The organism is Dyadobacter sp. BE31 (genome assembly GCF_031457695.1).
Taxonomy (GTDB): domain Bacteria; phylum Bacteroidota; class Bacteroidia; order Cytophagales; family Spirosomataceae; genus Dyadobacter.
Window position 1 is genome coordinate 57,672 of the sequence record NZ_JAVDXA010000010.1, and the last position, 45,681, is coordinate 103,352.

The following is a 45,681-nucleotide window of genomic DNA, read 5'->3' on the forward strand; positions in this document are numbered from 1 at the left end:
GGACAGGTCCCATTTCCGGTCCATGGATATTTGGCAAACGGCAAGCAGTTCCGACCAATATCTGAAAACAGGCTGGGTAGGACGGTACCTGGATGCTACATGCTTGGAGGCCGGAGGCTGTGCGCAGCACCGGGCGATAGAAGTAGACGATACGCTTAGTTTGAGTATGAAAGGAAACATGGTAAATGGACTTGCCCTGCTTAATCCAAAAAAGATTTATAACCAAACCCGCGACGGGATGATCAAAGAGTTGGCCGACAACAGATACCCGGAAATGCAAAATAACGCTGGATATCTTTATAAAACACTGGCCGAGACGGTATCCTCCGCAGCCTATCTTTATGATAAGTCGGCAAAATCGGTGCGTCGCACCATCGGCGTTTACCCTGCGCATGAGCTGGGTAAACGGTTAAAAACTGTTTCCGAGCTGATCCAGTCAGACACCACGACAAGGGTGTATTATGTTTCCATTTCCGGCTTCGATACACATGTAAACCAAACGGGTCAGCAGGAAAGGCTTTTACGGCAGTATGCTGAGGCAGTCAAAGCATTCATGGGTGATATGAAGTCGACCAACCGACAAAACGACGTGTTGGTCATGACTTTCTCCGAATTTGGGCGCAGGGTAAAGGAGAATGCGAGCAACGGGACTGACCACGGGACGGCCAACAGTGTTTTTCTGGTGGGAGGAGGTCTAAGCGGGACTCGCAGCGAGCGTGTTTACGATCAAGCGCCTGATCTGCACAATCTGGATATGGGAGATTTAAAGTTCACCATTGATTTCCGGAGCATTTATGCGACGCTGTTGGAAGATTGGCTTGCAACAGACGATGTGGCTATTCTCGGGAAGAAGTTTCCCAAACTTAGCCTGCTGTAATTGAAAGGGAATCTTCCTGGGCAGTTTAACGGCATTCGCTAAAATACCTATTCTGTCGAGCAAATGATCTCAGCTGAATTTGGGCATACTTGACGAGCAGAAAGGCCCAGCTCGCTTTTTGCAGCAATTATGAGCAGCAGGACCATCGGCACCGGCACTTTCTCTGCGAAATACATAAGCAGAACGTGTGGATTCGACAATTTCCGATCGGGACTCAAAAACTTAGCTAGTAGGTCGGGCGAAAGGTGAATCCCTCAAATAGTTCGGATGACTTACAGATGTTCAAAAAAGAAAAAGTCATAATTTTCGGAATGTCGAGCATTTGTGATCGCTATATCGGCCGTGCCGAAATTTTCAATGCCCACGGCCGAAATCTGAAGCAGCGTAGCGAAGATCACCACGCCGATACCATCGTTGAATAGTGATTCCCCGACAATATTGGTTTCCACTTCTTTTGACAGGTTTGCCTTTTTGGGGACACTCACCTCCACTTCATGGACCTGGCAGAAAGTGTGAAGCTGCACCTGGAATCGCACGGCGAAACGGCTGGTACGGTTATCGACCGCCATGATATTGTCTCAGTCCGGTTCATGGAGGACGCGACGCTGCTGATCCTTTGAACTATTGGATTATAACACCTTGCCTGCCTCCGCAGAATATTTGTAATAGAAATGATGCAAAATGTCTTGACTACCACGGCATGTACCTGGAAATCCATTTCCAGAAGCGACGCCACCGCGACATTTTTTTTGCGCTGTCCTCCACATTTTCGAATCGGTCGATCCGCTCCTTCTCTTCCCGTTCATAGACTGCTTTTATTTGTTCATCGTCGAATTGATAGGACCATTCGATGGAACCGTTCCGTATCCAATAGTGAGACCTGCAGGGTAGCTGCCAATTACCTATCGACGGATACAAGGTGGCCGAGCCATCAGCCTCACCAAGGGACCATTCGGAAATGCCCAGTGGTGTTATGACTTTGCTTCCGCACCCACAGGGGCAAATGTGCCCCGCTACATTGAAATCATGAGACACATACAAAATTCCGGGCAGCAGCACCTTGGGGAGGTACCGTACCCGCAGTAAGGCAATTTCTTGTTTATTGTCTGGCATGATGAAGACTGTCAATAGTAAACAGTGTGTGATAAAATGAGTTATCGTCTGAATAGAAGCCCCTGATCTGTTTGAACTTAATTAGCGCTATCGCAGCATTCAGCGCATTGAGTTCAGCGAGTTGAATATTGCTTCGATAGACATCATCAGGCTGGGTCGTCAGCGGCATATAGTTCTTCGCGTCGTCGGAATTGCGCTCACTACCATCAATAAACGTCGTTCGAACTGTTCCGCTAATGGGTGTTCCAGCCCGCTCCAGCCCCATTCCACAGTCGATAAATGGTATTTTCATTTGGTCAAGCAACCCAACGATTTCGGCTCTGCTTTGTCCTTTATCGACACATACAAACGCGAAAGTGACCCCTTCTAGATCCTGCGTCGAAGTATTGTCAATTTGCTTGGCCACGATGCTCACCGAGGAATGGAACTCCGAATACCGCGCCTGGTAAACTTCCGCTTTTCGTTTTCCTAGTTCGTGATCGGACAATTTGCCCGGCGATCGGAATGCGTTGTGTACATGAAAATAGTCGCCGTCAAAAGCACGAATTTCCTTTACCGGTGTTTTCACAACCAAGTCAAGGAGGTAGGATCCGGTTCCCCCCAATCCGATGATAGCAATCACATCGTTAGCAAACAGCATCGCCAGATCACCAATTTCAGCCCTGCTGGTCAGCGTATCCCTGATTTTAAAAACGCTGGAGGATAGTTCATCGACAGCCCTAAATGTCAATGGATTCGCTCCGTGCAGCGCAATCGCCGGGCCGCAAATGATAGTAACATAACTTTCGATCTTTTCAAAGAGGTCACTAAAACCACCAACCGGCTTATTTGAAAATGACCTTTCAACTCTAATGTCACTTGCAAGTAATGGCAAAGCAACCGGGCCCCCAGCCAGGTTGCTGATCGGAGACCCATCTACTTCGTGAGGATGCGATCCACAAAAATATATTTGATGATCATCCTGCTGTACATGAACAGCATCAATAAAAATCAATTTCGATACTATTGCTCCGATCTGAAGCTGCCCCTCACTATTCAAATAAGGAATATCACGGATGACCAGAAGGTTGTTGTCAATTGAAACGGCGTATCCTTTGCTAAGAAGTTTTCCTATGTCCTTGTTATGACTGGCCAGTGTGTTTAACATAGAAAATCATTTCATCTTTGACCTTAACCTCTCCACCGGGAACTAAAATGCCTTCGGGCTTTTCACCATGCCCGCGCTGATAGGTAACGGAGTAAGTCATTTCCGGATGCTGCGCAAAGTCCGGAAACGCCATTGTTACGACTTCGGCATAGGTTATTATGCTCTTTTCAACTTCAAAGGCAGTGCCATTTACTACGATTTCGACTTTTTTTTTGTCTTTTTCTTTCTCACTCATTTTTACGAAGGGTTTTTAGAATTAAGTTACTTATACATTATCTCCAAATATAAACATTTTCAATCGTTTTAAGAACCTTATGCCGGGATTGTGCCGCTGTCTTCAAAATCATTTTCGACAGCGATTCTTTTGTTACTCCAATTCCACTAAATTGCGGTAAACCAGTTATATACCCTCTCATCAAATGATACTGGAAAACCCTCTTCAAGCGCGCTACCGTACTGTTGCGGTAAGAAAAGGCGGAATGGCAAATGTCTTCCTATCTGAATCGATGGTTCGCGATGATAAAACCCCCTTTCCACGCCGGGTGGCGATAAAACAGATCAGGCCTGAACTGGGCAAGTCTGATTATTTATCTGAATTATTTTTCCGCGAGGGCCTGACATCCCTCGGTGTAGGAACACATCCAAACATCATAAAAACGTACTCCGCGCACCACCGTTCGAAAGAGCTTCCATTTTTTATCCTTGAGTACGGCGACCTGAACTTCCGCGATTTCTTAGTGGGCAGCCGGCCTGACGTCTCAGATCTGATTGCCTGCTTTATCGGCTTGTGTTATGGACTAGACTATCTTTCACACCGATTCAAGAATTTTGTACACGCGGACATAAAGCCTGAGAATATTATCGTGGTTGGCGGTATTGCCAAAATTGCGGATTTCGGTTTGGCCAGCTTTAAAATGGTTGCGGCGCAGAAAATGAACGGGCCAGCGGGCACGCCCCTGTACTTGGCTCCCGAAGTCTGTCTCGGGGAATCGCCAACAATGCAGTCGGACATCTACTCCTTCGGTTGTGTCATGTTCGAAGCATTTCTTGGAAATCAGCTTGCTGGTGCAACTACTGTATCTAACATTAATGAGCTAAAGCAATTGCAGGCAGCCGGGCAGCTGTATCCTTTAACTACCTTATCCAGGCTCAAATTTCCTCCGCTTGAAAGGGTGATTTCAAGTTGCCTCTACCGGGATCCGGCAGGCCGATATGCAAACTTTGGAGAAGTTGCATCAGATCTGGCATCCATTCTAAGGCATAGTTACGGTAAGGAAACGGTTAAGCCGGATGCCCAGGAGCCAACCTCCATCGAATTCTATAACATATGCAATGGCCTGTTTAACCTTGGATATTTCGCGGATACGATCTCTCGGATAGAATCTAACCCCGAACTAACCAACGGGTCTGATCGCAATCTGTTTCTCATTTTGAAAGCCAAAGCTAATGAACGCTATGGCAATAATGAGGAATGTCTAAAAATCTTGCATGAGGAAATCGAAGTGACTACGCTCTCGCTATTTGAAGGAGCTTATCGAAACTTTGAGCTGGCAAAGGCGTACTTCCGCAGAAATGAATTAATCCGGGCAGAACACTATGCCCGAATGGCAACGAATATCACGCAACCATATCCGGACGCCAATGCCTTACATTCTGCCATTTTGTTCGCGCTGGAGCGGAACACCGAGGCGCTGTCCGCTGCTGCCCAAGCTTGGGAAAAGTCGGGCAGGCTTAACTATGGTATCAACTACATCCAGCTCATGATCATAATGGAAACCGATGACTATCGACATGCCATAGCGATCGCGATAACATTGCAAAAGAAGTACCCAAGCAGTTTCGAACCTTTCCTCATCCTAGCTGATATCTATTTTGCCGGATTAGAGCGTGGGGATCACTCGCAAAAAGATGACGACTCCCTGATTCCTGGAATGAAGCAATTGCTAGCAGAGGCGAAGCTGCGACACGCCCCTGAAATTGAAATTAAACAAAGACTCGAAAAACTAAATCGTTATGACACTTGATGCTTTTAACCTGCTTTGCGGTATCATCACCATTGCAGCCTTTATATTTAGTGTGGTCACCTACTACATGACTGAAACGAAGAAAATCATAGAGGCTGCCAAAGCCGCGACGACGAAGGAACGTCTGAAAAATCTGGAAACCGACATGATCAGATCCCTTAACGCTGTCAACATGATCGTGCAAGCTCCCAAGCACCAGCAAGTGACGGTCTCGGAACTGCAGAACCTGGCAAGACTAGTTCGCGCGGATCTCAGGATCACCATATCCAAACTGGATATAGAGGCTAACAAGCTCACAAAGTGGAAATTCGGGGAAATGTATGAAACCGAACTACCGAAAGAGGTGGCACCCAAAGAAAAGTCTTCTAACGGCGGTATTGAACAAGAACAGGTTATTTAGATCGTCCAAGCTATTGTTAATAGCCAACCGTTTTTGGGGGTAATTTTTATATTCGAGTCCCAGCGGAATCACAAATAATTACTTCAAGCGCCCTGCAAACCAATCACTTGCAGGCCCCTTTTTCTTTTTGGTACAACAGCCTCAGAACCTTCTTTTATGTATCACCATTAACCACTGCTTGCCAAGAGCCTGCATAGCCTCGTCTAGTTCCGTGCAAACCGTGAAGTACAGATTCTGTATGCTTAACCGAAGTGTCGCCCGTGAGTTTGGTGACGTATTACAACTTAGCCGGTGAAATATTTAGTAGTTTTCTAACTCAGACGATTTGAGCCATTTCTTTGCGTTGTCCGCTGAAGATACCCTCGTCCCGGTAATTGCTGCCAAAGCTCATCCCGAACACTTTTCAGGTCTGCAAGCGTAACCAATTGATCTGGCGACAGGCATTCTTTCGCTCGTCTGCTCCACTCATCCTTTCCATCGCTTTTTCTGTTTTAGTATTGCCTGGAAAACAAAAAAAAATTAGCAATATGGAAATGCTAGACCCCTTCGATTTCCAAATAGGTAAAACTGATATGGAGTAGATATCCAACTGTTTACCTATGTTTGCTTATAGAGGAGCGTTCTGTGCAAACTGACTAGTTTTCACCAACTTCAAAACTATCGAAACCATCCTGCCGCACTCATTAACAGTCGAACAGTTCTTGGGCCGCGTCCGGGCAATTGTCAGAGAGGAATTGAAAAAAGTCGATAGAGTTGTTAAGACCTCATTTTCGAGACTAGCTCTAGTGGTCGAGCCTGGAAAAAGCTGGACGACCGATGCACCTTACCGGGAAATGGCGGCGACGGCCCTGTATGGATTTGTGACTACTGGGAATGCAAAAGTTGTCTGCTACGGGTCTAGCTCACTTCTTTTTGGAAATTAAAAGGTGTTTCAGCGCCGGGTCCTGCTTGATATTCGCAATTTCAGTTTCAGTGATCTCGCGCACATCATCCTTAATTTGCTCGAACACCTTTTTGATGATCTGCCCATTGATCTGCCTTACGACAGGGATTGGTTTAAAGCCCTCCGATTCTGCTGCCAATGCCTGATGATTGTTTAAAATCCGGTTGTGAAATGCTTTCAATTCGATGGGTTGATCCGGGTTGTCGGCAACCAGACCCACAAATTCCCCCGAGCTCATGGACGAGATCTTGGAGGCCGGAATCGCCAGATCCAACTGGATCGATTTGCTTATCGAGGTATCCGAACGGTTCAGGGAAAGTGCCGTTCGACCCTGCTGAATTTTACCGAAGCGTTCGGAAAGGTGCTTTGCAGTATCGCCAGAAACCTGGCCGCTGATGAGGTTGCCTGTGATGTTAACGATGACCTCAGCCAGCTCCTTGCCGTAGTCCTTCCGGAGCTGGGATGCGTCTTGGACGCCAAGGGTGGTAGCGACTTTATTGGACCGTGCTGTGGCGATCAACCCATCAATATTGTTAAGGAAAATGGTCGGAAACTCATCGAAAATCAAACTGCTTTTGAGCTTCCCTTTCATGTTGACCTGCTTGATGAGCCTTGTCGCGTAGAGTGAAATCACGGCACCGTACACCTGGATTTTCTGTGGGTTATTACCGATGCACAAAATCTTGGGCGCATCCGGATTATTGATATCCAGCGTCAAATCATTGCCGGAAAGCACAAAATAGAGTTGAGGCGATGAGAGTCTGGCCAATGCAATCTTGGCCGACGCTATCTGGCCTTCCAGCTGCTCCATGGCATTATTCAGGTATGCGCTGATAAAGGGGTTAACCAATACCTCGATTTCTTTTTCCATGCGCAGGATCGTGAAGAGCTCATCGTAGTTCGCCTGCATCAGCTCAATCACATGGGGTAAAGTACAGAACTCCCCATTCTGGTAACGACGCAAAAACCAAATGACTGCGGTAAGAAAGTTGATCGAAGATTCTACGAAAAAATCACCTTGCTTTTTGATCCACTCTCGGTTCAAACCGAGCAGGATCGTGCGTGCGGACTCGGCAGCGTCGGTGATATCAAGCATGGTCGAAGGCTCCAAGGGGTTGCACCGGGCGCTACGGTCCAGGTCATCAAAATTAATGGTATAGAACCGCGGCAAAACTTTGTAGGCATGCTGATTAGCCAGGAAACTGTTATAGGCTATCAGCGATAAGTCATCAAATTTGAAATCATAAATAAACATCGAAAACCCTTTCCGGATGTGCTGGGAAATGATGTGGCGGATCACGAAATAGCTCTTACCAGAACCAGGTGAGCCCAACACCAGGATCCCGCGAAATGGATTGATAAAGTTGATCCAGCTTTTTCGACGATTGCCTTTAAGGATGTATTCGGCAGGCAGATTGATCGAAAACTCGTTTTCCAAAAGGCGCTCCTCTTGGGGAAACGTCTCGTTTTCCCGGTTAAAGATGTCCCCGCCAAGTTTCACTTTAAGCACCCGTGAAAGTAGCGTCCCGCCGGAAAGCACGAGCGAAAAACCAATTAGCGTCAGGCCTATATAAAAACCGCCTAGAAGTTTCATCGGTCCAGGCAGCCCGAGAATAAACACTGGTAGCCAATACAAGGCAAGACCGACCAGGACCAAGTATATACCTGACTTGGATTTAAGTTTATCCTGCTTTCTGCCCTTCGTTCCGATGAGCGAAACTGCGAGCAAGCCCAAGGCAATCGCCTTGGATTTATACGGCGCAGTTAATAGACCCGTCCTTGAAATATTCTCCAGGATCCGGTCGGTGAACCCGTTAACAAGGCCTGCGATCTGAAATAAACCGTAGCAATAATAGTGAAAATGGATTAGCAAAATTGCCAATGATAGAAAGCGCGTCATATCCGATATACGCGCGAGTGCTTGCTGGTTTTCTGCTGTTTGGATGCTCATAAGCTTATGATTTTGATTGAAAGTATTACCGTCCCCTCCTGCGAGATGGCTTCCTAAGTTGCCACGGCACGCTCTGCTCACCGCTTTCAGGACGAAACAGTGAAGCCAAAAACTCGTCTGTCTCGTGCTTGGCCACCGGTGCGCCTCCGCCGAAAGTCGGGAGCTTGAATTGACCGTCTGATGTTGAATTATCGGCCGCTATGGACTGGTATTGTGCCTTCTGCTTTGTATCAACGTCCGGAGGTGCAAGCGCCTCTTGAATCGCCTTAGCGCTATAAGCCTTTCCAAGATCGCTTCCATTGAACACCGCTTTGGTCCTGTGGTCGACGTAGGTGAGCCCGTAGATCAAACCCGTCTTGCTGGCGCGCAAGACAAGCGCTACACCTTCTGATTTAAGCGTCCGCTGGAAGGCAGTCAGATCACCTAAGGTCGCCGAGGAAACAACCTTGTCGATCGTATTCTTCAAGCGTACTGCGTACTTTTCACGTGCGATTTTGCCTGCGAGAAAACGACCTTGCAATGATTTCAAAGTAGGTTTAAAATGGAAATCACTGGCTTTGATTGGCACACCAATACTGCTTCCTTGCTCATTCAACACGCGGAACAACAAACCTGAACCCCGTTTGACTCTGGACCCCTCGCCCCCCGGATCGGCATAAACATTATACTGCGCCAGGACTGCGTTTAGCTCGGCGAGCGAAGTATAATGGTAATCCCTGATGACTGATTGCAGCACGCTAGCGATGGCCTGTTTGGTCTCCGCCCGGCCATATTGCAAGGGCGAAAGGCCGACGGGTTTAAGCTCAAAAATCTTTCGTTTGAGGTCTTCGGCACGAACCAATGAAAACTCGCTTTCAATGTCTTTACGGGCATCCTCCGAGCGGGTTTTACCAATGTTGTGCAGATTGATAGCCGTTCCATCTGGCCGTATGTTCGTCGTCAGAATGTGCACGTGCTGGTGTCCTGCATCGTGATGCTCGTAGAGCAGATAGGGCTGCGATGCAAAGCCAATCTTATCCAGGTAGGTGCCGGCAATCTGGCGCAAGGATGCCTTGTCAAGCTTATCCTCTGCGGCAAAATTTAGTGAGATATGCAGCGTATTGACCTTGGTCCGGCTATTGAGGTCCATCAATTTTTGTAGCCTGGAGAACTTGTCGCGGTAGCTCAAATCTTCCACGTCCTTCACATAATAACCAGCATCGATACACGCAGCAACACCGCGTTTGACCTTATTTTCGTTGTAGTTGAGCGCCTCTCTGAGAGACGAACCACTGTGAATTACCGCGACCATTGTGCTGCCAATTCAGCGATCACAAGCCCGGCATGTTCCACCTGAGACAGCAATTTTCTGCGGTCCAATTCATAGGTAACCAGCCAGTGTTCGAAGTCCTTGATCCGCGAGACAGCGTGCAGTTTTTTAACGGCCTGATTGTAGTTAGCCCCCATGCGCGAGAGCTCGGTACGGAGTCCTGCGAGCTGCTCGATGAGCCCCTCATGCGAGGTGTTTCGGGTAGCGACCAAGACAGGTTTGCCGAGCAATTTCTTTCTTGCAAAATCACTCAGGTACCTTTCTGCACTTGCCTTGAAAAGCTTATTGACCTCAGCAGATTCTCGACTCGATAGCCTTACATGAAGCCATTTTTCTCGTATTTCTTTCCCCTCTTCCATATCCACGATTATTTATTTCAAAAATCTCACACTCCAAAAGACCACGAGTTCCGAGTGGGCCGCCCTACGCGGGCCGCCCTGCGCGGGTCGCCCTGCGCGAGCAGCCAGATCCAAATGAAGCACCGCGGCTGGCCGCGTGATACATTTGTACATCTGGCCAACCACGGAAAGACAGGTGGTTGAGCCGCCCCAAAGGGGGGGCGCCATAACCGATCATCTAAAACCGGTTGCTAAACTTTTCGACAAGGCGGCCAGCGGGACTAGCCGGGCTACAGCCCCGGACGTGATACGAAAATAGGACAAGCTGACTGGACAAAAATGACCCTTTCGATTTTCGAATGGGTGAAACTGGTTCAGACGCGGTTCATTTGCTCTCCATGTTCAACAAAAACCAATGATGTGATGGAAAACAAGGTTGAGGTTAATCTGCTATTTGAAACATTGCTTTCAAGCCCGGGAATGAATGAACCGGTTAAGCTTGACATAAAGCTTACACGAAAAGCTACGCTAGCGCTAGCCGCTGGGTTGCAGGCTGGACTAACAGGGGCGAAAGAAGGGCCTTCTTCACTCCTATTTTTTGCGGGTGAGGCCGTGGCAGCAGACCTAGGAGATTTTATCGAAAGACTCCTTTCGAAAGCTGGGCTTACCGAGGTGCATGAAAAGCTGCAACAGCTTTCAAAGGCCTGAAGACAGTCGGCTGAAAAGCTGCCCTAGGTGCAATAAAAGCTGCCGGAACGTTTGCGGCAGCTTTTATTTTTTCCGGGCGTCAAAGGTCTCCACCTTGCGCGAAGGAATAAAAAGATCTGCTGGTGATGATTAGATGGTCCAGCACATTAATTTGGAAAAGAGCTGCTGCCTCACATATCCGGCGGGTTACGCTGCGGTCTGCGTCGGACGGATAGAGCTGCCCCGAGGGGTGGTTATGAGCAAGGATTAGGCCTGATGCGTTTGCTTTCAAGGCGGCGGCAAAGATCAGGCGTATGTCTACTGCCGTGGCGCTTACGCCACCTTGCGAAACCTGGTATTCTCCCAAAACAAAATTGCCTTGGTTGAGCAGCAGGATTTTGAATTCTTCAACAAAACCTAGTCTTCCTTGATTCCAGTTCTTAAGTAGTAGCTCATAAGCGTCAGCAGCCTGCGTTATTTTCGGACGCTCGGTCACGTTGAAGCCTGTTTTGTAGATCAGGTCAATCTCTGCTACCTGAAAAGTCTCAGTAAATCTTGCTAGCGTTTCCATAATCATCTGGTTTAAGTGAATTATGGTGCAGCACCTGCCGAGCGGCGATAAGCGGCGTGAAGCAACGGAATAAATGCCGGCATGCAAGGCCGGTGTTTTATGCCGGAATTTCATGCCGCTTCCAGAGCCAGCCCGGCTAACTTGGCTCCTTAATGAGCGGCCACTTTAATCGCTGCCCTGTGAATTGCTGACTAAATAATCTCCAAATCGAAAATGCCCGTCGCGGCGGCTGCCTACCTTGAAAACACCATCCCATCCGCCGCGACACCGCTGACCGCCGCCCCGCAGGGCGGCCGCGATTTTACGGCAAATCGTTAGCCACCCGGAGGCAACAGGCCTCCGGGCGACCGCATTCTAATTAGCGCCAAATATTTCCGGGCCATGGGTGGCGAACCTGTCACAAAGCTCATAAGCCGCTTTGCCCCGCTGGCTAGCACTTCCTCCGAAAAGGATCGATTTGGCTTTGTGCTCGGCGGTGTTGTAATACCTGACGTTTTGAAAGTAGCCCGTTACCGCATTGTAAGCCCCGAAGACAGTTCCCGCTGTCGTTTCAAGGTTTTGCTCGGGGCTTGCCATCGCGTAGTTGTAAACCCGGTCCACCAGATTATTGAATTGTGTAGAGAGCAGGTCAAACCGGCTATCCTGAATTTTGCCCAGGGTTTCTTTTCCGGGTGCCATCGCCATTTGGATCAGGCGGCGCAGCTGCCCGTCTGTGATCCGGACTTTTGCCCACCTGTTAAAGACCGCTTCGGTCTGCATTGAAATCTTTGCGGCCATCCCCATCAGTTTATGGGCAGATGCGAGCCGCTCCTTGGCACTTGCCGTGTGGCGTATGCGTACAGAAGAGGACAAGTTTCCGACGGCTGCATTCAGTGTATTCTGGCATACTACCCGGACCGGGGTAAAGGCAACGGTAATACTTCCCGAACCATCGTGCGAATTGGTCAGAAAAAGGTACTGCTCGATTTCATCGTTTTTGCCGACAATGATTTTGTCGTCGATCTTGGCGGTGATGAATATACGCTGCCCACTTCCGAGGCCCCCGGCTGTTTCGTAGCGTATGCCTTTACCGTCTGCGATGCTGTCAAAAAATGTGAACGCGTCGCGGTTCTGCACTACCCGGTAATCCGAACCAACCACGCCGAGTACCTGACCTGTATCCGTGCGCTGAGTCGCATAGTAGCCTGGCACTGTGGCCTGCCCGGGCTGGTAGATCGTTACGCCGTCTCCTTTACCGGCCGTAATACCGGTAGTAAAAAGCGGGGATTTTATGACCTCGTAGTCCAGCCCTGCGTAAGCGATTGCCTCGCTGCTTAACCTGCAGTTGTCCACGATCAGGCCTAGTCCGTGCCAGGCTTTCTCTTTGACGGAAAAAAAGGAGTGTTTGCCTGTGTTTTCGTTGAAATGAATGTTGTGCGCCATGAGCTTAAACGGTTTAAATGATGAGATTGAACCCGCTTCTTTCGCCCCTGCTTTCCCCAGATCTGACTGCCGAAACCCAACAATGTTTTGAGCCAAAGAAAAAACAAGAAAAAAAGAAAGCTCTGCACAACCGGCGGCACTCCGGCCAAAAGGAAGCGGAATAAGGAAGTGCGCTAGCACGGTTATGCCGAACACTTTTGGCTCCTTAACATCAGCACCAGAAATAGCTGCCGGTAGCTTAGCTGCACTTTTGGGCTTGTTTCGGGTCAAAACATCTGAATCCTCCCCCAAACAAATCATTTCGTACCCTGTGCGCCATTATTCGTCCCACAAATTTCCGTTTAGGCTTCCCAACACTGATTTTACCTAAGTGTAACCAGTTAGAACCAGGCGCTATGAACAAACTCGAACCGCAGGACTTTGTCGTCTTCAGAAGGCCCCTACTGCCCTACTCGACGCTTAGGACGCTTAATAGCCGACTAAAAAAAAGGCCCGATTCACTAAAAGAGCTACTCTGCCAGGTATACAAGCGGCCCATCCTCAGAGAAGCGCTCTACCTGGCCTCGCCCAGCCTTTACGACTCCTTGGTGAAAATGGAGAACATGGGCGAGGCCTGGCCAGTTGATCAGAAAGTGATGCTAAGCCTGTACAAATACGTTGCCCGCGCAGCAAGCCGTTGTACTCCCTTTGGCCTTTTTGCAGGGTATTTCGTCGCAGAACTTTCAGACCACACCAAAATTGAGTTTAGCGGACGGATAAAAAAACACACGAGCCTTGATGCCCAGGTCTTGCACCAATTGGCCGGTCAGGTAGGCTCGAAACATACCGAAGGAATATGGCGAGTGAATAGCAGTCTATACCGAAACGGCGAATACCTGCGCTTCACAGAGCGAGGGCCCACAGGCCATGGCACCTTTGAATTTTCCTTAAAAGAGGCTCAAAACGATCAATACCTGGCCACTGCGCTGCAGGCAGCCCGGTCGGGCGCGAAAGTATCAACGATTATCCAAGCGCTGCGCCGGCAAGGTTTACCTGACGGGCATGCCTCCGAGTATGTAGCTCACTTGTGCGCCGAGCAGATTTTGACCGGCGTTACCGAACCATCGGTAAGCCTAAGTGCTTTTCAGAACGTGCTTAAAGAGGCTTCTCGGACCGAGCCGAAACTAGTCAAGGTATTTCGGGAGACTGCGGCTTTGGCCAGGGGAAAAAAGGATGACCCAGCGCGGTTTGCCTCGCTCGAAGCTAGTTTGACGGGCGCAGGGATCACCGGGCGAAATCCCGTGCAGATCGATATGGAGTTTGAAACAAACATGTCAACTGTGAGCCGGGAGACTGTGGCCGGGATCGTGACAGATCTTGGCAAGCTACTACGTACAACTCAAAATCGTAAACCAGACGCGCTCAAATCCTTTGCTGCCAGATTCTACCAGCGTTATGGGGACAAGCAAGTACCTTTATTGCAAGCACTCGACCCGGCGCTGGGTATCGGCTACGGCCAGATGGAATCATCATACTTTGGCCACGTTCCCATAGCCTCCCAAAGCAAACAATCCCGGACGACGGCTCCATCTGCGATTGAAAGGATCAAGCTGATCGACAGGGCTTACCATAATGCCCGGCATTTCAAAAGAAAATTTTACCTGTTAACCGACGAAGACCTCAAGCTTATACAGCCAGAAAATCCGCCCCGGATCGCAGAGGGCATTTCGGCGCTGGGTAACGTCTTCTGCTCCGGAGAGCGCGCTTTTGATTGGGGCGATTACTTTTTTGACCTTCACGGATTTTCTGGCCCCGGTTCAGTGGGTTTCTTATCACGTTTTGCGGACGCGGACACCTCACTGGCAGATCGACTCAAAGCGGTCAAGGCCAAAGAGGCCGCGCAATATCCAGGTGCAATCGTAGCTGAGGTCAATTTCGTGCCAGCCGGAAGGGACGCAAATGTAGCGCGTCGCCCGTCCCTGGGTGACTACAATATCAACCTGTTATGCGGGCCAGCCCAGTCTGGTACCGCTATTGCGGCCAGCGACTTAATGGTCGGCGTGCGAGCGGGACAGGTGATCGTTAGTTCTGCTACATTGCAAAAACGCATTATCCCCAGACTCTCGACAGCTTACAACCCAAGGCTTGGGCCAGCCGCATACCAATTTCTGGCGGATGTTGCTGCGAGTGAAAACGCGCTTACAGCGCCATGGGACTGGGGACACCTCAGTGACAGCCCTTTTCTTCCCCGTATCCAGTATCGCGGCATCGTTTTGCGCAAGGCATGCTGGAACCTTGGCCCTTCGTCAATGCCAGAAAAGACGCTCAGTGACCAGGAACTTGTAAGATGGTGGCAAGGGCTTGAAAAAGAGCTGGAGATACCTCGCTTTGTTCTGATCGGGACCGGCGACCAGCTCCTGTCAATCGATGGACACTCAGCCCCGGCAGTAAGGGTTTGTTTGAACAAACTGTGCAAGGACAAGCACCTGTGCATTCACGAACCTTTGCACTCAGTAAAATACGGGCTGCTTCATGCTGGCAGAAAGATGCATCTCAATGAGATGGTTATTCCGATCTTTAACCATGTTGAGCCAAAGCCCGTTGAGCCGCTAGTGACGACGCATGAACAGGCAAGCAAGAGATGGTTATCAGCTCAGGACGGCTGGACATATCTGAAAATATACGCCAGCGAAGAAACTTGTGAAAGGCTACTGGTCGGAAAACTATTTGATTTCTGTCTCACGCTGCAACAGACCAACCGCATCAAAGGCTGGTTTTTCCTCCGATTCAAGGATCCGGATCCCCATATACGGCTTAGGCTCTTTACCGGCCCTGGAAAACAGCAAGGCGAAAGATTTGCGATATCGCTGACAAAAAAACTGAAAGATGAAATTGAAAGCTGCCTGGTGTTCCGTCTACAATCGGAGCTCTATGAAAGGGAATTGGAAAGATACCTCAGCGTTCGATACGAGGATATTGAGTCTATCTTTTGCAGCGATAGCTCCGCGATCGCCAGCTCCCTCGCTCTGCTACAATTAAATGGCCAGCAAGCCGAGCGTTGGCTGGTCGCAATGATTGCCTGCGATGGCCTGCTTACAGCATTCGGCAAATATGGCCCGGCGATGAAGATCCAAACGCTTCAAGCAGCTGGTAATGTTCTTGAAAAAAAAGACCTGATAACCTTGGATCAGCAGTTCCGCCAACAGAGGGAGCACATCGCCGCCACCATGCGCATTGATAGTAACTTTCTAGCCGAAATTCGTCAGCAATTAAACGAACGGAATGCCAAGATTATGCATACCCTTGCGCGCAATCCGATCAGCGATCACCAAATACAGCAGAAACTGATATTCGATCTAATGCACCTATGCTGTAACAGGCTATTTATCAGCGATCAACGTCGGCAGGAACACGCAATCTATCATTTTCTGAAGAAGTTTTACGACTATCAATTGAAGAGTAAAAAATCATCAGCAAAAATTTGATAAGTAACCGTTTTAAACTTAAATTAACCTTATCTGACACCATCTGCCCGGTTAAGCGGGCAGGCCAATGAACTGTTATGAGTACACAACCGATCTCTCCGACCCGGTGCCTCATTATCGATGATGAGCCCTCGTCCCGCCGCATTCTGAAAACACATATTTCGGAAATGCCAAGGCTGACATTAATCAAAACCTGCGAGGATGCGTTGCAAGGATTGCAATGCATTAGCAAGCTCCGGCCGGACCTGGTTTTCCTTGACATCAACATGCCGGAACTGTCAGGACTGGAGCTTTTAGAGATGGTCCCGTGGCTAGGAAGTTCGGTGATCGTCACCAGCGCCCACCAGAAATACGCCATTGATGGATATGATTACGACGTGTTGGGATTTCTGTCAAAGCCTGTCAGCTACAAAAGTTTTGTAAAGGCAGTCACCAATGCCCTCGATAAGAAGCAGAAGAAATCCCCGGTGCAGCAATCACAACCCGAAATACTTTCAGAACAAAGCATTCCGGCAACGGATTATCCGCTACAAACACCTCATTTCGATGCCACCTCGCTCTGGGTCAAATTTGACCGCCGACTATTTGCAATACCCTATCAGAACATTTGCTTTATTGAAGGCCAGCACAACTATGTAGCCATTTTTTGCACAGGCGGCAATATCATAAGAACGCGGGCCAGTATCAGTGAAATTGGTCGAGGCTTGCCTGGACACTTCGTTAAAACGCACCGATCCTATATCGTTAACCGGTACCAGGTAAACAGCATCGAAGGCAGCACTATCAAGATGCTTAACAACTACAAAGTAAGCATTGCCAAAGATGAGCGAAACGAAATTATCCTCCGGCTCACGACCGGGTTTAAGCGGATGGGATGAGCCGACCAAAGAACCTTTCTGGGGTCTTTTTAACCTAAGCGGCAGATTGCGCCCGGGATACCATATTGGTTTCTGGGCCTTTTTTGTCGCCTATCACCTGATGTATTTCCTTCCCGCATTTTCGGGTCAGGCCCTTGACGGCAAACTCGGAATCTCCTACACCGTATACTACCTTCGGTTTATTCCTATCTTTTATCTGTCGGTACACCTTTTCTACTGGTTCGAGCGAAAGTTTTCAGGCCTATCGCTGCTGCTACTGATGCTTGTGGTTTTGTTTGGCAGTATGCACCTGGTAACATTAGCAATGTATTTCAGCCTTGACCGCCTCTACGGCCTTTCCCAGCTAAGCCCAGCCTTTCAGGCAATTGGCGGTCTGTATCTGAAACCACTGAGCCACCGTAACGGTTGGGAGCGGTTATTTTTCGTCTACGATTTTCAGGAACTACAGCTTTTGGTTCTTCCGGTTGGGATTAAAATGGTACAATTTGGTCTCAGACAACAAATGCAGCAGGCGCGACTTGAAAAGGAGGCTCTGCGAAGTGAGCTTAATATCCTGAAATCAGAGCTTGAACCTCATTTCGTTTACAACGTAATCAGTTCTGCCTATGCCAAGATTCTACCTATTTCCAGGGATGCAGCAGGCTACCTTGAAAGGTTATCTCAACTTCTCAAATATACACTCTACGAAACCAATGAGGATTGGGTGCCACTTTCGGCTGAGATCAGAGGCCTTAAACGTTACCTTCAACTCGAACGCCTCCGCCACGGACGTAGGCTCAGGATCATCTGGAACCACGAAGGAGGTAATAACGCGATGCATAAAATCCCCACCCTATTGATGGTCACACTTGGAGAAAACGCCATCAAGCATGGCGTCCGTTCGCACTCCGGGAAGTGCACCGTCAGGGTCAATATCCACGTAGAGCTAGACACGTTGCGCTTTACAATAGAAAATGACAAACCGGTGGCTCCCAGCAAACCACGCAAGAGCAGCGCGCATGGCCTCGGACTCAAGAATATCCAGCGGCGCCTTCACCTTTTATACCCAGGTAACCACCATGTAGCAATCAGTGAAACTGCAGATAGTTACGTCGTAACGCTTTGGATACCGCTTCAAGAAAAACCCTGAAACAGCACTTTTAGCCCCCGCCCACCCCGGTTTAGCCCCAAAGATTGCTCACCGCCCGCCCTAATCATTGCTTTGCTGGTGTTAGAACCAAACAGCAAACGCAATGAAAAGAACGCGAAAACCGAAATTAGTAGTCCATTCGCTACCCAAAGTGAAAACTATCCATCCGAGCCCTATGCCAGACGACGATGATCCTATTACGACGAGCGGCACAATATGTACGCTGGTCGCCCAGAACTAACTAGGCACCCATTCGGCCGGGGATTAAAATACCTCCGGCCAACTCAACGGAGATCGCTATGCTGGAAAAAAACTACACGCTCGAATGGCTTGATTTTATCATTAATGTGACCCTTAATGAGGGCAAAACCGATGTCAGCACCTTGTCGGCTAAGCAGCTGGAAACAATTGTCGCCAAAGCACAGGAGGAAAAAGACCGGCATATTTCATTTCTCAAACACCAGAGCTTTCATCTGGATTCCCGCCGTAAAATCCAGCTATTGATCAGGCAATACCATGCAAGCCTTGTTATGCTGCTTGACCAGGCTTATGAAAATACATCAAGGGCGGAAAGCGGCATGGAGATATTGCGGCAGGCTCTGGTCAGCATTTCAACCAGTCTGGACGAGTTATTGGGCTTTGTCGAGAACCGCTTTCACGAATATCTAAGCCTGGATGAACGTGTTCCGGCTGCATACCTCGCACAGGTCAAGCGGGAAATGCTCGACCGGCTTGAACTGCTTCGTCAGGAGTTTTTCGTCAGAGTCGACAACCGCGTATTGACCGATATGGTTTTACAGAGTCTGCACTATTTCATTTATGATTCTGAAAAAAGGCCGATCTCATTTCGCGAGGTATTTTACAAGAAAGACTTGCTGTCGGGACTAGAAAAAATCAGCCAGCAAGAGGATCAGCAGACGCTACACCAAGCTGTGGTCGAGTTGCTCGTATACCTGAACTTCAATACTCGCAGCTTTATGAACTATTACACACAAAAGCTTGCGCAAAAAATTAACGCATATGGGGCGGTTCACGAAAAAATGACCGAGTTGCTTTTGGCCTACAAGGAATTTAACCAGATGCACCGAAAGCCTGCCGTGAAGCTGAACCCGCACCATGCCGATCTGAAGAAAGTGCTGGGCAACTGGTTTGCTCAGGAAATCACTTACCTGGAAAAGAAGCACCAGTGGGATGTTTTGCCGCTTCAGAACCAGCAGCAGCAAGCTCCCAAGATCAAGACGGACCCTTTCAAGATCATGTGTTTCTTATCTGTTGATCAGATCGCCCTAGTGCTCCGCGCGATGGACGCTACACGGGTCGTGAAAGCCAAATCGCTGAATGCGGTTGTCCAGACGATTGCCCCGTACCTCTCCACACCACGCAAAGAGGACATTTCACAGGAAAGCATGCGCAACAAATCTTATGCCTTTGAAGAAGGTGACAAAGCCGTAGTCATCAGAATGCTGGAAGGGATGGTAAACTGGATCAAAGAGTATTGAATGAAAAATTTAGCTATCGGAAAACTGTTGGAATTCCTGGCCCATCTGTCGCCAATTTCAGAAGGGTTCATCGCGGAATTATCCGAAAAGGTTGTTGTTGAAACGTTTGTGAAAAACACGGAAATAGCTCCAAAAGTCATCAGCAAACGCTCCGTCTACTTTGTGGCTTCCGGTCTGATTAAGGGCAATTACTTCAATCAACAGGGCAGGGAGATAGTTACTGGCTTCTGGTGGGAAAAGATGTTCGTGATAGCAAAACAAAACAGCATTCATGAATCCGAACACCTGCTTTTTGTGGAGGATACCACACTGATTTCCATTTCCAGTTTTGACGTTGAAAGACTGGTGAAGCAGTTCTGTGAGGCCCGCCGCTTAGCCCAGTCCATTTATCTAATTGAAAGGCGCCGTTTGAGGGAACGAGGCGATATCCTCGTATTGCCAGCAAACGAAGCTTACTCCATTTTTAAGGAGCGATTTCCGGCCGCACGGATAAAGCTACGGGACATCGCTAATTTCTTGGGCATTATGCCCTATACGCTAAGCCGAATAAGAAATATGCGCGAGTGAGGAAATCCGTTTCTTTTCCATACTTTAGAAACTACTGCTTATCTCAAAATGTCTATTCGGTGATCGTAACAATTAATCTAGACGATACGTATAATGCTGAGGCAGCATCTCTAGACAGAAATGTTAGCGTTATGACATTTCTGTCTCCCCAGCGCAATGGGATACCGGTGATGATCCAGGTCCAGATACAGCCTCATCCGGATGAGCACCTACCATCAGTCTACAACCTGGCGATGGGGCCTCTGGACGAAGATGGTGAAATCGATGATCATGCCCGTTTGAAACATGCAAACAGTGATAAGTTCTTTTCGACGATCATTTTGTTTTGTGTCGCTTTTTTGGATGAATACCCTGACCTTATTATTGGCTTGGACGGTTCCGACGATTTGCGGGCCACGCTGTATCACAGCATGATTACTTCAAACCGGCAGCATCTAAGCGAATATTTTGTTTGTGTAGGCGTTGATTGGTATGTGAAGCTATTGAGAAACCGAGAGGAAATTGAGCGCAAGCCCAATGGTGACCCTTATTTCAAGCCCCGGCCCGAGCCCTTTGACTTCACAAGAACTAGAAGCGATTTGTACCGGTACTATTTACTACAGCCCGCACCCTAATTTGTATTCATGACAAATTTTGACTAAATTTAGGTATGAAACCGAGCATTCAGCGAAAAATTGGAGAGTTCAAGCGCCTGTCGGCGAATGGTAAAATCCATCCCGTTACTACTTCGAAGACCAAAACACGGGACTCTCTGTCAACAGCCATCCATTCCAAAAAGGATGCCGAAAACTTCATTGCAGAGGTGAAGTCTGCCCGTAGGGGCTAAATGTGGCGTAAGGAGCTCTCAAGCAAAATACCATAAATTAGACCCTCACTTAGTGGTAGGCCTCGAAAGAGTGATTGTCTATCTTTTCAGAAAATGCTCTTGATTTAAGCACAGAATATGGCGCCTTAAGCGACACTTAAGATTTATAGGCTTTGTTGAGTCTTGTTATATTTTACGAGCTGAGTACCTGATCTACTTTTAATCTCCAAAATAATTGTTCTACCATCCGGAGTTGCAATCGTTTCATCATTAGCAATGTACGGATCAACTATCCTAGCGCTAGCAAAACCAAGCGGGATGTCGAGGCCATGAATAGATATCTTATCCTGCAGTTTGGATTTCAGGGACAAGCCCTCCAAATTTGAACACACCATCGCGTACTCTTCTTCATCCGCCGAAGTTGTCAGCTCAAATGTTATTTTAACTCCTTTGTCAAGTTTGTATTCGTGCTCCGAACTACTAGCAGCAACAATTACCAAGTGAGCGTCTTGATGCATCTTCTCGTCAACTTCATCGAAGTGAAATCCCTGAAAGATAACCTTATGCAGTCTTTCAATCTGCTGCAGCTGTGAAAAGTAGCTTAGGTAAAACTCAAACAGTGGCAGTTGCGACCTGATAAACCCGAGATCGGTCGTATACACGTGCCTAGACTTATGAAAAATATGGAATTTCTTTCCTTCGCCGAGTGCACACAAAAAGGTAAAAAGCTCAACCTCTTCCCTAACCCTCTTCACAATTTGGTCATGCTTGTAGGAAAAAGTCAGCTGAATACTTCCTTGCTCACCTTTTCCACGTTGGTGCTCCAACAACACGAATGCCCCACGAAGACGAATTCTGACTTCTACCTTTTCAGCAAGCGGAAAAATCTGTAATCCAACATCATCATACTGTAGCCCTTCTTCAAAGCGAATATCAATTGTAGAGTCCAAAGTCGGAAGCGGGCTAAAAGTCATATCACCCATGGTTTTGCTTACTGTAATTCCGTCAAGGACATGTTTAGATGCCAATAGGATTTCTTTGGGAATCGTAACGGCGTCAGCGGTATTGCCACTAAGGAGATTCCTGAGCGCTTTATTTTCCTGTGCATCAAGTCTCATGGAAAATTCAACTCCCATGCTGTATTGCTCATTTTTGCTTGATACGCCTTGAAGCCTGTATTTGTTATCGGATGCAGCTAGCTGAGGAAGGTGTCCGGCTTTGTCGACGTATTTCCTTAATGTATTTACATCGACCAACCCTGCGTCTAAATCGAGATAAATATTATCGTCGATATTGCCGATCAGTTCATCAATAAATGCTTCACCGCTGGATTCAATAAAGTGAATTCCCCTTTTTTGCAACTCTACTACTTTATGCGGCGGCAAACTTGGAGAAACAAGAAAACACTCCTTCTTGTTTTCACCAAGAGCATCTGTTATTTTACTGAATATGACGTCGACGTTCGGATCAGCGAGATTATATCCAATAAACAATATGTTCTTGGTAGCAACACGTTCTTTCACAACTGTCCAAACCAAATTCTGTTCGGCACCGGATTTGAAGAAATTATTATAGTCTGAGGTGGTCAAAATAATACTGTCGGGCTTTGTCAAATCACCGTGAACTTTGAATACCTGGACCTTATCTTTGTCGATATACGGCACATGTTCGTTGGAGAAAATTAGCTGCGCATTTTCACCGTAGGCTGTTTCGAAGAGCCTGTCATAGTTGGTAGTAATGATCGTCTTAAAATGAGGGATTTGAGATACCTTTTGGTGATATTCGATTGACTTTGGGCTTGAATGAAAGCATCTCGTCAATAGCGCTATCAACCCGTTTCGTGTCCCTTTTATGGCACGATATTCTTCCGCGAGTGCTGCCAGGCCCATGTTCTCATTAACATATGTCCGTTGCGAATCCGGAAGATCAATATAAATTTGTTTAGCAAGCGCTACTCCGCTTGGATACCCCGCATACATCGACATTCCTGCCCCCGCCCAAAGTACAACCTCTTCGTTCCGTATCAATTGAAAAAGACTTTCCTTATACATAGATCCATGAGTAATTAGACATCACCTTAATGTAACACCTTGTCTGCATTCGAAACAAGATCCCTGGCTGCGCTATATTTTTTGAATTTAAGAAAGATTTCAAGTTAATTGTTTAGCAAATAAACCTAAACAAATCCTCTGTGCCACTCGATATTAATCACAATGAACATTTTTTTGCGCTGGACGTACAAGACAAACTCATCCATATATCTGAGGTGACGTCAGGACGAGGTGGATATTACTGCCAAGGGTGCCGCCGCGAGATGTTGGCAAAAAAAGGGAACATAAAAATCCATCATTTTGCCCACGATCCAAAGGAGACCGCAATCAAAGGGAAGTGCACCTATTCAGATGAAACCTTCAGGCATAAAGTCGCGAAAGAAATCCTTCAAATGCTTAAAAGCATCAAGGTTCCACCCCTGCGTAAGTTTCCTCCGTCCGGCGTGGACGGGCTTCCAAATCTAATAAGGGAATCGTGGGTGGTTGAAGCAGATACGGTAGCGATCGAGATGCCATTTTTTGAAAATGAAGCTGGCGAAATAAAATGGGGGAAAAATATAACTAGCGACCCTGACGGCGGCCGGCATCTGGTCATTCAACCAGACGTAACTTTTTTTGATAAGACTGGAAATCCAATATTGTTGATCGAGCTTGTGGCTACACACAAGGTTGACCACCCCAAATTTTACAAAGTCCGGAATCTAGGCCTAGATATGGTCGAGGTTAGCCTTCCCACAGGGCCAACCGTCGAAATTGAAGAAGCATTCAAGAAATCCTCCCGTACTAAATGGATATTTAATTATGAGCAAGCGAATACCGAATACCAATTCGTTCCCATTGGACCTGGCCAGAGCTTACCACCTGGCGATGAATTCGAAAGACAACTTGTCGGAGCTGGAAGGACTTACGGATGCAAAAAGTTCGAACTTAAGGAAGCTATTCGACGAATTAGAAAGTATCTGGAATCAGAACATTATCGAGAAGCAACAAGCACGCTTGCAAGCAAAATACGACGAGTTGAGAAAAATACAACGGCAGCTCGAAAACAATGGGCAGGAGTTCAAGAACGAATTGAGCGGGAAGTCGAAATCGAGTTTGTTGCTGAGAGAGAAAGACTTGATCAGCGAGAAGCAGCAAATATTGAGCTTTATACAGAATTTCGACGTGACCAAAGAGACGTGGAGAGGAAATATGAGGCAGAAAAGGCAAGAATTGAAAGAGATAAAGAAGAATATAGATCTCCAAGATTCACAGAGCTGCAAGCGCTTAGAGACAGATATTCAGAACTGGGCGGAAGAGGAGAAACTTTACAAGATCGAATCTCAGCTCTCGCAGATCAGGAACGGGAAGTTGAGATCGCAGTTGAGTCCGAAAAAGCAGCTCTTGATGAAGAAGAAAGACGAATTGACCAAGAAACAGCAGACGTTGTCGCAGAAATTGAGCGAGCTATATTCAGAGCAGAGGCGTTGCCAGGCGAACATCACGGGGATGAAATACGAATCAGAGCTGAAATTGAGGCAAATGAAATCCGAATCAGAGCTGAAATTGAAAAGCTTGAAATCGAGCTTAGAGCAGAATTTGAAAGACTTGGAGAGATTTCTGCTGACGCAATTAAAGCTAGAGATTTTGGCAGAACACCCCGAGTCAACTCCGCAATCAAGGGACTTATTGATGCAGGAGAACTTCTCGATGCTATCCCGGTTGCTTCAAGATACGAAAGGCAACTGCGAGAAGCGAAAGAGGCACTTGATACCGGTGCTTACAAGACTTGGCATTAGCCTCGATGATTTCCTGGCCAAAATGGAATCTAATGCAAAGAGCGATGCAGACGCAAAATGACTCACTGGTTGAGAAGGTGCACGCTTTGCTAATTAGATTCCGAGATCGGATCGGGGTGGATAATCTAGATATAAAGTTTAGCCACAAAAGTGCTTCATCCAATTGGATTCGGTAATCAGGATTTAACCGTCGATGTTTCTGGTAGCATCCCATAAGAAGGAAAACTAAGAGGCTATTCGAAAAGCAGTCCTTAAAAATACACAAGCAGGGGGGCGTGATCAATGATCATGCCCCTCTGCTTTTTAACAATCACCTCATTTCTTGCCATTTGTGCAGTAGTTAACAGGCAGTGACAGACTAATTTCAACTCATTGACCCACTGATAAGAAATTCTATTTGGCCAAATGAATCAGGAGAAAAGCCGAACCCTGCAAAAAGTAGGCACATCATTCAACATTTAATTCTTAGATCAATGAAAATGAAGCGCATTTTTTTGTCGATCGTGGCCGCTGTCGCGATTTTCGGAGCATCTTTTGCTATCAATTCACCGGCCCCCAAGCCGGTCCTGGCTGACTTCACGGTCACCGGTGAGGCAGGTGACGATAATGAGTACTGGGAAGTTTCCACAACACCGGATCCGGCCTGTACCAATTCGGGTGCTCAGGTATGTAAGATCAGCACCACGGCCACTCCCGTAGATGGCCGGATCTTGAAATCTCAGGCTAATGTGACCGGTCGCAAACCCTAGTGCATCGGCACCGAGAAAATCCTTGTCTTCCGTCCGCAAAGGAAAGAGGTAACGATTTTCGCTACGGTTGAAAAAGGAGGGGAATTCCTAACGGGATTCCCTTTTCTCCTAATTAGCGGGTGCTTATTGTTTTCAAAATAGCTGTAAGATTGTCGCTTTCCAAAACGTGCAGGTCTTTGGAATCGAAATCAGCAATTTTCCCTTCCTTGTCAACGACGATTAGTGTGGGAAATGAAGAAATCCCGTAACGAGTCGCGACTTCATGCCTAAAACCTACCCCGCCAGTGTACAGGTTCGTTGCATGTTCGGAGGTATATTGGTTGCTCTTGATACTCTTCATCCATCGCTCTTTTCCCCGATCCATCGATATGGAGATAAATTCGATGTCTTTTCCATGTAATTCCTTTTCAACATTGGAAAGTACTTTTCCATAATATTGCTCACAGCCTCCGCATCCGGTATACCAGAAATCGATTAAGACAGTTTTCCCCTTAAAGTCGGAAAGTTTTACGAGTTTCCCGCTTGTGTTCTGCAATTCAAAATCAAACATCTCCTTACCCTCCGCCCTGACGTCCATGGAGGTCAAAACATTGATGCAGTCCAGGTCCTGAATTTTGCCCCGCGCTTGTGCCAGATAGTAAGCGTTACTCTTGACCTGTCCCAACGCAATGACGTAAGTAATCTTCCTGTCTGCCAGAAGGCTTTGCTGTCCTACAAGCAATGAATCCAGCAAAGCATCGGCGTCAAATTTGTTCCCAGATGAAGACTGCCCCAACTTCCACCGCTCAAACCAGTAATAAAGATATGACCTGCTTTTAGCAAGGATTTGCGGATCAATTCCCCAATCAAAATATTTATCTATTTGGGCAAGGGCATCAGCCTTTTGCTCGGGCGACATAGCGACCAACTTTACCCTGAGGTCACGGAGCTTGTATAGAGGATTTTTATAAATAATATCTGCTTTCAAAAGTTGATATTCCCCATCAGTCAGTACCGGTTTAAACGAATCCAGCACCGCGATCCCAGCGCGTATCTTTTTGGCTTGTGGTGCGAGATAGTTCGCCTGTTCCTTCCGCGTTGACCCTGTCCTGTGAAATGCCGAATCTGACAATGCCTTTGCACGATGTTGTTGTGCCCTATATCCCTGAAAGGTGTATGCAAAATCATAATCCGGTTGATTATTTTGCGGGGCACTTCCCGGCCTTTTCTTGATATCTATCGTTAAGTCGCCTTCACCCTGCCAGTAATACTCATAAAGGATGATGTCATGGCTAAATGTAATCCCAGAAACGGATGGACTTAGGCTTTCATCTATTCGCTTGAGAATAGAGAATCGCACCGGGCCTTCTATATCCACACTGAATCGATAGGTGCCGTCATCTCTCCTCACTGCGGTCAGCAGGTGCGGTTTCAGAACCTGCGGAAAGAAGGTGCCATGGTACTCCAGGAACAGCGAATCACTGGCCTTCGCTTGGTCGTAAGTGACCGTCAGGTTCATTTTTGATGCAAAAACAATCCCGTTCAACCCTATCAGCAGGGTTGCTAAAAAGAGATTTCTCATTTTTTATGATGATTTAGTTAGCGTATATTTTGCTCAATGGAGCTAAGGTTCACTTCTTGATCGGGGAAGGGAAACACCCATCTTGGATCACCCGCGCCCAATTCATATCGAACTCCCTGATAGAGGCGAGTCAACGGCTTTTGAGGTGGAAGCCGACGGAGATCTTCCCAACGAAGCTGCGCGGTAAAAGCCAATTCCTTGCGGCGTTCGTCGACAATGATCCTGAGGGAAGATTGTTCCCCATGATGTATATACGGCTTAAAGGCCCCAGTTTTAAACCTGGAAAAAAGCAATTTATTTACGAGAGCTAATCCGCCATCTGCATCTCCGGTCCTGGCTAATGATTCTGCCAGGATCAACAGTATCTCGTTTATGGCGATGCCGCCAAAATTGTAATAAGTACCAGTGTATGAACCTGTGAAGATTGGCCTGCCTTCCGAATCTTGCCGAAAGAACATTGTCTTTCTCAGATCGCCGGCGGAATAAGAATCGTAGAGCGTACTGTCTACATTAGCTACCCCATAAACTGGCCACATGGACGCCCAAGATTGAGAAGCCGCATAAAAAACAAGTTCCGGGTTCTGGTGCGGGTTTGAATATGCAGGGAAGAGAAAAGGATCATCTTTTTTAATAATCTCACTATTAAAATCCAGCAAATCGAATTTGCTACCCAGGGCCTGATCGGCGAATCTTTTTGCATTTTCATAGTCCCCCATCGCCAAATATACCTTGGCCATTAACCCGCGACACGCCCGCTTTCCAGGCCTGGTCAAATGTGTAGGGCTTTCCGGCAGAATTTCGAGTGCCCTGTTTAGATCTGATAAGATAAAATCATAGGTCTGGGCAACAGTAGATCGCTTAACGACGATATTAGGGTCAGAAGAGGTTCGTAACTGCAGCCCTAGATCAGTCGATGCAGTTTGGGCGTGAAAGGGCTTACAGAACAGTTGGGCAAGAGAGTAATAGGCAAATGCCCTTTGAAATCGAGCCTGTCCTTCGATCTGGCTTGCCATCGATTGCTCTGCGCCAGATAACTTCATTTTGTCCAGCCCCTCGAGTACAATGTTGATTGCGGAAATTTTAACGTAGCCAGAGGAAAAATCAGTGGAGGGCGCTGTCTGAAACAGATCTTTCGCCCATAGGTATACGTTTCGTTCAATCTGACTGATCGCTGACAAATTTTTATCAGAAAGATATAAATTGTCCGTACCCAAAAGTGCCAGCATGGAATAACTGGCATTAAAAAAATTGGAATTGTCCAATATGGCTTGCATATCGGCGAGGGTGCTGGGAGCAACATCCGAAAGACTCCTTTTTACATCAAGCCATTCATTTTGCTTCTGGCAGCAAGTCGAAAAAATGGCTAATGTTGTTGCCAGAAATAGGCTTTTTAGATTTTTCATTTTAGAAAATTTAAAAACTTGTTCTAAAACCAAATGATATCGAAACGGGCGTAATCAATCTGTGCCGGGAGCTGACGCTGACATAATCTGGGTCTAGACCGAGTTTGTTTGCCCGCCATAGGATACCGAGGTTACTCGCGTACGTATAAATTTGGGCGCTCTGTAACCGCTTAACAACCGATCCCAGATCGAAAGCCAGCCTTATATCTTGAAGGCGGATATGGTCACCTCTTTCGATCAAAGCGGATGAATATTGGTAGAACGTGTTGCGGGGTGTATTAGAAGGATAAGCGAGTGCGGGCACGCTTGTCTGCATCTGATCACCAGGGGCCTTCCACCGGTCAAGATAATCCTTGTGCGCCCGTCCTGCCAAAACTTCGGTGTAGTTGATGCTGGTCGAGGTACGCCTGAAAACGTAACCCAATTTGTAGGTAATATTAAAGGACAGCGACCATGGGCCAAGGCTCAAATCATTGCGTACCGACCCAAACCATGTGGGAACGCCGGACCCATTGAACACGAGGCTATCTGGTTGGAAATTCGATATGATTTTAGCGTACTCTTTGCTGTTTTCACCACCGAACGTTCCCAACGGATCTCCATTATTATCGATTCCGTTCCATGCATAACTGTAGACAGAGTAGAGAGGCTTACCCTTAACGGCAATTCGGGTCTCGCCTTGCGATTGAATGCTGTTCGCAGTCGGTACCGCGTCATAACGGTCAACCCGGTCTTTGAGATGACTCACCAGCCAAACGGTTTGCCATCCCAGTTTTCCTTTGATGTTTTCGGTATGAAGCGTCAAATCAAATCCTTTCGTGGTGGTACCCGCAGCATTGCCGTAAACCGAGCTGAAACCCGCTGATGGCGCGAGTGTCAACCGCTGGATTAAATCGGTCCCTTTTTTGACATAGAACTCCAGGCTGCCGGAAATCCTTTCCGAACGAGTTGCGAATTCAACTGCCAGATTCAATGTCTTGACAGTTTCCCAGCGAAGATTTGGATTGGGTGCTAATAACTCGGTGATGGCAGGTAAACCTGTCAGGCTGTTGGTGAAATAGGTTCCCGTGGCGTAGACTGAGCCTTGATAGACATTTCCCGCAGATCCGTAGGAACCCCTTAATTTCAGCAACGGCATCCAGGCCGCGCTGTAAAACTGTTCATTGGACACTGTCCAGGCCCCTCCTACCGACCATAGCGGCGTCACTTTATCGTTTGTCCTGGCCCCGAAAATGTTAGCGCCGTCCCTGCGGGCACTTGCTGAAATCACGTATCGCCTTTTGTAAGAGTAAGACCCGTTTACGTAATATGAGATAAACCGATTCACAAATCCCTGCATGCTCCCTTCTGGCCCAGGTATCATCGCCAACCCCGAAGGCTGCGTAGACAATGCTTTGGAAAAATCCAGGTTATTTGCACTCACTCCGGTTCTGGGATCGTAGCCGTAGGAAACCCTGTCAAATCCCGATGTCCTCAGTTCACGAATCTCTGCCCCAGCGAGTAGATTAATGCTACTGGATCCGAAAGTCTTGTCCGCATTGAGTTGCAGCCGTCCATTATGGGAAAAGTATTCCGCCTGATTCAATCGAAGCACTCCCCCATCAGGCACTTGTTTAGTGAGCGTGCTATCAGCATTAATCAGGGTGAACCGGTTGATCAGGTCGCGACTGTAATAACTGTCGGCCGTATTGAGCAACTGGGCTGTGATTGATTGCCTTTCAAAAGAGTATTGGGCCTGGGCACGCAGCCAGCTTTTAAATGCGTACGAGATCGAAGACTTCAGCAGCAAATCTGTCGTTTTGCTCTTCTTGCTCCCGATTGCAGCCTCTTGAAGAGGGCGGTATTCCCAGTCCAGTAATCCGGCGCTTACTGTTGATGCCTTGTATACCTGACCAAAGTCTTTCGGTACGGAAAGCGGATTGCCTTGCTGGTCGGCCAATTGAGCATATGGATAAAGGTCACCATACTTGCCGCCAGGAACAATTGAGCCCCATTGATTCTGGTGGTTGTGTTCATCTGTCGTATTGGAGCTGTAATGTAATCCGAGACTAACGTCCAGTCCGCGAACAGGCATAAGGGTATTTTCGGATGTCAGGGTGAAGCGGTTGTCCGTATTGCCTACCACTGTTTGCTTGTTGTAGTCGTAGCCACCAGAAATTCGATAGGTTGATTTGGCAGAGCCGCCGCTAAGGGACAAGGCATACTGTTGACGCGCTGCGGTTTGATAAATGTACCTCTCAAAATCCCGCCTTACATCTAATGATGCAAACCTTTCAAGTTGATTTTGGGCTGCCTCAGAAGACAACTGCCCATCGCGTTCTGCTGCAAGAATCGAGACAACAGGAGATATAATGGGCTTATTTCCGCCACCTCTGATATCGGAATTGAAAAATCCGCGGTTAAAAAGCTCTCGTTCCGCACCGATGTAGTCTGCCGCAGCCAGGTAATTGGGATCTTTAAATACGTACGGTTTAAAGACAAAACCCAGGTTGGCTGTCAATTCGGTTTTTAGCGCCTGATTTTTGCTACCCTTTTTGGTCACAATAACGATCACGCCATTTCCGGCGCGCGCTCCCCAGATCGATGCTGCTGCCGCATCCCGTAGAATTGTCATGGATTCTACGTCATTGGGATTGATGTTTGCAAGACTTCCTTCAAAAGGAAAATTATCTACAACGATCAAGGGGTCGCGGCTCACAAATGTTGAGCCCGCCAAAGTGCTTTCTCCGCGGATGCGGATTCCCAAACTCCTTGAAAGCGGGTTTGCCCCCGTAGGGTTAACGCCCTGCCCTTGCACTGCCAGGCCAGACACATTCCCCACAAGCCTTTCAAGTAGATTTGTAGAAACCGACCGGTTAATTAAGGCGTTGTCGACATGCACGAAAGACCCCGTTGAACGCTCCTTAGGAATTATCTGATACCCAGTAACGGCTACCTCGTTGAGCACGGCAACGTCTGCAATCAAGGTAATGATCAGCTGTGATCGCTGAGGTAAAAAGACCAAGGTATCTACCGAACTATATCCTATATACGAAAAGATAATTCTCGCAGTGTCGGCCGGAACCTGCAATTTGAACCTACCCTGCCCATCGGTAGTGGCTCCGATGCCTGCGCCTTTAATTTGGACATTCGCCCCTGGAAGGGGATCCCCAGCGGCGTTAAGCTGTCCAGAAACGGTAAACGACTGTTGTGCAAGCGAATTGGTTAAAAACAAAATGATACAAATAGGTGTCAGAAGCAGGACGTAGCCAAAGCATAGCCCTCCCCTTCGGCAATAAAGCTGTTTCATTGCTTGGTCAGTAAGGAGTGATAATAAAACCAGAAATAAAGGATGGCATCTGACCGGCAAACCTACTGAGGCTTGCGAATAATTAGCTGAAAAATCAAGGAGCAGAACATGGCAAGAAATCGGTTTTGCCGCTCAGGAGCGGAATGGAACAAGCTACTATGTCACTCGATTAGTTTGAATCCAATCCCATTTCCGGAAAAGGGCGTGGAGTCAAACCTACAAGTAATCGGGGCCCTAGGAAGCCTTTGCACAGATAAGTTTGCCCACGCCCGGGTCGTGAGCTAATCTACTTATCATCCCGTGCATATCAAAATTTCCTAGGTTTCGATTACGAGACTCAAAGCGATGCCTTCGAATAATTTGAAGTGTCGCAAGTGCGGTTCTGTGAGATAAGCCCCGCCCATATGTCTTTCAGCAAATATAATAAAATAATAAAAACATAGCCATAGCTATGTATAAATTTTCTTTATCAGCTATTCTTTCGCTGAATGGCGAAACTAACTGAATTGGAACAGTATGTAATAGATAGAGTGAAAGCTCGCAGGATTGAACTTGGGATTTCTCAAAAGGAATTATCCCACCTTTTGAACGCCTCCGAAGGCTGGGTCGGTCTAGTTGAAAGTACAAAAACAGATGACAAATATAGCCTTCGCCGGATAAATGATTTGGCTAAAATTCTTAATTGTTCCCCCAAAGATTTCCTACCGGATTTTCCACTCTAGTATTAGATTTTTGAGATAATCTGCTTTACACTGGTGAACCCTTTTACGGCTAATTAGCCTCTCGAGCCAATCTGGCCGGATTTCAACAACTCGGGAGATCTTCAAACATGAAACAACGTGACCCGATTGAATTCGGCATCATATTAAGTTTGGACAGGGCCATGATCCTCCAGCAGTCAGAATTGATATCCGCTGACTTATCGTATTTTCCTGAGGACTCACAGCCACATATCTATTTAATTTGCAAAAGGCCGCGGATCTCGTTTGACCCAGACCGAATAGAGATTAATGATGGAGTTATTACGCTCGGCATAAGGGTGCAAAGACAGGCAAATGTTGAGAATCATACATATTCGATGTTCCATAACTATGAGATTAAAACCATTGAATGGGATTGCCCATACCCTTTTAGCTTTCTAACAGTTAAATTAAATGGACAAAAACTATTAAGATTAAAGGCGGCTGCAATGGCTCAAACTGCGTCGAACTACCAAGTTGAGGATGATTACCTCGATTTGGAGATTGTATACGTTGGACAATCTTATGGCAGAGAAGGCTCCAGAACTGCGCCAGCAAGAATTCTAAATCACTCTACTCTGCAAACCATTTATGCTGACACTTCTCAGAAAAATCCTGATTGCGAAGTTTGGCTCGTTTTATGTTCATTCTCTCAAACCATAGCTACTTCTTTGGATGGACTTTCAGATTCAAAAAATGACTTTCTGGAAGACCAAAAAGACAAATTATTCCAAAAGTTAACAAAAGAAGGAATTGGTCCTAGCCAGGAAATAAATTTGGCAGAAGCAGCCCTAATTAGATATTTTAGGCCAGACTATAATGTAATTTACAAAGAGTCATTTCCAAAATTGGGACATCAAGGGTATCTAGAATGCTATGTACTGGGAATAAACTCCATTTCAATGGAGTTATCTACCGTAGAGCAGTTAAACTGCCAATTCTACAGTTCGCATGTCGAACGAAAGTTCACGCACATATTTCATTACACTCTACATACTGAACAAGAAAAACAAAGTATGTACCAGTTCTTCCCTGACTTCAAAGTTCCAGGTCTTCAAAATTAGGTTCGCCACTAAGCGTGTTTTCGTATTCCTAAGATCGACAGGTTCCTAGACAAATCTGCCCAATTAAGCTAAACACCCTACCAAGGAGCCTTCACTTGACTTGGGGTTGCAAAAGGGTTGCAACAAAAGTTGTACTTTTTTGCAACCCCAAACGGTCAGTTACTTTGTAGCACAACATCGGCAGAAAGGCTTCAGCACATCTTCCGATGGCAAGCATCATCATCATCATCATCATCATCACAAATAACTGTCGTCATGATCATCGAGCATCCATGGAAAACCTATGCAATTGTTGCGATACTGTCTGCGCTGGTCTACTACACGTTTCTTGGCTGGCGATTCTTCCTGCCAGACATTAAGGCGCGGATGAAAAAGAGCAAGCAGCCGGCTCCCAGGCATAGCGAAGCAGCAAGTGCTCCTTCGATTCCAACCCGAGCCGCGCACCACAGCGAGGACAGCGTGCCATTTTCAGTACCAAGTCAGCTGGAAGACAACGAGCCACCAGTCTGGCAAAACGAAGAAATGTTCGAAAAAGCCCAGGGTTTAATGGCGCACCTGTCTTCCGAAATCAAGGAAGCGCAACAAAAGGGTTACAGCAAACAGGACCTGCTTCTAATGCTTGAAATGATAATTAAAGACTATTCGGTGCTCAAAGGCACAGCATTTCAGACCGCGGTCAACAACTGCATTGCCACTGAATGCGCAAAATACGGCTCCATACACCTCAGCGAGGGTGAGACAATTGAGGTTTGGAGAAAGGTGGTGTGATGGAAGCCCGCCCTAACGCATGGCCCTTCCGTAGCAGCGGAAGGCGCCTGCAAGGGGATACACGAGAATGTTCAACTAAAACGGATAGAGGAGTATGAAAACGAGGAGAAAGAATCCAGGGGTATGGTTTACCCTTACGTTAACAATGGCCGGTCTGATCGGATCGATCAATGCATGGGCGCAAGATGGTGCAGCAGGAATTCAGGAGGCCGATTCGCAGGTACGTTCCTACTTCGAACCAGGGACGAACCTGATGTACGCGATCGGCGCAGTGCTTGGGCTGGTAGGCGCAGTGAAGGTTTTTCAAAAGTGGAATGCAGGTGATCAGGACACAGGAAAAGTAGCTGCGGCTTGGTTTGGCAGCTGCATCTTTTTAGTGGTGGTGGCTACTGTTCTTCAATCATTTTTCGGCTTGTAACACCGAGCGTATAACGGATAAGGTTACTGCTTAACACAGACTACTATGCCTAATAAGAGCTACCCGATTAACAAGGGGATCAATCGCAGCATTGTCTTCCGCGGCCTCAAAGGACAGTACATCTGGTACATGGGCGGGGCGATGTTCGGTGTGATGATTCTTTATGCGATCATGTACGTATGCGGGATAAATACTTATATCAGCCTTTTGCTGACAGTAGTCCTGGCAGCGGCTGCGATGACGGCAGTTTATCATTTAAGCCAGACATACGGTGAGCACGGCCTAACCAAGGCGATGGCTGCAAGGCAACTGCCAAGGCTAGTAAAATCAACTTCGAGAGCAAAATTCATCAAACCAGGTGTCAATAATGGAAAGAATGCTAAATGATGTTCTCCCAATTCTGGATATTGAGCACGATCTGATACTTTCGAAAGAAGGAGACGTGACGATGGCGTTTCAAGTTCAACTGCCTGAAATTTTTACGCTATCGGACGCGCAGTATGAAGCTTTCCACCAGGCTTGGGTAAAGGCAATAAAGGTTTTACCATCCAGATCCGTGGTCCAAAAACAGGATTGGTTCATGGCAAAACGCATTAGACCCACTGGTTTGGGCATCAGCAGTTTTCTAAGTCAAAGCAGTGACCGTTTCTTTGCGAACCGACCTTACCTGGAACATCAGTGTTATGTGATGCTGACCAAGTCGCCAGACGAAAGGAAGGTTTCAAGCTCGCTGGTTTCAAATCTTGTCAGGCCTACGATTGTCCCCCGGCAGACACTACAAAAGGGGGCACTCGACGAATTCATGGATAGCTGCGGACAATTCAAGCAAATCATTGAGGACAGCGGTCTGGCCAAGTTCAGACAATTAAAGGACGAGGATCTGCTCAGCCAGCCCCGAAAAACAGGAATGGTAGAGCGGTATGCTTTTCTGATTACTGAAAAGGATCAGCGGATCTTACAAGATTTTATTTTCAAAAATAGCATTCAGGTCGGCGACCGACAGTGCAGCCTATATTCCTTGGCGGATGCCGCGGACCTGCCATCCCAGTGCTCGGCCCAAACGACTTACGAGCGCTATTCGACCGATCGAACCAAGTTTAACATCGGTTTTGCGAGCCCATTGGGCCAGCTACTGCATTGCAACCACATCTACAATCAGTTCGTGTTTGTTGGAGACACCGACAAAACACTTAAAAGACTCGAAAGCAAGCGGCTGAGACTACAATCGCTGTCGCTGTACGCGAGAGAAAATAGCCTGGCGCTTGATGCGACCAATGATTTCCTCAATGAAGCAATACGCGAGCAACGTCTGCCGGTAAAAGCGCATTTCAATGTGCTGGCCTGGACTGAGGACGCCTCAGCGATCAAGGAACTTAAAAGCATGGTCTCATCGGCATTGGCCCAAATGGATACGTCCGCAAAACTGGAGACCTCCGGCGCCCCCCAGATTTTCTGGGCGGGCATCCCGGGAAATGCGGGCGACTTTCCGATGAACGACACTTTTGACACGTTCGCAGAGCAAGCAGCCTGCTTCTTTAATATGGAAGCCCCTTACCGCTCATCAACGGGCACGTTCGGTGTCCGGCTGGGCGATAGGCTAACCGGGAAGCCTGTGCTAGTGGACATTTCCGACGAACCAATCAAAAAAGGCATCTGCACAAATCGTAACAAGTTTATTTTAGGCCCATCCGGCAGCGGTAAAAGCTTTTTTACCAATCATATGGTGCGCAGCTATCACGAGTCAGGAGCACACATAGTGCTGGTTGACGTCGGGCATAGCTATAAGGGGCTATGCGACATGGTTTCAGGGTATTACTTCACCTACGATGAGAAAAACCCGATCAAGTTCAACCCGTTCTACGTTTCAGAAGGAGACGTCCTTGATACCGAGAAAAAGGAAAGCATCAAGACTTTGCTGCTTGCACTATGGAAAAAAGACGATGAGCCTTTCAAACGGTCAGAATATGTCGCCCTTTCCAATGCGCTTACCCTTTATTACCGGAAGGTGGAGGCTGAGAATGTATTTCCATGCTTTGACACATTCTACGAGTTTTTGTCAGCGGAATTCACGCTCGTACTCAAAACCGATCAGGTCAAGGAACAGGATTTTGATATGGGTAACTTCCTCTATGTTCTCAGGCCTTATTACCGGGGCGGGGAATTCGACTACCTGCTCAATGCCCGCGAGAATATTGACCTTTTGCAGGAACGATTTATTGTTTTCGAACTAGATAATATCAAGGAGCACCCAATCTTGTTCCCTATTGTGACGATCATCGTTATGGAGGTCTTTATTTCCAAGATGAGAAAGCTGTCGGGAATCCGGAAAGTGATCCTGATCGAAGAAGCCTGGAAGGCGATCGCCAAAGAAGGCATGGCCGAATACATCAAATATCTGTTTAAAACTGTCCGCAAATTCTTCGGCGAAGCCATTGTGGTCACCCAGGAAGTGGAAGACATCATTTCTTCTCCGATTGTCAAGCAAGCGATCATTAATAATTCGGATTGTAAAATACTGCTCGACCAAGCAAAGTACCAAAACAAGTTCGATCAGATTCAGGAGCTGCTCGGGCTTACTGAAAAGGAAAAGTCTCTGGTCTTATCGGTCAACAAAGCAAACGATCCTCTGCTGCGCTACAAAGAAGTCTTTATAAGCCTTGGTGGGACACTTTCAAAAGTCTACAGGACAGAAGTGAGCCCAGAAGAATACCTGACATACACGACTGAGCAGACAGAGAAACTGAAAGTCGCTGAGTATACGGCAAGGCTCGGCAGCATAGAACAAGGCATTAAGGTGCTTGCGGATGAAATGCGAGCTAAAAATATGTGAGAACAAATGTCAAGGATATGGTACGGAAGATTGCATTCATGTTATTACTGGTGGTTTTCACAGCGACACCAGTCAAGCAGGCCGAGGCGGCAATTCCCTGGGCGGAAATTATCAAACAGGCTGTAAAACGGGTTGTCCGCGCTATGGACTTGTTGGTCCAAAGAAGACAGAATCGGCAAATCAGACTTCAAAATGCCCAAAAGGCAATTGAAAACACAATGGCCAAACTCAAACTCGACGAAATTGAGGATTGGGTAAAAAAACAGCGCGATTTATATAAGGAGTACTATGAGGAACTTAAAAAGGTAAAAGCGGTCGTCTCTTACTACTTCCGCATCAAAGCGATAGCTGACAAGCAGGTGGCTATTCTTAAACAGTACCAGACCGCGTGGGCGCTGTTTCGAAACGACAAACATTTCAGCTCGCAAGAGCTCGCCCACATGCAAAAGGTGTATCAGGGAATGCTCAGCGAAACGGGAAGGGCTGCCGAGCTACTGGAACTGGTTGTCAAATCGTTCACCCTTGAAATGACCGATGTGAAACGTCTGGAAATAATAGACCGGTCTGCCGCTTCCACCGATCAGATTTACGATGCACTGAGCTCTTTCAATCAAGAAAATAAGATCCTTAGCTTGTCAAGGGCACGAAATGAGTTTGATGCAAAGGTTGTCAAATCACTTTACGGTTTGGAATAAAGCGCAATGAACAGCAAACATTTACTTCTAATGCTTTTGCTTGCCTTGTCAGGAATCGATAGCCGAGCGCAGCTTTTCAAAGAATGGTTTCGGCAAAACCGAACGCAACGCGAATACCTGAAAGAGCAAATCGCCCAGCTAAAAATTTACCTGGAACTTACCAAAGAGGGCTACAAAATTGCCAAGGAGGGCCTGAACACAATTCATCAAATTAAAAGTGGGGAATTCAAACTGCACAAAAACCGGTTTGACAGCCTTTTGATCGTAAAATCGGGGATTACCTCATTGCCGCGTCTGCAACACATTTCTGACCTGCATGGCTCGGTGAATGAGATTTGCGAAAAGCTGCCAGCGCGATTAGAGACGTGCGAAGGTCTTAGTCCCGAACAAAAGAAGCAATTCTCACTGGCGCTCACCAAGCTCTACGACGATTGCCAGGTGCTCTTTTATGGGTTTTTCGCAGTAATCCGCGATGGACAGCTATCGATGAGTGATGAGGAAAGGATCCACAGGATCGAGTTCTTCTATGAGGAATTTGAAAAGAACTACCTCTTCGCCCAAGATCTTCGCAGACAAGTCGGTCTGATCTGTGAACAAGTCAAAAACGAGATCAATGACCTTGAAAACCGCCGCGCACTACACGGATTAAACTGATAAACCATGAAACGGATTTTCTTCCTCCTGCTGCTCCTTTCGGCAGCACCCAATTACTCGCATGCACAGACGCAAGAAGTAACACAGCTTATCCTGAATCTGGAAAAGCTGCGCGAGCTACGCAAAATTCTGCAAGAGCTCAAAAAGGGTTACGAAATTCTTTTCGAGGGTTACACCAAGATCCGCGACATTGCACGAGGGAACTTTAAACTGCACGAGGCTTTTCTAGACGCTTTGCTTCAGGCCAGTCCCGGCGTAAAAAGCTATGGACGTATAAAGGATATCGTTGAACTGCAACTCGCGCTTTTGCGCGAGAGTAAACAGAGCTTGAACCTGCTAAACGCATCCGGGCAATTCAGTACAGACGAGCTTGCATACCTTACAAAGGTTTACGACGAGCTGATTGCAGGAAGCATAAAAAACCTGGACGTACTTACTGACGTACTCACCGCCAAAAAGCTGCGAGCCTCCGACGACGAACGGCTTTCGATGATCGACGCGCTGTACGAGGATATGTCTGGTAAGCTAGTCTTCCTAAGGCATTTCAACAGCAACAATAGTCTCCTTGCATTGCAGCGGAAAGACGAGGCAGCCTCAAATGGTACGGTGAAGGAAGTTTATGGCATCACTCCCTAAAAGACATCCGCATGAAAACTTTTAAACCAGTCGGCATTACCCTGTTGACCGGCATGTTGTCTGTCACCAACGGATATGGGCAAGGGTATGAAGCACAGATCCGCGGGTTAAATGGCGTACTTGACGAACTCTATTCCGAAATGCTTCCACTATGTGAAAAGCTTATCAGTGTTGGGCGCGGGATTGCAGCATTCGCCGCGATTTTTTACATCGGTCACCGCATCTGGCGACATTTGGCCAGTGCAGAGCCAGTTGATTTCTACCCTCTGCTACGGCCTTTTGTACTAGGTTTTGCAATCCTGATCTTTCCGTCGGTGATCAGCTTAATCAACGGGGTCCTCTCCCCTGCTGTCCGTGGTACTTCAGGCATGGTGAAAGACTCGGATGCGGCAATTAGCCTGCTATTGAAAAAAAAGGAAGATGCCATTAAGAGCTCACAATTCTGGGAAATGTATGTGGGTGATGATAGCAAGGGGAACCGGGAAAAGTGGCTGAAATACATGTATGGAGACAGTTATTCGGAAGGATTTACGGACGGCATAGCCAACGATATTAAATTTTACATGGCAAAGCAATCCTACAATTTCCGCAATTCTATCAAGGCAGCGCTCAGCGAGATCTTACGAGTGGTCTTTGAAGCTGCAGGGCTGTGTATCAACACCATTCGCACGTTTCATTTGATCGTGTTGGCCATCATTGGCCCACTGGCGTTCGGGATTTCCGTCTTCGACGGTTTTCAGCACACATTGACAGCATGGATCGCAAGGTATATCAACATCTATTTGTGGCTTCCCGTCGCAAACATTTTCGGAGCAATTATCGGGAAGATCCAGGAAAAGATGATTGCCATGGACATCCGTCAGATCGAAGGTTCGGGAGACACGTTTTTCAACGCCCATGACATGGCCTATTTGATTTTTTTGATCATTGGCATCGTCGGGTACTTCGCCGTCCCTTCCGTCGCAGGCTACATTATCCACGCTGGCGGGCCGAACGGACTACTGCATAAAACGACCAGCATTTTTGGAAGCACCATCAGCTCAGCTGGTCGCATGGCGACGCCTTCTCACTCTGTCTTTGGCACACGCACGACTAATAGCTCAAAATCATAATCACTATGTTCACAAAAACGAAAGATATTGACCGCGCCTTCAGGCATATCCGGGCATTTTCGATTGCAGTCGTTATCTCGTGCGCTATTGTCGCTGCGACGGCGATTTACCTGGGACTCAGTGCTGCCAGCGACTCCCGGCAAAAAGTCTACATTTTAGCGAGCGGCAAGGTGTTGGAAGCTTACGCCTCAGAACGTAAAGACAACATCTCCGTCGAGGCCAGGGATCATGTCGCCACCTTCCATAGGCTATTCTTCACGTTGGCGCCAGATGACAAAGTCATTACCGGCAATATCTCCAAGGCCCTTTACCTGTCTGATGCTTCTGCGAAAAAACAGTACGAAGATTTAAGGGAATCCGGATTTTTCTCCGGTATCATTTCCGGTAATGTCTCTCAGGACATTCAGATTGATAGCATTCAGATTGAGCTTGAAGCTCACCCCTACCACTTCCAGTGCAGGGCCATCCAGCGTATTGTCCGGCCAACGTCGGTCGTGTCCCGGAGTCTGGTTACGGAAGGATACCTGCGCTCTGTAGCACGAAGCGATAACAATCCACACGGGTTTTTGATCGAGCGCTGGCAAACGATTGAGAATAAGGACATCCAAATTCAAAACAGATAGCAAATATGTTTTATCAATTCAAACCAGCGAAAGCAGGTGGAAGAATAAGGCCCAGCGCTAGATCAACGCCCGCGAAATCCCGGCCTCTGATTGCCAGGTTGACCGGAAAGGCCCGTGCATTCGCTTCCAGGTATCCCGGCATCGGTAAGTTAATTTTGGTCGTGGCGCTTTCGGTCGTGGGTGCCGTTATCGCCGGCGTGTTGTTCTACCAGGGAATTTTTCCAGCGCAGCCAACAATCTTCAAGATCGATCTGAACAACACATTCCTGGGAGAAAGGATCACAGCTCCTCAGGGTGTTGCCAGGCAGCACGCCTTGGAGATCTATTTGGATAGCCTTGACAAGGCGATTACAGCAGACAGCATTAGAAATTTAGAAACACAAAAAAACAAGGACCATGCAAACGCTCAATTACACTGAAGAATATCTCCGACGAAGGAAATTCTACCTCCTCCTTCCGCTACTAGCCCTGCCATTTCTGACTTTTATTTATTGGGTCCTGGTAGTGAAGAATCTTAAATCTGAGCAAGTGACCACTGTTGCCTCCGGATTACAACTAAGCCTTCCTGATGCTTCACTTAAAGACGAACCGGCAATGGACAAATGGCAGTATTATCGGAAAGCCGATCAGGACTCGGCGCTCAGAATACAGCAGATCAAACGCGATCCCTATCGAAATGGTGATGTTTTAATAACTCCTATTGACACGCTCTATTCCCATCTGAGGGGTTTGGACGCGCCTGATCAGCAAAAGAAAGGACGCGGCCTAACTTCACAAGTTGCGAGAGAGCATTCGAACCATGAAGTTCAGGTACAGCAAAAGCTTCGAGACCTGGAAAAGGCAATGACTTCCACGCATTCGCCGACATTCGCCGCGAAAGGCCGAGATATTGTCCCTCCCAGCAGCCCGGTTGAACAAAAGGACATCGCAAGACTTGAAGCGCTTTTAAAACCAAGCGAACTGCAAACGCATGCTGAAGAGGTGGATCCCGAGTTAGCGCAACTTAATAGCATGCTAGACAAGATTCTGGCAATTCAAAACCCGGACCAAACTGCGCAACTGCTTTCCTCTAATCAAATTGCCACAGCCCGCCCATCACTTCCAGTGACTGTATTGGGCAAGGAAAATATCGTTTCAATTTTATCCGGGCAAAATTCCAAGGATTCAGTAATGCTAGCAAATCAAGTCACTGTTGTTGGATTTTTTGGATTGAATGAAGAGGAGGTCGAACCGGAAAATGGAGGGCTAACGGCGGTCATCGAAAAAACACAACAACTCGTCTCCGGCGCCACGGTCCAATTGAGGTTGACCCGGCCAATCAATGTGAGCGGACAGGCCATACCAGAAAACACTTTCATTTACGGAATCGCGTCTCTGTCGGGTGAACGTCTCAAAATCAAGATCACTTCGATCAGCTCAAATGAGAAGATTCTGCCTGTGAATCTGGGAGTATATGACCTTGACGGTATTGAAGGCATCTACATACCAGGTACTATTTCGCGAAATGTTACGAAGCAGGCCTTAGGTAGCCAGGTTCAGGGTGCCGACTACGATGTTGGGGGATTCTCGCTGGGTGCACAAGCTGCCAACGCAGGTATGCAGATCGGCAGAACGTTGTTGGGCCGAAAGACGCGTCTGACGCAGGTCACACTTCAGGAAGGATATAAGGTAATCCTGCGTGACGATACTAATACGCAAACTCAAATCCTATCTAGCCATGAAAAGTAACAAGGCGTACTATCCCATCATTTGTTCGTTGCTTGCAGCGCTGTTTTTTACACAACCGGCACCCGCTCAGCCAATTCAATTTTTTGCAATTGAATCCCATCCTGTTGAAATCAGTGCCGAAAGGACTGTGGCGGTCATTTTCCCTTTTTCGATTACCTCGGTGGATCGCGGCAGCACTCAGATTCTTGCCCAGAAAGCCAAGGGGACGCAAAACGTACTGCTCTTAAAAGCCGCTCAGAAGGACATACCACCCACAAGCCTGATTGTCATCACTTCTGACGGGGCGATTTACAGCTTTGAGGTTAGCTATCGGAAAGAACCAAGCTCGCTAATCCTGCTATCAAACCCGGCATCAAGTCGCAGCGCAAAAAGCGTCAGTGGCATAGACGAACGTCAAATTAGTGAAGCCATCGATTTGGCAAGTCGGCACCCAACCAATCTCAAAAAACGATCGAGCGGCGGAGGGGTCTCGGCGGTACTAGAAGGACTTTTCATCAGTGAGCAGTTAATGCTGCTTAGAGTATCACTGGATAACAAATCTGCAATCGACTACGAGGTCGAAAGTGTAAGGATGTTCGTCGCAGACCGAAGGCAGGTAAAACGAACAGCATCCCAGCATAGCGAGATCCTGCCAGTAAAAATGTCCGTGGAACTGAGCCAAGTCAAGGGATCTGAGCAAAGATCGCTGGTGATCGCCATTCCGAAAATGACCTTACCGAGGGCTAAACAATTCACCATTGAGGTCCATGAGAAAGGCGGCGCCAGGCATCTCCGAATCAAGCTAAATGCCAGGCAATTGAGAGGCGTTTCAGCGCTCTAAATCACGAACCATTAAAACAATAAAGTTATGAACGAGAAGAACCATGATTACCTGAAGGACCAATTAAAGTACACTGGCTTTGGTGAGGACGCCCAAGCTCAGTTGCGCGACAACCTGATGAAAGCTCAAAACGAGTTCAGTATCAAACAAATGACCGCGTATGGTAAAGATGAGCTATCCGTCTCGCTGAATTTCAAAAAGTCGACTAACTCTGATATGTACTTTTTTAACAACTATCGGGCCGAGCTTGCGAAGCCTGGTTCAGATGTAAAGATCAGCCAGACGTTCTATATGAACAACGAAGGAAGAAATATTACGCAAAAAGAGGCCTATAACCTGCTTGACGGGCGATCGGTCAACAAAGACTTAGTAAACAAGGACGGCCAGATACACAACGCCTGGGTCAAGCTCGACTTCAAAGAAACGACCGTCTCTGGCAACTACAAAATGCGTCAATTCAGCCCTGAGTACGGATTTGAACTGGAAAAAACGCTTGAAAAATTTCCGCTGAAAGAGCTACTTGACCCAAAGGAACGTGTCAGGCTTTTAGAATCGCTGGAACGAGGTAACAGACAGGCAGTAACGTTTAAAGGGGAAGACGGTGAACAAAAGCGTTTTATTGAGGCCAACCCACAATTCAAATCTGTTACGATTTATGATCAGAATCAAAAACGCCTGCGGCAGGCTATTGAACCCAGTCAAAAAGCTGGGGAAAGTCAAGACAAAGGTCAGGAAAATAGCGCTAAAAACAGGCTTCCGTCGAACGAAGTGGTCGAAGATAACCAAGGAAAAAGAAGAGGCATAAAATGATGATCAATCCAACCGACATCTCTCACCTTCCCCAACTAATTGCGCAATTCCTGGATCGAGCCGGCAAGGATCCTTACCTCGGCACTTCACACATAGCCGTGTATGTCGTCATTTTAACTAGCTGGTTTATGCAAGGAAAAGCAACTCCACTTAAGGCTTACAACCAACAGATTATGAAGAGTGCGAAAATTGCAAGTTCTTCTACATATACCAAATTAATAAAAGATCTGTGCGACGGTGGTTACTTGCGGTTTGTACCATCTTTTTATAGTAGGCTGCCAAGTCAGATATTTGTGCTGTTGAACGTCAATCCGGTGCTACTAGGCTAATACACTGCTGTAAGAAAAGCTGGAAAGCCGAACTTGACAAACTAATTTCGGAAAGACTAGTAGACGACGAAATAAGATTTGCATTGTATGGAACTTTCTTTATTTGAAATATTTCTTGATGATATTCTTTTCTTTGTTGTATGAGTTAATTTCTAATAATCTAAGTAATCCGTCACGAGCATATGATATTTCCATCTTCGACGACTTAAGCTTGCTCCAACTCAATTTTTCCAGTGCAGCAAGGCTATCATCCCAGAAATTTCCCGAAGTTATGAACACCGCTCTGATCGGAATACCTTTTTTCAAATCGTCCTTATAGTAGACTTGGGCGAGAGAAACCACTCCTCTGAAGAAATACATCAAGGTGTCTTTCGTCTCGCTGTCCCCAACTGGAATATGGCTTTTTGAGGTGGCTCCGAAAAGCGGGACACATTTTTGCTCAACATGATGCAAAATGAAAGACCAAAAGTTGGTGAAAACTCGTCGGAGTTACGATCCT

At 47.2% G+C, this 45,681-nt stretch carries 46 protein-coding genes (1 of these 46 cut by a window edge); 32 read left to right on the forward strand and 14 right to left on the reverse strand.

From position 1 onward, the window contains the following. Positions 1-877: the 3' portion of a DUF1501 domain-containing protein gene (locus J2Y43_RS32645; RefSeq protein WP_309993370.1), read on the forward strand. Its footprint begins 344 nt before the window's first position; 877 of the gene's 1,221 nt are visible here — the last part of the coding sequence; its start codon lies off the left edge, out of view; it ends in the stop codon at positions 875-877. Between the two features lie 272 nt (positions 878-1,149). On the opposite strand, the gene J2Y43_RS32650 is transcribed toward J2Y43_RS32645, so the two are convergent. Continuing rightward, a complete protein-coding gene (locus tag J2Y43_RS32650; protein ID WP_309993373.1) occupies positions 1,150-1,326 on the reverse strand; it encodes a hypothetical protein in 177 nt (58 codons plus the stop codon). 45 nt (positions 1,327-1,371) lie between these two features. Here J2Y43_RS32650 and J2Y43_RS32655 point away from each other — a divergent pair, with 45 nt between their 5' ends. Next, positions 1,372-1,497 carry a hypothetical protein gene (locus tag J2Y43_RS32655; RefSeq protein WP_309993375.1) on the forward strand — a complete coding sequence of 42 codons (126 nt, stop codon included), beginning with the start codon at positions 1,372-1,374 and terminating at the stop codon, positions 1,495-1,497. A gap of 70 nt (positions 1,498-1,567) precedes the next feature. Here J2Y43_RS32655 and J2Y43_RS33690 read toward each other — a convergent pair whose 3' ends face one another. From J2Y43_RS33690 to J2Y43_RS32665, 3 genes are read right to left on the reverse strand one after another with little or no spacing between them, the layout of a single operon-like run. Next, positions 1,568-1,990 carry a DUF6527 family protein gene (locus J2Y43_RS33690; protein ID WP_409014527.1) on the reverse strand — a complete coding sequence of 141 codons (423 nt, stop codon included), beginning with the start codon at positions 1,988-1,990 and terminating at the stop codon, positions 1,568-1,570. Continuing rightward, positions 1,977-3,137: a ThiF family adenylyltransferase gene (locus J2Y43_RS32660; RefSeq protein WP_309993377.1), complete on the reverse strand. Its 1,161-nt coding sequence runs from the start codon at positions 3,135-3,137 to the stop codon at positions 1,977-1,979. Before J2Y43_RS32660 ends, J2Y43_RS33690 begins: the two co-directional genes overlap by 14 nt. Next, positions 3,112-3,372: a multiubiquitin domain-containing protein gene (locus tag J2Y43_RS32665; RefSeq protein WP_309993380.1), complete on the reverse strand. Its 261-nt coding sequence runs from the start codon at positions 3,370-3,372 to the stop codon at positions 3,112-3,114. The genes J2Y43_RS32660 and J2Y43_RS32665 overlap by 26 nt, the downstream gene beginning before the upstream one ends. 184 nt (positions 3,373-3,556) lie before the next feature. On the opposite strand from J2Y43_RS32665, the gene J2Y43_RS32670 reads away from it, so the two are divergent. Then, a complete protein-coding gene (locus tag J2Y43_RS32670) occupies positions 3,557-5,161 on the forward strand; it encodes a serine/threonine-protein kinase (RefSeq protein WP_309993381.1) in 1,605 nt (534 codons plus the stop codon). After that, positions 5,151-5,561: a hypothetical protein gene (locus tag J2Y43_RS32675; protein WP_309993383.1), complete on the forward strand. Its 411-nt coding sequence runs from the start codon at positions 5,151-5,153 to the stop codon at positions 5,559-5,561. Before J2Y43_RS32670 ends, J2Y43_RS32675 begins: the two co-directional genes overlap by 11 nt. A gap of 902 nt (positions 5,562-6,463) precedes the next feature. On the opposite strand, the gene mobC is transcribed toward J2Y43_RS32675, so the two are convergent. The 3 genes from mobC to J2Y43_RS32690 are packed head-to-tail and all read right to left on the reverse strand — an operon-like array spanning position 6,464 to position 10,123. Further along, entirely contained in the window at positions 6,464-8,455 is a 1,992-nt protein-coding gene (gene mobC, locus J2Y43_RS32680) for a conjugal transfer protein MobC (protein ID WP_309993386.1), read from the reverse strand. Positions 8,456-8,480: 25 nt separating this feature from the next. Further along, complete coding sequence (locus J2Y43_RS32685; RefSeq protein ID WP_309993390.1) at positions 8,481-9,746, reverse strand: relaxase/mobilization nuclease domain-containing protein; 1,266 nt, start codon at positions 9,744-9,746, stop codon at positions 8,481-8,483. Then, the gene (locus J2Y43_RS32690; protein WP_309993393.1) at positions 9,734-10,123 is read right to left on the reverse strand and encodes a hypothetical protein; all 390 of its coding nucleotides are present in this window, start codon (positions 10,121-10,123) and stop codon (positions 9,734-9,736) included. The genes J2Y43_RS32685 and J2Y43_RS32690 overlap by 13 nt, the downstream gene beginning before the upstream one ends. On the opposite strand from J2Y43_RS32690, the gene J2Y43_RS32695 reads away from it, so the two are divergent. Both J2Y43_RS32695 and J2Y43_RS32700 read left to right on the forward strand, forming a co-directional pair. Beyond that, positions 10,085-10,306 (forward strand): hypothetical protein, encoded by a 222-nt coding sequence (locus J2Y43_RS32695; RefSeq protein WP_309993491.1) that lies wholly within the window; start codon positions 10,085-10,087, stop codon positions 10,304-10,306. The two genes, J2Y43_RS32690 and J2Y43_RS32695, sit on opposite strands and share 39 nt — an antisense overlap. A 219-nt stretch (positions 10,307-10,525) precedes the next feature. Next, the gene (locus tag J2Y43_RS32700; RefSeq protein ID WP_309993396.1) at positions 10,526-10,810 is read left to right on the forward strand and encodes a hypothetical protein; all 285 of its coding nucleotides are present in this window, start codon (positions 10,526-10,528) and stop codon (positions 10,808-10,810) included. A 79-nt stretch (positions 10,811-10,889) separates the two neighbouring features. Here the strand turns inward: J2Y43_RS32700 and J2Y43_RS32705 are convergent, their stop codons facing one another. Both J2Y43_RS32705 and J2Y43_RS32710 read right to left on the reverse strand, forming a co-directional pair. Continuing rightward, positions 10,890-11,360: a JAB domain-containing protein gene (locus tag J2Y43_RS32705; protein WP_309993398.1), complete on the reverse strand. Its 471-nt coding sequence runs from the start codon at positions 11,358-11,360 to the stop codon at positions 10,890-10,892. A 354-nt stretch (positions 11,361-11,714) separates the two neighbouring features. After that, positions 11,715-12,782 (reverse strand): DUF932 domain-containing protein, encoded by a 1,068-nt coding sequence (locus tag J2Y43_RS32710; protein WP_309993400.1) that lies wholly within the window; start codon positions 12,780-12,782, stop codon positions 11,715-11,717. Positions 12,783-12,799: 17 nt separating this feature from the next. Here J2Y43_RS32710 and J2Y43_RS32715 point away from each other — a divergent pair, with 17 nt between their 5' ends. The 9 genes from J2Y43_RS32715 (at position 12,800) to J2Y43_RS32755 (ending at position 21,145) form a co-directional block, all read left to right on the forward strand. Then, positions 12,800-12,946: a hypothetical protein gene (locus J2Y43_RS32715; protein WP_309993404.1), complete on the forward strand. Its 147-nt coding sequence runs from the start codon at positions 12,800-12,802 to the stop codon at positions 12,944-12,946. A 231-nt stretch (positions 12,947-13,177) separates the two neighbouring features. After that, positions 13,178-16,246, forward strand: a complete 3,069-nt coding sequence (locus J2Y43_RS32720; protein WP_309993406.1) for a lantibiotic dehydratase — start codon at positions 13,178-13,180, stop codon at positions 16,244-16,246. A gap of 77 nt (positions 16,247-16,323) precedes the next feature. Further along, positions 16,324-17,124, forward strand: coding sequence for a LytTR family DNA-binding domain-containing protein (locus J2Y43_RS32725; RefSeq protein WP_309993408.1), 801 nt, complete (start codon positions 16,324-16,326; stop codon positions 17,122-17,124). Then, positions 17,069-18,253, forward strand: a complete 1,185-nt coding sequence (locus tag J2Y43_RS32730) for a histidine kinase (protein ID WP_309993411.1) — start codon at positions 17,069-17,071, stop codon at positions 18,251-18,253. Before J2Y43_RS32725 ends, J2Y43_RS32730 begins: the two co-directional genes overlap by 56 nt. Before the next feature lie 103 nt (positions 18,254-18,356). Then, positions 18,357-18,494 carry a hypothetical protein gene (locus tag J2Y43_RS32735; RefSeq protein ID WP_309993413.1) on the forward strand — a complete coding sequence of 46 codons (138 nt, stop codon included), beginning with the start codon at positions 18,357-18,359 and terminating at the stop codon, positions 18,492-18,494. A 58-nt stretch (positions 18,495-18,552) separates the two neighbouring features. Further along, positions 18,553-19,752, forward strand: coding sequence for a hypothetical protein (locus J2Y43_RS32740; RefSeq protein ID WP_309993415.1), 1,200 nt, complete (start codon positions 18,553-18,555; stop codon positions 19,750-19,752). Continuing rightward, positions 19,753-20,319 carry a hypothetical protein gene (locus J2Y43_RS32745; protein ID WP_309993418.1) on the forward strand — a complete coding sequence of 189 codons (567 nt, stop codon included), beginning with the start codon at positions 19,753-19,755 and terminating at the stop codon, positions 20,317-20,319. A 59-nt stretch (positions 20,320-20,378) separates the two neighbouring features. Next, positions 20,379-20,933, forward strand: a complete 555-nt coding sequence (locus tag J2Y43_RS32750) for a DUF6934 family protein (protein ID WP_409014530.1) — start codon at positions 20,379-20,381, stop codon at positions 20,931-20,933. Positions 20,934-20,968: 35 nt separating this feature from the next. Next, on the forward strand, positions 20,969-21,145 hold the full coding sequence (locus J2Y43_RS32755) for a hypothetical protein (RefSeq protein ID WP_309993424.1): 177 nt from the start codon (positions 20,969-20,971) through the stop codon (positions 21,143-21,145). 143 nt (positions 21,146-21,288) lie between these two features. On the opposite strand, the gene J2Y43_RS32760 is transcribed toward J2Y43_RS32755, so the two are convergent. Beyond that, positions 21,289-23,175 carry an SIR2 family protein gene (locus tag J2Y43_RS32760; RefSeq protein WP_309993425.1) on the reverse strand — a complete coding sequence of 629 codons (1,887 nt, stop codon included), beginning with the start codon at positions 23,173-23,175 and terminating at the stop codon, positions 21,289-21,291. Between the two features lie 140 nt (positions 23,176-23,315). Between J2Y43_RS32760 and J2Y43_RS32765 the strand changes: the two genes are divergently transcribed. Together J2Y43_RS32765 and J2Y43_RS32770 are read left to right on the forward strand one after the other, a co-directional pair. Then, positions 23,316-24,953, forward strand: a complete 1,638-nt coding sequence (locus J2Y43_RS32765) for a competence protein CoiA family protein (RefSeq protein ID WP_310226761.1) — start codon at positions 23,316-23,318, stop codon at positions 24,951-24,953. A gap of 479 nt (positions 24,954-25,432) precedes the next feature. Further along, a complete protein-coding gene (locus tag J2Y43_RS32770) occupies positions 25,433-25,702 on the forward strand; it encodes a hypothetical protein (protein WP_309993427.1) in 270 nt (89 codons plus the stop codon). Positions 25,703-25,814: 112 nt separating this feature from the next. On the opposite strand, the gene J2Y43_RS32775 is transcribed toward J2Y43_RS32770, so the two are convergent. From J2Y43_RS32775 to J2Y43_RS32785, 3 genes are read right to left on the reverse strand one after another with little or no spacing between them, the layout of a single operon-like run. Then, positions 25,815-27,263, reverse strand: coding sequence for a TlpA disulfide reductase family protein (locus J2Y43_RS32775; protein WP_309993430.1), 1,449 nt, complete (start codon positions 27,261-27,263; stop codon positions 25,815-25,817). A 17-nt stretch (positions 27,264-27,280) separates the two neighbouring features. Beyond that, complete coding sequence (locus J2Y43_RS32780) at positions 27,281-28,666, reverse strand: RagB/SusD family nutrient uptake outer membrane protein (protein ID WP_309993433.1); 1,386 nt, start codon at positions 28,664-28,666, stop codon at positions 27,281-27,283. Between the two features lie 10 nt (positions 28,667-28,676). After that, the gene (locus tag J2Y43_RS32785; RefSeq protein WP_309993438.1) at positions 28,677-31,955 is read right to left on the reverse strand and encodes a SusC/RagA family TonB-linked outer membrane protein; all 3,279 of its coding nucleotides are present in this window, start codon (positions 31,953-31,955) and stop codon (positions 28,677-28,679) included. Positions 31,956-32,443: 488 nt separating this feature from the next. Between J2Y43_RS32785 and J2Y43_RS33695 the strand changes: the two genes are divergently transcribed. The 15 genes from J2Y43_RS33695 (at position 32,444) to J2Y43_RS32855 (ending at position 44,853) form a co-directional block, all read left to right on the forward strand. After that, positions 32,444-32,677 carry a helix-turn-helix domain-containing protein gene (locus J2Y43_RS33695; RefSeq protein WP_409014531.1) on the forward strand — a complete coding sequence of 78 codons (234 nt, stop codon included), beginning with the start codon at positions 32,444-32,446 and terminating at the stop codon, positions 32,675-32,677. Positions 32,678-32,784: 107 nt separating this feature from the next. Then, on the forward strand, positions 32,785-33,759 hold the full coding sequence (locus J2Y43_RS32790) for a hypothetical protein (protein ID WP_309993441.1): 975 nt from the start codon (positions 32,785-32,787) through the stop codon (positions 33,757-33,759). 255 nt (positions 33,760-34,014) lie between these two features. Next, a complete protein-coding gene (locus tag J2Y43_RS32795; RefSeq protein ID WP_309993443.1) occupies positions 34,015-34,527 on the forward strand; it encodes a hypothetical protein in 513 nt (170 codons plus the stop codon). Between the two features lie 145 nt (positions 34,528-34,672). Further along, positions 34,673-34,945, forward strand: a complete 273-nt coding sequence (locus J2Y43_RS32800) for a DUF4134 domain-containing protein (protein ID WP_309993488.1) — start codon at positions 34,673-34,675, stop codon at positions 34,943-34,945. A 45-nt stretch (positions 34,946-34,990) separates the two neighbouring features. Then, on the forward strand, positions 34,991-35,332 hold the full coding sequence (locus J2Y43_RS32805; RefSeq protein WP_309993445.1) for a DUF4133 domain-containing protein: 342 nt from the start codon (positions 34,991-34,993) through the stop codon (positions 35,330-35,332). Beyond that, the gene (locus J2Y43_RS32810) at positions 35,313-37,775 is read left to right on the forward strand and encodes a TraG family conjugative transposon ATPase (protein ID WP_309993448.1); all 2,463 of its coding nucleotides are present in this window, start codon (positions 35,313-35,315) and stop codon (positions 37,773-37,775) included. Before J2Y43_RS32805 ends, J2Y43_RS32810 begins: the two co-directional genes overlap by 20 nt. 17 nt (positions 37,776-37,792) lie before the next feature. Further along, positions 37,793-38,470 carry a conjugal transfer protein TraI gene (locus J2Y43_RS32815; RefSeq protein ID WP_309993450.1) on the forward strand — a complete coding sequence of 226 codons (678 nt, stop codon included), beginning with the start codon at positions 37,793-37,795 and terminating at the stop codon, positions 38,468-38,470. A 30-nt stretch (positions 38,471-38,500) separates the two neighbouring features. Further along, positions 38,501-39,124, forward strand: coding sequence for a hypothetical protein (locus J2Y43_RS32820; RefSeq protein WP_309993453.1), 624 nt, complete (start codon positions 38,501-38,503; stop codon positions 39,122-39,124). 6 nt (positions 39,125-39,130) lie between these two features. Beyond that, positions 39,131-39,760: a TerB family tellurite resistance protein gene (locus J2Y43_RS32825; protein ID WP_309993455.1), complete on the forward strand. Its 630-nt coding sequence runs from the start codon at positions 39,131-39,133 to the stop codon at positions 39,758-39,760. An 11-nt stretch (positions 39,761-39,771) separates the two neighbouring features. Next, positions 39,772-40,872, forward strand: coding sequence for a conjugative transposon protein TraJ (traJ, locus tag J2Y43_RS32830; protein ID WP_309993457.1), 1,101 nt, complete (start codon positions 39,772-39,774; stop codon positions 40,870-40,872). Between the two features lie 5 nt (positions 40,873-40,877). Next, positions 40,878-41,495 carry a conjugative transposon protein TraK gene (traK, locus tag J2Y43_RS32835; protein WP_309993459.1) on the forward strand — a complete coding sequence of 206 codons (618 nt, stop codon included), beginning with the start codon at positions 40,878-40,880 and terminating at the stop codon, positions 41,493-41,495. Between the two features lie 5 nt (positions 41,496-41,500). Further along, positions 41,501-41,914 (forward strand): hypothetical protein, encoded by a 414-nt coding sequence (locus J2Y43_RS32840; protein WP_309993463.1) that lies wholly within the window; start codon positions 41,501-41,503, stop codon positions 41,912-41,914. After that, positions 41,892-43,223, forward strand: a complete 1,332-nt coding sequence (traM, locus tag J2Y43_RS32845; RefSeq protein ID WP_309993467.1) for a conjugative transposon protein TraM — start codon at positions 41,892-41,894, stop codon at positions 43,221-43,223. Before J2Y43_RS32840 ends, traM begins: the two co-directional genes overlap by 23 nt. Then, a complete protein-coding gene (gene traN, locus J2Y43_RS32850) occupies positions 43,213-44,043 on the forward strand; it encodes a conjugative transposon protein TraN (protein ID WP_309993470.1) in 831 nt (276 codons plus the stop codon). The genes traM and traN overlap by 11 nt, the downstream gene beginning before the upstream one ends. A gap of 27 nt (positions 44,044-44,070) precedes the next feature. Then, positions 44,071-44,853 carry a hypothetical protein gene (locus J2Y43_RS32855; RefSeq protein WP_309993473.1) on the forward strand — a complete coding sequence of 261 codons (783 nt, stop codon included), beginning with the start codon at positions 44,071-44,073 and terminating at the stop codon, positions 44,851-44,853. Positions 44,854-45,281: 428 nt separating this feature from the next. Here the strand turns inward: J2Y43_RS32855 and J2Y43_RS32860 are convergent, their stop codons facing one another. Then, the gene (locus tag J2Y43_RS32860; protein WP_309993475.1) at positions 45,282-45,635 is read right to left on the reverse strand and encodes a hypothetical protein; all 354 of its coding nucleotides are present in this window, start codon (positions 45,633-45,635) and stop codon (positions 45,282-45,284) included. Between the last annotated feature and the right edge of the window lie 46 nt (positions 45,636-45,681).

Excerpts from the sequence above, each read along its gene's own strand:
- J2Y43_RS32810 (WP_309993448.1), top strand. The coding sequence starts at position 35,313 with ATGGAAAGAATGCTAAATGATGTTCTCCCAATTCTGGATATTGAGCAC.
- J2Y43_RS32730 (WP_309993411.1), top strand. The coding sequence starts at position 17,069 with ATGAGCGAAACGAAATTATCCTCCGGCTCACGACCGGGTTTAAGCGGA.
- mobC (WP_309993386.1), bottom strand. The coding sequence starts at position 8,455 with ATGAGCATCCAAACAGCAGAAAACCAGCAAGCACTCGCGCGTATATCG.
- traK (WP_309993459.1), top strand. The coding sequence starts at position 40,878 with ATGTTCACAAAAACGAAAGATATTGACCGCGCCTTCAGGCATATCCGG.
- J2Y43_RS32670 (WP_309993381.1), top strand. The coding sequence starts at position 3,557 with ATGATACTGGAAAACCCTCTTCAAGCGCGCTACCGTACTGTTGCGGTA.
- J2Y43_RS32775 (WP_309993430.1), bottom strand. The coding sequence starts at position 27,263 with ATGAGAAATCTCTTTTTAGCAACCCTGCTGATAGGGTTGAACGGGATT.
- J2Y43_RS32760 (WP_309993425.1), bottom strand. The coding sequence starts at position 23,175 with ATGTATAAGGAAAGTCTTTTTCAATTGATACGGAACGAAGAGGTTGTA.
- J2Y43_RS32755 (WP_309993424.1), top strand. The coding sequence starts at position 20,969 with ATGAAACCGAGCATTCAGCGAAAAATTGGAGAGTTCAAGCGCCTGTCG.
- J2Y43_RS32675 (WP_309993383.1), top strand. The coding sequence starts at position 5,151 with ATGACACTTGATGCTTTTAACCTGCTTTGCGGTATCATCACCATTGCA.
- J2Y43_RS32820 (WP_309993453.1), top strand. The coding sequence starts at position 38,501 with ATGCTTTTGCTTGCCTTGTCAGGAATCGATAGCCGAGCGCAGCTTTTC.
- J2Y43_RS32740 (WP_309993415.1), top strand. The coding sequence starts at position 18,553 with ATGCTGGAAAAAAACTACACGCTCGAATGGCTTGATTTTATCATTAAT.
- J2Y43_RS32725 (WP_309993408.1), top strand. The coding sequence starts at position 16,324 with ATGAGTACACAACCGATCTCTCCGACCCGGTGCCTCATTATCGATGAT.
- J2Y43_RS33690 (WP_409014527.1), bottom strand. The coding sequence starts at position 1,990 with ATGCCAGACAATAAACAAGAAATTGCCTTACTGCGGGTACGGTACCTC.
- J2Y43_RS32825 (WP_309993455.1), top strand. The coding sequence starts at position 39,131 with ATGAAACGGATTTTCTTCCTCCTGCTGCTCCTTTCGGCAGCACCCAAT.
- J2Y43_RS32840 (WP_309993463.1), top strand. The coding sequence starts at position 41,501 with ATGTTTTATCAATTCAAACCAGCGAAAGCAGGTGGAAGAATAAGGCCC.
- J2Y43_RS32790 (WP_309993441.1), top strand. The coding sequence starts at position 32,785 with ATGAAACAACGTGACCCGATTGAATTCGGCATCATATTAAGTTTGGAC.
- J2Y43_RS32855 (WP_309993473.1), top strand. The coding sequence starts at position 44,071 with ATGAACGAGAAGAACCATGATTACCTGAAGGACCAATTAAAGTACACT.
- J2Y43_RS32805 (WP_309993445.1), top strand. The coding sequence starts at position 34,991 with ATGCCTAATAAGAGCTACCCGATTAACAAGGGGATCAATCGCAGCATT.
- J2Y43_RS32770 (WP_309993427.1), top strand. The coding sequence starts at position 25,433 with ATGAAGCGCATTTTTTTGTCGATCGTGGCCGCTGTCGCGATTTTCGGA.
- J2Y43_RS32785 (WP_309993438.1), bottom strand. The coding sequence starts at position 31,955 with ATGAAACAGCTTTATTGCCGAAGGGGAGGGCTATGCTTTGGCTACGTC.
- J2Y43_RS32720 (WP_309993406.1), top strand. The coding sequence starts at position 13,178 with ATGAACAAACTCGAACCGCAGGACTTTGTCGTCTTCAGAAGGCCCCTA.
- J2Y43_RS32695 (WP_309993491.1), top strand. The coding sequence starts at position 10,085 with ATGAAGCCATTTTTCTCGTATTTCTTTCCCCTCTTCCATATCCACGAT.
- J2Y43_RS32700 (WP_309993396.1), top strand. The coding sequence starts at position 10,526 with ATGGAAAACAAGGTTGAGGTTAATCTGCTATTTGAAACATTGCTTTCA.
- J2Y43_RS32690 (WP_309993393.1), bottom strand. The coding sequence starts at position 10,123 with ATGGAAGAGGGGAAAGAAATACGAGAAAAATGGCTTCATGTAAGGCTA.
- J2Y43_RS32800 (WP_309993488.1), top strand. The coding sequence starts at position 34,673 with ATGGCCGGTCTGATCGGATCGATCAATGCATGGGCGCAAGATGGTGCA.
- traN (WP_309993470.1), top strand. The coding sequence starts at position 43,213 with ATGAAAAGTAACAAGGCGTACTATCCCATCATTTGTTCGTTGCTTGCA.
- J2Y43_RS32745 (WP_309993418.1), top strand. The coding sequence starts at position 19,753 with ATGAAAAATTTAGCTATCGGAAAACTGTTGGAATTCCTGGCCCATCTG.
- J2Y43_RS32655 (WP_309993375.1), top strand. The coding sequence starts at position 1,372 with ATGGACCTGGCAGAAAGTGTGAAGCTGCACCTGGAATCGCACGGCGAA.
- J2Y43_RS32705 (WP_309993398.1), bottom strand. The coding sequence starts at position 11,360 with ATGGAAACGCTAGCAAGATTTACTGAGACTTTTCAGGTAGCAGAGATT.
- traJ (WP_309993457.1), top strand. The coding sequence starts at position 39,772 with ATGAAAACTTTTAAACCAGTCGGCATTACCCTGTTGACCGGCATGTTG.
- traM (WP_309993467.1), top strand. The coding sequence starts at position 41,892 with ATGCAAACGCTCAATTACACTGAAGAATATCTCCGACGAAGGAAATTC.
- J2Y43_RS32665 (WP_309993380.1), bottom strand. The coding sequence starts at position 3,372 with ATGAGTGAGAAAGAAAAAGACAAAAAAAAAGTCGAAATCGTAGTAAAT.
- J2Y43_RS32685 (WP_309993390.1), bottom strand. The coding sequence starts at position 9,746 with ATGGTCGCGGTAATTCACAGTGGTTCGTCTCTCAGAGAGGCGCTCAAC.
- J2Y43_RS32815 (WP_309993450.1), top strand. The coding sequence starts at position 37,793 with ATGGTACGGAAGATTGCATTCATGTTATTACTGGTGGTTTTCACAGCG.
- J2Y43_RS32735 (WP_309993413.1), top strand. The coding sequence starts at position 18,357 with ATGAAAAGAACGCGAAAACCGAAATTAGTAGTCCATTCGCTACCCAAA.
- J2Y43_RS32715 (WP_309993404.1), top strand. The coding sequence starts at position 12,800 with ATGATGAGATTGAACCCGCTTCTTTCGCCCCTGCTTTCCCCAGATCTG.
- J2Y43_RS32795 (WP_309993443.1), top strand. The coding sequence starts at position 34,015 with ATGATCATCGAGCATCCATGGAAAACCTATGCAATTGTTGCGATACTG.
- J2Y43_RS32660 (WP_309993377.1), bottom strand. The coding sequence starts at position 3,137 with ATGTTAAACACACTGGCCAGTCATAACAAGGACATAGGAAAACTTCTT.
- J2Y43_RS32780 (WP_309993433.1), bottom strand. The coding sequence starts at position 28,666 with ATGAAAAATCTAAAAAGCCTATTTCTGGCAACAACATTAGCCATTTTT.
- J2Y43_RS33695 (WP_409014531.1), top strand. The coding sequence starts at position 32,444 with ATGGCGAAACTAACTGAATTGGAACAGTATGTAATAGATAGAGTGAAA.
- J2Y43_RS32710 (WP_309993400.1), bottom strand. The coding sequence starts at position 12,782 with ATGGCGCACAACATTCATTTCAACGAAAACACAGGCAAACACTCCTTT.